Below are 56219 nucleotides of genomic sequence, written 5' to 3'. Positions count from 1 at the left end.
CCGCCGCTGTCGTTCTCCGCAATGCTGCCCATCTTGCTGCTGATGGTCACGATCATTTTTTGACTGCTTCCGGCAACATGCGAGTTGAATGCCTGGGCCATCTTGAGCGTTGCCATGGTATTGACACGAAATTCATGGGCCCAGGCCTCATAATCGATACTATCGAAAGCGCCTGCATGAGGGCCCGTATAAATTCCCGCGTTGTTGAGAAGCAGATCGATCGGCTCGCCAGCTAACGATTGCGCCAATCCCTCGATTTGCGCATGATCAGCAACATCGAGCGTATGTACGGTAACCTGCCCAGGATAGCCGGCGGCCAGCGTATCAAGCGCATCTGATTTTTCCGGATGACGAGTGCAAGCTAAAATGCGCCAGTTCTCTGCGGCATACTGCCTGCAAAATTCCAATCCGATCCCGCGGTTGGCCCCTGTGATTAATGCAGTTTTCATATTTCTCTCCTCATGCGCCTGCCGGTCTAACGGAAATATACCGCGCTGCCCGGTGCTATAAAGAAATATCGGTGAGCGAATATCCCAGATAACGAGATACCGCCGTTTGATTTGCGTACTCGCTCATTATGTATAAAAAACGAAACGAATGGCAATATAAAAGGAGCGACGACATGACTCAGCGGATCGCATTGGTAACGGGTGCATCCAGCGGTATTGGAAGGGCTGCGGCCGAGCTTCTTGCTCAAAATGGTTATTATGTATTTGCCGTGGCGCGGCGCTTGTACAGGCTGGAAGAGATTCGTTCTGATCGCATTGAGCCGATAGAACTGGATGTGACCAATGAAGAAGGCATTAACTGTGCAGTGAATCACATTATATCGACCAAGGGGCGTATCGATGTGCTGGTCAACAACGCGGCACTCTGTCAGTTGGGCGCTATCGAATGTGTTTCGATGGAGGCTGCCCATCGGCAGTTCGAAGTTAATGTTTTCGGCTATGCACGGTTTATGCAAGCAGTCCTCCCCCATATGCGGGAGCAGAAATCGGGATCGATAGTCAATATTGTTTCGGCACTGAGCAGAATATCGGTGCCCGGTTTTGGTTGGTATGCGGCTACCAAGTATGCCATTGAAGCGCTAACCGATGCTCTGCGTGGCGAGGTGATGGGATTCGGGATCAAAGTTGTGCTCATTGCGCCTGGCTTGATAAAGACGGAGTTTGTTCCCAACCAGCTAAGGTTATTAAAGACCGTTGCGCATCCGCCAGCCTACAAGAAACTTCTCGACGGCGTGCATAACCTTCTGGTTGGCGAACCCAGGGCGCCCGGTCCGGAAATTATCGCTAAGGCGGTGCTCGATGCCGTCACGTCTTCGGTTCCACCGGTAAGACATGCACTCCCCTTCGATTCCAGAATCTCGGTAATAGCCAGGTGGCTGCTGGGTGGTCGCATCTTTGCCTGGACGGTCCGGCTACAGATGAGATTCTCCAGGCGGTAACGGCCTGGGCGATTCGAAGACCGGAACTATCGACTCATTCGATCGCTAGCTTCCTTACCTGCGCGTTTTAACAGGACGGCTTGCTGTCGGCCAGTTCGCGCCGTCAGTCCGTCGGTGCTTCTTTCGATGAAGAAAAGAGATCCCACGCCGCGATGAAGAGGGCTGCAATTACCGGTCCGATAACGAAGCCGTTAAGACCGAAAAGGACCATGCCTCCCAGCGTCGAGATAAGAATCACATAATCGGGTATTTTGGTATCCCTGCCGACGAGTATGGGGCGCAAGATGTTATCCACGAGCCCGATCACGAGCACACCGAAAGCGATGAGGGTGACGCCCTGCCAAACAGCTCCGGTAAACAGAAAATAGATCGCTACCGGCATCCAGATCAGCCCGGCCCCGACTGCGGGCAACAGGGAAAGGAAGGCCATCACAAAACCCCATAGCAAGGCCCCTTGAATGCCGAGGAACGAAAACATTATTCCCCCCAGCGTGCCTTGCGCCGCGGCGACAACAACGTTGCCCTTTACGGTGGCGCGAATAACCGTAGTGAACTTGCTGAACAGATGCCGCTTGTGCTCCATGCTGAGGGGCATTGCATGTTTGATCCTGATGGAGAGGGCGGCGCCGTCGCGCAGCAGGAAAAACAGCAGATACAGCATAATGCCAAAGCTGATGACGAATTCGAAGGCATTCTGACCGATACTGAGAGCGTGCATTGCGATAAATTGACTACCCTGCAAAGCGCCGGTCGATAGCATATCCTGCAGCTCGGAAATATTGGTGAGCCCAAGCCGATCCAGCAAGTGGATGACCCACGGTGGCATGGCCCCCATGATCTGCTGAAAATAAGCGCCGAAATTAAGCTGTCCAGACCGGATTCCTTGGTAGACGAGCGCTCCTTCCTGCAGCAGCGAAATCGTCATTATCGTAACCGGAAGAATCACTATGATCAGGCAGAGCAGGAGGGTGGTGAGCGCGGCAAGATTCTGCCGCTGGTTCATGACGGCCAGCAATCGGCGATGAAACGGTGTAAAGATGATGGCAAGAACCGAGCCCCAAAATACTGCGCCATAGAAAGGCAAGAGAATCCACCCGAATGCCACGGTGACAAAAACCAGTAGGAGCAGGAAAGTTTTTTGTTGGAGCTCCACAGTATTCATATAATCCAGATGGTCAGGTAAAGAATATATTTGCAGGCCGAATCGTATCTTAACTCAGCTCCGGGATAGATAGTGATGTTGAAAAAATGAGACCAGGTTTATGCAGTCGACCTGTGCTCAGGGCACGGCTATGGCCATGTTGGTGGCTTCGTCGGGAAGTGCCCTGAAGAGCGTTTCGGGCATACAGATGTGCGTGGGAATGTTTGGCTAAATACCTGTCCGGTAACAAGGACTGAAGCGCTCATAACAGGCGTGGAATGTACTCATGACAGCGTCTTCCGTTTGAATTGACCATGAGGTGGACAGGTGACGGTTTAATATCGGGCTACCGAGTTCGACGATCAACATATCAGCTTTTTAGCATTGCATTCAATCCCGCCTGTGCAATTTGTGCATCCTCATGAGATCTCACACCGCTCACTCCTATTGCGCCGATGAACTGGCCATCCACTATGATGGGTAAGCCACCTTCGATCGGCAGGGTTCCAGGCAGGCCGAGATAACGCAGGCGTCCGTCAGTGACGTGTTCTTCCCACACTTTGGTGGGACGTCGAAATGCAATCGCAGCGCAGGCCTTCTGAATTGCGACATCAACGCTGCCGAACTGGGTGTTGTCGAGGCGCAGCAGGTAAACCAGGTGAGCCCCATCATCAACGATTGCGATCACCACCGGCCAGTTATTGCGTCTGGCCTCCGCTTCCGATGCGGCGGCAATGATTTTGGCGTCATCGAGCGTGAGGGCGATCTTATTATTCATGATTATTAATCCGGTAGGTAAGTAATTGTGTGAATGTGTCATTGCCGGCCTGGATCGGGCTCCGGGTCAAGCTTGAAGTGACGAAGTTCATGATATTCCTCGCAGAATATATAACATCCGAGAATCTGGAAAGTTTGAAAGAGCAGTATGTGAGCTTTGGTGCACAAAAAAAAGCACGCCATAGTTTCTCGGCGTGCCTTGTCTGCGAATAAAAGGCTCATAACAGCGGGACAATCAATAAGGCAACAATGTTCATGATCTTGATGAGCGGGTTGATCGCGGGCCCTGCGGTGTCTTTGTAAGGGTCGCCTACAGTATCGCCGGTCACGGCCGCTTTATGCGCTTCCGAACCCTTGCCGCCAAAGTGGCCGTCCTCAATGTATTTTTTGGCGTTATCCCAGGCTCCGCCACCGGCAGTCATGGAAATCGCTACAAAAATACCCGTGATAATGGCGCCAATCAGCACACCACCCAAGGCGACGGGACCAAGCAGGAGGCCGACGAGCAGGGGCACCGCCACGGGCAGCAACGAGGGGATAATCATTTCCTTGATGGCAGCCTTCGTTACCATGTCTACTGCTCTGGAATAGTCCGGCTTCGCGGTACCTTCCATGATCCCGGGAATTTCCCTGAACTGGCGGCGCACTTCCACCACCACCGAACCGGCAGCCCGTCCAACAGCCTCCATCGCCATGGCGCCGAACAGGTATGGCACCATGCCGCCAAGGAACAAGCCGATGATTACCATGTGATCGGATAAATCAAAACTCACGAGCTTGCCGCCGGTGGAAAGTGCGTGAGTGTAATCGGCGAACAATACCAGCGCGGCCAAACCGGCAGAGCCGATGGCGTAGCCTTTCGTTACCGCCTTGGTAGTGTTTCCTACCGCATCCAGCGGGTCGGTGATGTCGCGTATCTCCGATGGCAAACCAGCCATTTCCGCAATTCCGCCGGCATTGTCGGTAATCGGCCCGTATGCGTCGAGCGCCACGATGATGCCCGCCATCGACAGCATGGAGGTGGCGGCGATGGCGATGCCATAAAGCCCCGCCAGCTCCTGGGCGCACCAGATGGAGACGCAGACGGCAAGTACCGGAGCGGCGGTCGATTTCATGGACACACCCAGCCCGGCGATTACGTTGGTTCCGTGGCCGGTGCTGGAGGCTTCCGCGATATGCTGTACCGGCCCATATTCGGTAGAGGTGTAGTACTCGGTGATCCACACCATGGCGGCAGTCAGCACCAGACCTACAAGCCCGGCAAGATATAGATTCATTGATGAAACCAGCTTGCCGTCAATCATCACTCCGTCGCCCAGCATCGTCGTCGTGATGGGATAAAAGGCGACCGCCGCCAGCACACCGGCAACCGAGAGGCCGCGATAAAGCGCGTTCATGATCTTTCCGCCCTCGCGTGCCTTGACGAAGTAACAACCGATGATGGAAGCGATAATGGAAAATCCGCCCAGTACCAGCGGGTAGAGAACCGCATTGGGACCGGCATCCGTGATCACCAACCCACCCAACAGCATGGTGGCGATAATGGTCACGGCGTATGTCTCGAACAGATCGGCTGCCATCCCCGCGCAGTCGCCGACATTGTCGCCCACGTTGTCGGCAATGACTGCCGGGTTGCGTGGATCGTCCTCGGGAATGCCGGCTTCGACCTTGCCCACCAGATCGGCGCCTACGTCGGCGCCTTTAGTGAAAATACCGCCGCCGAGACGGGCGAAGATGGAGATCAGCGAGCTACCGAAAGCCAGACCTACCAAAGCGTGAGTCGCATCCGATGCATTGGTGCCCAAGCCGGCGGTAAGGAAGGCATAGTAGCCGGCCACGCCCATCAAGCCCAGACCCACCACGAGCATGCCGGTTATCGCGCCGCCTCTGAACGCCACGTTCAGCGCCGCATTGAGTCCCTCCCTTGCAGCTTCTGCGGTACGGACATTGGCTCGCACCGAAACGTTCATGCCGATATAGCCTGTCAGACCCGACAAAAAAGCACCGATGAAAAACCCGACTGCGGTTTTCCAGCCCAATGCCAGAAAAATGGCTACCAGTAGAATCACCCCAACGATACTTATGGTCGTGTATTGCCGATTCAGGTATGCGGAAGCGCCCTCTTGAATGGCAGTGGCAATCTCCCGCATGCGTTCGTTACCTGTCGGCAACGCGACAATCCACTTTATCGAAACCACTCCGTATAGTAGCGCAGCCATCGCACAAGCAATCGCGATGATTAAACCAGTAGCCATTTAAATCTCCAGTTAAAGTCGGACTGCTTGAAAACACTCAGCGTTCTCAATCCCCCGTTAAACTTGAAGGATTTAGATCGTAAAGTCACCCAGTTTTTTTGCAACTGCTACATTCTTCAGTCGTACGTAGTCCGGTAGGCCATCCTTATAAGGGGGGTAATCCTCTCCCTGGATAAGGGGCACCAGATATTCTCTGCATTTGTCGGTGATGCCGAAGCCATCCTCGCTGATGAAATCCTCGGGCATCATTTTCTCGACGTTGGCAACTTCGGAGAGTTGCGCCATGCCCACCTTCCACTCATAGGGCTGGTTGGAAACACGCTCTATGGTAGGCATTACGGCGTTATGTCCATTGACGGCGAATTCCACCGCTGCCTTGCCCATCGCGTAAGCCTGCTCTACATCGGTTTTCGAGGCGATATGACGTGCGGCACGTTGCAGATAATCCGCTACTGCCCAATGGTATTTAAGGCCGAGCTCCTCTCTGACAATATTTGCCACAACAGGGGCAACGCCGCCCAGTTGAGCGTGACCGAAAGCGTCACGTATGCCCTGGTCGGAAAGGAATTTGCCGTCTTCCCCTTTTACGCCCTCGGATACCACTACCGAGCAGTAGCCGAATTTTTTGACATTGCTATCCACCTTGGCGATAAATTTTGCTTTATCGAAGGGAATCTCGGGAAAGAGAATGACAACCGGGATTTCACGGTCGACACTGGATGCCAGGCCGCCCGCCGCCGCGATCCATCCGGCATGGCGTCCCATCACTTCCAGCACGAATACCTTCGTCGATGTCTTTGACATGCTGGCGACATCAAAGCTGGCCTCGAGCGTGGATACGGCGATATATTTTGCCACCGAGCCGTAGCCGGGGCAGCAGTCTGTAATGGGAAGGTCGTTATCCACCGTTTTCGGTACATGAATAGCCTGGATGGGATAGCCCAGGGTATCGGCGAGTTGCGAGACCTTGAGGCAGGTGTCGGCGGAATCACCGCCGCCATTATAAAAAAAGTAGCCAATGTCATGTGCCTTGAACACCTCGATCAATCGTTCATACTCACGCCGGTTTTGTTCGAGGCTCTTCAATTTGTAACGGCAAGAGCCGAATGCTCCCGAGGGGGTGTGGCGCAGGGCGCTGATTGCCGAAGCGGAATCCTTGCTGGTATCGATCAGATCTTCAGTCAGGGCACCGATGATGCCGTTACGGCCCGCATAAACCGTGCCTATCTTCTCTTGTTGCTGGCGGGCGGCTTCGATAAGGCCAGCGGCCGAGGCGTTGATGACAGCGGTGACACCGCCGGATTGAGCATAAAAAGCATTTTTTGCAACCATGATTTTCCCCTGATTATTCTAAAATTTTTTCTGCTGCGCATTGCGCCGATGCGTTTGCTGCCTTGGCAGCCTGTCTGACTTGAAGGAAATCGGCTGCAAAAGCGCTTGGCGGTTCATATTTCGCTGATTTTTCGACCAATAGAATATTGATCTTCAAAATCCGCCCCCACCTAGTCACTTTTTTTCGCTACGATTCTTCAAGTCCAACAGGCTGCTGGTGCTACCGTCCTGGCCGCGCAACGATGCATCAGGCTGCAGCTTGTTAAGGCTGCTGCTGTGTTGTTGTTCACGGATTAAACGGCGGTGATATCATAAAGCTCAAGTCCGCCAAGAGTCTTGATCGAGGTTTATTTCAGTGAAGCAAAAATGGCATCGCGGATATTTTCCACCGATCCTACCCCCGCTATCTTGACGTACTTGGGGGCACCTCTTCCGCCGCTGACTGACCATTTGGCATAGTATTCCACCAATGGCTCGGTCTGGGCATGATAGGTTTCCAGCCGCTTTCTCACGGTGCACTCTTTATCGTCGTCGCGCTGTATCAGCGGTTCGCCGGTTACATCGTCTCTCTCATCCCTGGCGGGTGGATTGAATATCACGTGATAAATACGGCCCGAGGCGGGATGCATGCGCCGGCCCGACAAGCGCCTGATGATCTCTTCGTCAGGCACGTAAATTTCGATCACAAAATTGATGGGTACGCCGGCGGCCTTCATTGCATCCGCTTGGGGAATGGTGCGGGGAAAACCGTCGAAGAGGAAACCTTTTACGCAATCGGGCTGTGCGATGCGCGCTTTGACCAGACCGATAATAATGTCATCGGAAACCAGCCCACCCTCATCCATGATTTTCTTGGCCATGGTACCCAGTTCGGTACCCGCCCTGACTGCCGCGCGGAGCATGTCGCCCGTGGATATCTGGGGAATGCCGAAATGTTCCTTGATGTAATTGGCCTGCGTCCCTTTTCCCGCGCCGGGGCCGCCTAATAGAACAATTATGATTATTTCCCCTTATCTCTTTCCATGATCTCCACCTTATAAGGCGGAGCTAGAGGTATTTCTTCATTATTTCCGGTAAGTATAGCGCAGCCGAGCATGAGGCTCGAACTTTTTGCTTCAATTTTATGAATCGAGAAGCTTCAATATATTCTTCCTGCTTCATCGGGCGTGCCGCCGGCAAAATCTGAAATCCATTCACGGGGTCGGCAAGCTATCCAGCTTCAGCAACTGCTCTTTCAGCTTCACCAGCGTTGCGCAAAAATTGCCAAGCCTGTTTTTTTCCTGCTCTACCACCTTGGCGGGGGCACGCTCGATGAAGCTGTTATTGGCCAGTTTGCTCTCCGCCTTGGCGACTTCCCCTTCGATGCGGCCAATTTCCCGAGCCAGCCGTTCGCGCTCGGCCACTATATCCACTTCGATTTTAAGCATCAATCGAAATTCGCCCACGATTGCAACCGGCGCATCGGCGTGGGGCAAGTCGCCGCGCACGATTTCGACGCTTGAGAGTTTAGCCAGCGCCATCAGGTAAGGAACAAATTCAGCGAGCGTTTGCTCATCTCCTGCAGCCAGCAGGGGAACCCTCGATGCTGGAGACAGATTCATTTCGCCGCGTAAAGTCCGGCAGGCGTTGATCATTTCCTTGAGTGCGGCTATCCGGCCGATTGCATCTTCGCTGATCTTCCCGGGGTCGGCTTTCGGATAGGGCTGCAGCATGATGCTCGCGCCTTGCTTGCCGGTCAGCGGCGCGATGTTCTGCCACAACTCTTCGGTAATAAAGGGAATAATGGGATGTGCCAACCGTAATATTGTCTCCAATACGCGCGCCAGCGTGCGGCGGGTGGCGCGCTGTGCAGCAGCGCTGCCGTCATTCAACTGTACCTTGGCAAACTCCAGATACCAGTCACAATACTCATCCCAGACCAATTCATAGATTTCCCGTGCCGCCATGTCGAAGCGGTAATCGCGATAAGCCTGAGTGACCGCGATTTCCGCCAGTTGCAAACGGCTGATGATCCACCTGTCGGCATCGGAATATGCCAATGCCGGCACTTCATCGAGCGCTGAAGTCAAACCAGCCGTTAAACCCGTATCTTTTCCCTCGCAATTCATTAAAACGTAGCGGCTGGCGTTCCACAGCTTGTTACAAAAATTCCGGTAGCCCTCGCAGCGCTGCATATCGAACTTTATATCACGGCCATGAGACGCGAGACTGGCAAACGTAAAGCGCAGTGCATCGGTACCGAACGCGGGAATGCCTGCAGGGAAATGCTTGCGCGTGATTTTTTCGATGGATTCCGCCTGTGCGGGGTTCATGAGACCCGTGGTGCGTTTTGAGATCAGGTCCGGTAGCGCGATGCCGTCGATGAGATCCAGCGGGTCCAGCACGTTGCCCTTGGACTTGCTCATCTTATGACCTTCCGCATCGCGTATCAGCCCGGTTATATACACCTCCCGGAACGGCACTTTACCGGTGAAATACAGCGACATCATCACCATGCGCGCCACCCAGAAAAAAATGATGTCGAAACCCGTGATCAGAACCGACGTCGGCAGAAAAGTCTGGAGTTCGGGTGTTTCTGCAGGCCAGCCCAAGGTGGAGAATGGCCATAGCGCCGATGAAAACCAGGTATCGAGCACATCCTCGTCCTGGGTGAGCTTGCGTTCGCCAGCCAGCCGCCGTGCTTCCTCCAGGCTGTGCGCGACAAAGATGTTGTTATCCTCGTCATACCAGGCCGGAATTCGGTGTCCCCACCACAATTGACGCGAAATACACCAGTCCTGGATGTTTTCAAGCCATTGGTTGTATACATGACTCCAGTTTTCCGGAATAAAACCGATCTCACCGCTCGCTACCACTTTCAGCCCGGCTTTGGCCAGATTATCCATCGCCACATACCATTGGTCGGTGAGCATTGGCTCGATGACCGCGTGGGTTCGGTCTCCGCGGGGCACCATCAGTTTGTGCGGCTTGGTCTCGATCAGAAAACCTTGTTCTTCCAGATCGGAAATGATTTTTTTGCGAGCATCCGAACGGTCCATGCCCTGATACTGCGCAGGCGCCAATTCATTGATTTTTCCGTCCAGCGTGAGGATACCGAGCGGAACGAGCTTGTGCCGCTTCCCGACCTGGTAGTCATTGAAATCATGTGCGGGGGTAATTTTCAAGCAGCCGGTACCAAATTCCGGATCGACATACGTGTCGGCGATGATGGGAATGCTTCGCTCACATAATGGAAGGCGCACGTGGCGACCGATCAGGTGGCGATAACGGAGGTCGTCCGGATGCACGGCGACCGCCATATCGCCCAGCATGGTTTCGGGACGTGTCGTGGCGACAATGATTCTTGCCGGCTCTGTGTCGTCCAGAGCTATTTCCCCGTCCTTTTCGAGTGGATAGAGAATATGCCAGAGAGATCCTTCCTCCTCTACGGATATCACTTCCAGATCGGAAACCGCGGTCTGCAGCACCGGATCCCAATTTACCAGCCTTTTGCCCCGATAGATGAGGCCATCGCGATAAAGCCGGACGAAAGCTTCAGTAACGGCTCGGGATAATCCTGTGTCCATGGTGAAGCGTTCGCGCGACCAGTCGCAGGAGGCACCCAGCCGCCGCATTTGGCGACCGATGGTGGAGCCGGATTCCGTTTTCCATTGCCATACGCGCTCGATGAATTCTTCCCGCCCCAGGTCGCGGCGATTGATATTCTGCTGGTCCAGTTGGCGTTCCACCACAATTTGCGTTGCAATCCCGGCGTGATCCGTGCCCGGCTGCCATAGCGTGTTTTCCCCGCACATGCGGTGATAACGTGAAAGCGCATCCATCAAGGTATGCTGGAAAGCGTGGCCCATGTGCAGTGTGCCGGTTACGTTGGGCGGGGGCAGCATAATACAGTAGGCGGAAATCGCCCCTGCCCCGGCAGGCGTTCCATCGGACATGGATTTGAAATAGCCGGCGGATTCCCATTGCGAGTACCAGCGGTTTTCGATGGTACGGGGATTGAAGCTTTTTTCGAGTTCCATGGATGTTGACGGGGAGGCGGGAAACCGGGAATTATAACGGAAGGTGCGGACGCAAACAGCGACGCTTATCGTCGGGTGATGTTTATCCTGAAGCGGTGGCCGGCCAGAATGAGGCTAAGCGGATGCGCGGGTGGGGCCAGAAGCCGAAAGCCGCTCAAAGTCCGAATAAGCGGGATTCCAGCGACTGAACCAATATTTTTCTCGCATCGGCATGCAGGTCGACCTTCGCATCCCCGAGCGCGGCATCCAGAATTTGCTCCAGCAGCGATGTAATATCAGGCTGAGGCGACAGTGTTTCAGGTGCCAGATATACTATTTCAGTAAGTGTTGGTATCTCGTCTACCGCTATCAACGGTCTCTGCTCTAATGCAGTTCCGTGAGCAGCACTATGAAAAGCCTCGGCTTTGCCATCCGTTTCAACCGAGGCTGAAGCCGATGGGTTGCCCTGGTGCTTGCGCAGCAACGCTTCGAGCTTGCTCAGAATTTCGTTGTAATCAGCTTCTGGCGTCGTTTCATCGCTGCTGTCTGTCATGGAAGTGCCGGCATTCGTGAATAGGTGGAATGGTGGGAAATAGGAGTATCCGCGAGAGGGAAGGATGCAGGATATATTCGCAACTCTACCTAGTTTAACTATACCGCTCCAAGCTTATGATGGCGAATTTCATATCCCCGATCCTGGTAGAAGCGATAGCGTTTTCGCGCCGCTTGCGTATCTTCCGGCGCGGTGCCGGCGATTTCGATCAAACGCCGGAAGCGGCTGAAGAACGAAGGATTTTCAACATCCAGGTTGAGCAGGACATCATCGTGTGGAAGATTCGCGGCGTAGCCAAGTATGACCGGTGTGACATCGGCCAGCTTGTCGTCAGCACGGCAGTGAGGAATAAAATCGATTGAAGAAAAAGTCCATAGAAGTTTATCCAGCCGCTCGATCATTGTTGTATCGGTCGTATAAATCATTACCTTGAAGCCTTTCTGCAACGCTTTGGCGACGAGACGGCAAGCGGTATGAAGTTTATCCTCGCTGCCGGAGTAGAAGTCGATCTCGGTCATGCCAGTCTATTTCGATTTATGCTCAGCAGGCCCTTTTTTCGCCGCTCGCCCGATCAGGAATTGTGTCAGCAGGGGCACAGGTCGGCCTGTGGCTCCTTTTTCCTTGCCGGATTTCCAGGCAGTACCCGCTATGTCCAGGTGAGCCCATCGATATTTCTTCGTGAAACGCGACAGGAAGCAGGCTGCGGTAATGGTTCCGGCGGCGCGGCCACCAATGTTGGCGATATCGGCAAAATTACTTTTCAGTTGCTCCTGGTACTCGTCCCATAACGGCAGCCGCCAAGCGGGATCCGCCGCTTTCCCGGAAGCGTGCAGCAATTCCTCCGCCAGTTCTTCATCCGCGCTGAGCAATCCCGACGCAACATGGCCGAGCGCGATGACACAAGCACCGGTAAGGGTGGCAATATCTATTACGGTCTCGGGTTCATAGCGCTCGGCATAAGTCAGTGCATCGCACAGGATCAGACGTCCTTCAGCATCAGTATTGAGAATTTCCACGGTTTGCCCGGACATGCTGGTAACGACGTCGGCGGGCTTGGTGGCATTGCCACCCGGCATATTTTCGGTGGTGGGGATGATGCCGATCACATTGACGGGAAGCCGCATTTTCGCCACCGCTGTAATGGTACCGAGCACGCTGGCCGCGCCGCACATGTCGTACTTCATTTCATCCATTTCCGCTGCGGGCTTCAAGGAAATGCCGCCGGTATCAAAAGTGACGCCCTTGCCCACCAGCACGACCGGTTTTTCCTTCTTCGTCCGTCCCCAGTATTCCAGCGCGATCAGCTTGGCGGGTTGATGGCTGCCACGGGCAACAGCCAGCAATGCGCCCATGCCGAGCTTCTCCATGTCCTTCTGCTCCAGAATGGTAACCTTGAGCTTATAAGCCTTGGCCACGTCGATGGCCTGTTCCGCAAGGTAGGTCGGGGTACAGATGTTGGGCGCAAGATTGCCTAAATCCTTGGCCAGATTCATACCATCGGCAATGGCAAGGCCCTGCTGCAGGGCTTCCTCGCTGGCGGCAAGTTCTACGCGGCTGCCCTCGTCCATGGTGCAAAGCGTGACTTTACGAAGAGGCGGTTTGGTTTCTTCAACCTGGCTCTTGAGCCGATCGAAGCGATACCTGCTTTCCATCGCGATAATGGCGGTTTGTGTAACTTTCCATGCGGTTTCACGATTTTTGACCGGCACCTCATTCAAAAACAGGGCGGCGTCGGTAGCGCCTGTGCCATGCAGCGCCTTGAATGCGCCGCGCACCACATCGCAGTACGCTTTATCGCTGAGCGCTTGTTCCTTGCCGAGTCCCACCAGCAGTATTCGATCGCACAAGGTGTTGGGCACATTGTGCAGCACCAATGCAGAGCCTGCCTTACCCTCCATATCGCCGCTGCGCAATAGGCCGCCGATATAGCCATCGGCGATCTTGTCCATGGCTTCCGCCGCTGCGGTCAATTTGCGCGGCTCGAATACGCCCACCACCACACATGCACTGCGCTGCTTCTCCGGGTTTCCGCTTTTTATATTAAATTTCACCACTTGCTCCTCGATCAGGGGTCTTGTCGACAGATTACTCAAGCCGGATAATGGTTGATTATCGCCGGACTGTCCGCATAAAGTCAAAGCAGACAGTATACTGTTTTCAAAAGCCTCTTTGACTGAATTCTCTGTCCCAGGCAGCATGGTAAGTACGATGAATAAGCGATCCACAACATTGTCATGATGAAGCCTAAGGTTGCTCATAAAGAAAAATCAGCAGATGACTATCAAGCAAAGCTCGCTGCCCCATTTGCCGTACTCGGTCTTCGCATCGAGGAAGACTGGCTGACCGATATAGCATACCTGCCCACCGACACGCCGTTACTTGCGCCGCGCACTGCTTTGGCCAAGGAAGTCTGCCAGCAGCTGCAGGCGTATCTGGCTGATCCGAGCTTTATATTCGATCTGTCGATGCACATTGGCGGCACGGTTCACCAGCGCAGGGTATGGCGTGCCATCCAGGACATCTCCAGCGGGACTACACGTAGTTATGGCGATATTGCTGCACAACTGCATTCAGCCCCGCGTGCCGTGGGGCAGGCATGCGGAGCCAACCGCCTTCCGATAATTATTCCCTGTCATCGCGTTATTGCTAAGAACGGCGGGCTGGGCGGGTTTATGAATGCGAGCGACGGCGTCCCGCTTACTATCAAACGCTGGCTGTTGCACCATGAAGGGGCCTGAGCTTGACTCTGACTCATGCTTGCTGGACGAATTCTCGGATGCCTTGTGGCTGGAAGATGGTTTGTCGCGTAATACGCTGGAAAGCTACCGCAGCGACCTGCAGCAATTCAGTCAATGGCTGGCTAAACAGAGCGAGCGAAAACAGAATGATAGCTTGCTGGTAGCGGCGACTCATCCCGATCTGTTGGAGTTTCTTGCCTATAAGGTTTCCGCCAGGGTGAAGGCGAGCACTACCAGCCGCGAACTGTCGAGTTTAAAGCGGTTCTACCGTTTCCTGTTGCGCCAGGGAAAGATTCAGGCTGATCCAAGTCTCAACATTGATACGCCCAAGCTGCCCCGTAATTTGCCGGCAAGCCTCACCGAGGCGGATGTGGAAGCCTTGCTTGATGCGCCCGATGTCAAGGTTCCATTGGGATTGCGTGATCGCACCATGCTTGAAGTGCTATACGCAAGCGGACTCCGCGTATCTGAACTGATCAGCCTGGAAAGCCAGCAAATCAGCCTGAACATGGGTATCGTACGAGTAATCGGCAAGGGCGGAAAAGAGCGGTTGACACCATTGGGCGAAGACGCGCTGGAGTGGGTCGCTCGCTACACTAGAGAGACCAGACCGGAGTTGCTGAAGGGGAAATCGAGTAACGCACTGTTCATTACCACTCGTGGCTCGGCCATGACACGCCAGGCTTTCTGGTATCTGATCAAACGTTATGCGCGCCAGACAGGGATCGCCAAGCCGTTGTCGCCACACACGTTGCGACATGCTTTTGCTACGCATCTGCTCAATCATGGTGCTGATTTACGCGTTGTGCAATTGCTGCTGGGCCATGCAGATATTTCCACCACGCAAATCTATACTCACGTGGCGCGCGAACGGTTGAAGCGCATTCATGCCCTGCATCATCCACGAGGGTGATTGATAGCTTTTTTCACCCATCACGATCCTGAGGAAGAGATACAAATAGAATAGCCGCACTTCTACCGGTAAAAAAATTCGTTTTCGTCCATCCTCTGCTAGAGTTAGCTTAAGCGAGCTGATGATGTGAAGAAATAATCGCCGCTCCACATAACTTTACCGACAAATAAGGAGAAAATCATGCGTAACCAATTATCAATTATTTCCATCGCGATAGTCTTGGCAATGGGTGGCTGTGCCAGTACGCCTGAAACGCAAAATAACAGAACTCGAGACACGGCTATAGGCGCCGGGATCGGTGCAGGTACAGGCGCAATAATTGGCGCTCTTGCAGGTAAAGGGACAGGTGCGGCGATTGGTGCCGCTGCGGGTGCCGGCCTTGGGGCCATTGCCGGGAATGTGTGGTCCAGAAGAATGGAACAGCAAAAAAAGGAAATGGAACAAGCTACCTCAGGTACGGGTGTACAAGTCGTCAAGACATCGGATAACCGCCTGAAGCTGGATATCCCCAGCGATATTTCATTTGATACCGGCCGCGCGGAGATCAAAAATGATTTCAAACCAGTGCTGGATAGTTTTGCGACGAGCCTGAGCAATAACACTGCTTCCCAGGTAACGATCATTGGACATACCGACAACTCGGGTAGCGATGCAATCAATAATCCCTTGTCCATAAACCGTGCGGCCAGTACGCGGGACTATCTGGTGAGCCGGGGCATTTCCCCAAATCGCATCAGTATCGATGGTCGTGGTTCCCGCGAGCCTCTCGTCGCAAACGATACACCCGCAAACAGAGCTAAAAACCGTCGTGTTGAAATTTTCGTGGCTGAGCCGCAAGCTGCTTCAGAGTAAGACCGCAATTACAACGCAGTAAACAACGGGTGGTTAAAATGGGGCTGGTTGCATCGTCTCTCGCTCATTGGAGCGAATTGAATTCACCAGTCCTCCAAGGGTTGTTATCGACTGTGCGCGATGTCATGGACCGGTAGGCAAGTCCCTGACGGGTATGCGCCAGATAAACGCAACCAGGATGGTGCCCAGCGCAGCCAGCATCACCTGATGCCAGACAGACGGCATCATCAGGATGGAACTGCCGAATGATATCGCCAGCAGTAAGTAAACCCAGCGCTTGACCCGCCGTGGGATGCTGCGGTGTTCGATCCATTCGCGGATGATCGGACCTGCAACGCGATTAGCCAGAAGCTTGTCATGGAAGTGTTTCGAACTGCGCGCGAAGCAGGCCGCAGCCAGCAGTATAAAGGGAGTGGTAGGCAATATCGGCAGCACTATGCCTGCCACGGCAAGTATCAGCGCAGCGAATCCCGCTGCCAGATAGAGATACCTTATGACAGGCGAATCGTGCAGCCGTATCGACGGCGGCTCTTGCTGCTCCTGGCATACCTCATCATTCAGACGCTCTTGCATATGCTTGGGCTTATGGAAATATCGACGAGTTCAAAAATTTAACCGCTCTTTTATCAAGCGTGGGCGGTTAGCCGGTATAATAAAACCTTGAGGGCGTGCAAAATACTAATTCAATCTTGGGGCAATCATGTCTAAGGTAAACACACTGATCAATTTGAGCATACTACTACTGGGCATGGTTTTATTGCCCCAGGCCGCATTTTCTGAAACCGGGCAGGGAGTGTCCAACGTGACCGAACTTATAAAAGAAGATACCAAGATAGGCACCGGCGAAGAGGCAGTGGTCGGTAAGGCGGTTGAAGTGCATTATACCGGCTGGCTTTACGATCCCAGTGCGGCTGATAAAAAAGGAACAAAATTTGATAGCTCGCGTGATCGCGGCGCGCCTTTTTCGTTTCTGCTGGGTGCGGGCCGCGTAATCAAAGGCTGGGATCGAGGTGTAGCCGGCATGAAGGTGGGGGGGCAACGAACCTTGATCATTCCCGCTGATATGGCGTATGGCGCGCGAGGAGCGGGGCAAGGGGTCATTCCACCGAACGCGGCACTGATTTTCGAGGTTGAGCTGTTAGGTTTGCGCCAAGGATCTACACACTGATTATCCCAGCGATGAGATATTGCCATCTTCTCAAGCTGATTAATTCAGATGATTGAATCGGCTATTTCGCTATCTTGAGTATCCGCGGTTGCCAAGCAAAAAACCCTGAAATGCACGTTGACTTATCAGCTTAAAGCATTCACAATTGGCAGTTTCGTTTGGAGGGGTTCCCGAGCGGTTAAAGGGATCAGACTGTAAATCTGACGGCTCTGCCTTCGAAGGTTCGAATCCTTCCCCCTCCACCAAATCAGGTGGTGTATACAGAGGTATGGCAGGGCTGCGAGGCGCTGGTAACGTCTGCAATCCTGATGAGCCCGGTTTTAGATAGCGGGCGACGCATGGTGGTGCGCGACGCCTTTTCTCTGATAAGTTGATTGGGCGCTTCAATCCAGATCGATGGCTAGATGCGGGTGTAGCTCAATGGTAGAGCAGAAGCCTTCCAAGCTTACGACGAGGGTTCGATTCCCTTCACCCGCTCCAGGTTCGGAGCCAGAGAAAAACCGAAAAGTGTTGGCAAATTGTTGCAGGATACTAAAGGTAAGTGACAGGTTTTAGGCAAGAAGACGCTTGCCCATGTAGCTCAGTGGCAGAGCACTCCCTTGGTAAGGGAGAGGTCGCCAGTTCAATCCTGGCCATGGGCTCCATAGGACGTGAATATAAAGGTGCTTTAAAAAGGAACGATCATGGCAAAGAGTAAATTTGAGCGGACGAAGCCGCACGTAAACGTTGGCACGATAGGGCATGTGGATCATGGCAAGACCACATTGACGGCGGCGATCACCATGGTATTGACGAAGAAGTTTGGTGGTGAAGCGAAGAGTTACGCGCAGATAGACTCGGCGCCGGAAGAGAAGGCACGGGGCATCACCATCAACACATCGCACGTCGAGTACGAGACGGTGAAGCGGCACTATGCGCACGTTGACTGTCCGGGCCACGCCGACTACGTCAAGAACATGATCACCGGTGCGGCGCAGATGGATGGCGCGATACTGGTAGTATCGGCTGCGGACGGGCCGATGCCGCAGACCCGCGAACACATCCTTCTGGCGCGTCAGGTAGGGGTGCCCTACATCGTCGTCTACATGAACAAAGCGGACATGGTGGACGACGACGAACTGCTGGAACTGGTGGAAATGGAAGTGCGCGAACTGCTGTCCAAATACAACTTTCCGGGAGACGACACCCCCATCGTCATCGGTTCTGCCCTGAAAGCACTCGAAGGCGACCAGAGCGACATAGGCGAGCCCTCCATATTCAAGCTGGCCGATGCGCTGGACAGCTACATACCCGAACCCGTTCGCGCGATAGACGGCCCCTTCCTGATGCCGGTGGAAGATGTTTTCTCCATCTCCGGGCGCGGCACCGTGGTCACCGGACGCGTAGAGCGCGGCATCGTCAAAGTGGGCGAGGAAATCGAGATAGTAGGACTCAAGCCCACCATCAAGACAGTATGTACCGGCGTGGAAATGTTCAGGAAACTGCTGGACCAGGGGCAGGCCGGCGACAACGTTGGCGTATTGCTGCGAGGCACCAAGCGGGAAGACGTCGAGCGCGGCCAGGTGTTGGCCAAGCCTGGCAGCATCAACCCGCATACCAAGTTCACTGCCGAGATATACGTACTGAGCAAAGAAGAAGGTGGACGTCACACCCCGTTTTTCCAGGGCTATCGTCCCCAGTTCTACTTTCGTACTACCGACGTAACAGGTGCGATTGAATTGCCTGCGGGCACCGAGATGGTCATGCCGGGGGACAACGTCTCCGTGACGGTCAACCTGATCGCACCGATAGCGATGGAAGAAGGTCTGCGTTTTGCCATTCGCGAGGGCGGCAGAACCGTTGGCGCCGGCGTGGTGGCAAAGATTATCGAGTAACGTCGTCGCCAAGCCCGTTCCAAACGTTGAAGACCTTTGTATCCATGTCCGAAATACAGGCCAGTAGCTCAATTGGCAGAGCGTCGGTCTCCAAAACCGAAGGTTGGGGGTTCGATGCCCTCCTGGCCTGCCACCCTAAGAGACGCTATTGAGAGTCATCATAGCTTACTGCATATTTTTCTAGGGAAGCAAAGCTTCATAATACCACCAACATATTGCATGAAGAGCTGAGGTTGCAAATCGTATGATCAGCTCCTGCACCGCTTCATTTACTGATAAGCATTACAGGCAGAGTGGGATAAAGTAGTGGATAAGATCAAGTTGGGATTCGCGCTTCTGCTGTTGATCGCGGGTATTGCCGGTTTCTATTACCTGAGCGATAGCGCCATGGTAATACGCGTTATTTCCGTGCTCGCCGGTATCGTTCTGGCGGTGGTGGTAGTCTGGTTTACTACCCAAGGCAAACAGTTCTATGCGTTCAGTAGAGAGTCATCGGAAGAAACCCGGAAAGTTGTATGGCCGACCCGTAAAGAGACGATGCAAACTACCGGAATAGTTTTTGGTTTTGTTCTGGTAATGGCTCTGTTTTTATGGATGGTAGACGCGGGCTTGTTGATAGCGGTGAAATATCTGATGGGACAGGAGGGGTGATGGATAAAAAGTGGTATGTGGTTCATGCCTACTCCGGATTCGAAAAGGGTGTGCAGCGCGCGCTGAAGGAACGAATCAATCGTGCCGGAATGCAGGAAAAATTTGGACAGATACTTGTTCCGGTAGAAGAAGTGATTGAGATGAAGGGAGGCCAGAAGAATCTCAGCGAACGGAAATTTTTTCCGGGCTATGTACTGGTCGAGATGGAGATGACCGACGAGACATGGCACCTGGTCAAGAATACGGCTAAGGTAACGGGCTTTATCGGAGGTTCGGCCATGAAGCCGACACCCATCAGCGATAAGGAAGTGCAGAATATTCTTCACCAGATTCAGGAAGGAGTGGAGAAACCCAAGCCCAAGGTTCTTTTTGAAACGGGCGAGGCAGTTCGCGTCAAGGAAGGGCCGTTCACCGATTTCCACGGTAACGTGGAAGATGTCAATTATGACAAAAGCAAGATCAGGGTTTCAGTTTCCATTTTTGGCCGGCCCACGCCGGTAGAGCTGGATTTCAGTCAAGTCGAAAAAGCCTAGAGGTAGAGTGGAATGGGCTGGCGCTCAGGATTGAGCATGCCGCCCTGTTTGTTGTTAACGGGGAGAGCGTAGTAACGTTCGTTTGTACCCAAAAGGAGAATTATTGTGGCAAAAAAGATAGTCGGCTATATCAAATTGCAAGTCGCGGCAGGCAAAGCCAATCCTAGCCCACCGATAGGTCCTGCGCTTGGCCAGCGAGGATTGAATATCATGGAGTTTTGTAAGGCGTTTAACGCCGCGACTCAGAAAATGGAAGTTGGGTTGCCGGTGCCGGTTGTCATTACCGCTTACGCCGACAAGAGCTTCACTTTTATCATGAAAACCACGCCGGCGACCGTTCTGATAAAGAAAGCGGTGGGCGTCAGCAAAGGCAGTCCCAAGCCTCATTCCGATAAAATAGGCCGGTTGACACGGAAGCAGGCAGAAGAAATCGCCAAAATAAAAACACCGGATTTGACAGCGGCGGACATGGATGCCGCAGTGCGTACTATTGCCGGCAGTGCCCGCAGCATGGGCGTCGAAGTGGAGGGCATATAAATGGCACACGTATCCAAACGTTTCAAGGCGATTATCGAAAAAGTCGATCGTAGCAAGTTTTATCCCCTACCGGACGCTCTCAAGATCATCAAGGAAACCGCTACTGCAAAATTTGACGAGTCCATCGACGTGGCGGTGAATTTAGGTATTGATGCAAAAAAATCCGACCAGGCTGTTCGCGGTTCGGTGGTTCTGCCTGCAGGCATTGGCAAAACAGTGCGTGTCGCCGTATTTGCCCAGGGTGATAAGGCTAAGGAGGCGCTTGCAGCCGGTGCGGATATTGTCGGGTTTGAGGATCTTGCGGAACAGATCAAAGCAGGCAATATCGATTTTGATGTGGCTATCGCAAGCCCTGATGCCATGCGTATTGTCGGACAATTGGGGCAGATACTGGGGCCGCGCGGGTTGATGCCCAATCCCAAGGTGGGTACGGTGACGCCGGATGTTGCGGGTGCGGTAAAAAATGCCAAGGCAGGTCAAGTGCAATATCGCGCCGATAAAGCTGGCATCGTCCAGTGCACTATCGGCCGCGCATCGTTTACCGTGGACGCGCTGATACAAAATATGCTGGCGCTGCTGGATGCGCTCAACAAGTCTAAACCCGCTGCCTCCAAAGGTGTTTATCTTAGAAAGATCTCTGTCTCCAGCACCATGGGAACAGGCGTCCGCGTGGATCAGGCTAGCATGCGTTAAGCTTTAAATGCGTTAAGTTTAGTGGAATTATTTGCAAGACTTTGGGCCGCCGGAAAGGCATGCCGTACCTGGCATGTTGTACCTATTCGGCGGGTTGTCAAAGACCGTTGGGGTTGTTAAGCAGTGGCAGAGCGTAACGATAAGCTGTGAATCAGTCTATTGAATGCAAACCATTGCTTGGAACTTAATTGCAAGTAGAGATGGGAGAGAGGCTGAGCAGTGCTTGTATCGCTCTCGCTTCTGATTTTCTCCATCTCTGGCACCCAGCGCAGATGGCGTGCCCCAAAAACAGGAACAGATTGAACTCCTGATTTAAGGTCGCCGGTTCGTGATAGCTGAGTAGATTGTCGGGTTTTGTTTTGAGTTTTATGAGTTTTCCCATATCAATCAATACCAAAATCTGAGCTCGGCGTCGCTTTTAACTGATGGAGAATGCCCTTGAGTCTAAATTTAGAAGAAAAGAAAGCAGTAATTGCTGAAGTAAGCGCTCAGGTGGCGAATGCGCAGGCAATCATTATCGCGGAGTACCGCGGTCTTACCGTTGGACATATGACGCAATTGCGCGCGAAGGCGCGTCAATCGGGAATATATTTCAGGGTCGTCAAAAACTCGCTCGCACGTAGAGCAATTTCAGATACACCATTTTCGAAGCTTTCCGGGCACATGGTCGGTCCGCTCGTCTATGGTATCGGAAGTGATCCAGTTGCGGCGGCCAAGGTGCTGTATGAGTTTTCCAGGACCAATGATAAGTTGGTGATCAAAGCTGGAGCCATGGCTAATTTGTTGATGTCCAGCAATGATGTCGCAAGTCTTGCTTCTCTCCCAAGCCGTGACGAGCTGCTTGCGAAACTGTTGGGTACGATGCAAGCACCCATCGCCAATTTTGTTCGAACACTCAATGAAGTGCCTACCCGTTTTGTCCGCGGCGTTGCAGCTGTCCGTGACCAAAAACAAGCCGCTTAGTCCGGTTTTAGTATTTCGAGATCGTAATCAATCAGGTTAATTATCAGGAGAAAACCATGGCGATAGCCAAAGCAGAAATTTTAGAATCGATTGCAAATATGACCGTGCTGGAGCTTTCTCAGCTGATTAAGGAAATGGAAGAGAAATTTGGCGTTTCCGCTGCCGCTGCTACCGTCGTTGCGGCTGCACCCGCCGCGGGTGGTGCCGCAGCCGCTGTGGAAGAGCAAACGGAATTTACCGTAACGCTGACCGCCGTGGGCGATAGCAAGGTAAACGTGATCAAAGTAGTGCGCGCGGTTACCGGACTGGGTTTGAAAGAAGCGAAAGATTTGGTGGACGGTGCACCCAAAGCCGTCAAGGAAGGTATCGCCAAAGCCGATGCGGAGGCCATCCAGAAACAGCTGACCGAAGCCGGCGCAACTGCCGAGATCAAATAAGATAAAACGATAAGACCAGCTGGCGGCGTGAAAGACGCCGCCAGATACTGGCTATTTTAACGTTCGGATTCCCGCATTTTTATGCGCCAGAACACTCAGCACGGTAGCTAAAAAAAGGTACTCTGCTCCAATTTTCTGTCCATCTGTCTTCTGACCCCCCGGAGAGATTCCATGAGCTATTCGTTTACCGAGAAAAAACGTATCCGTAAAAGTTTCGCAAAGCGTGCCAGCGTTTTGCCGATTCCCTTTCTTCTCGCTACTCAAATCGAGTCTTACGCAGCTTTTCTGCAAGCTCAAGTCGACCCTGATTTTCGCGCCACTGAAGGATTGCAGGCCGCGTTCATGTCGATTTTTCCGATCGAGAGCCATTCCAAGAATGCTCGCCTCGACTTCGTTAATTACGTGCTTGGCATGCCGCCGTTTGACGTCAAGGAATGTCAGCAGCGCGGCCTTACCTACGCTTCTCCCTTGCGGGCAAAAGTCCGCTTGACGATCATGGATAAGGAGGCTTCCAAGCCAACCGTGAAGGAGGTAAAGGAACAGGAAGTCTACATGGGCGAGATTCCGCTCATGACCAACACGGGTTCGTTCGTTATCAATGGAACTGAGCGCGTGATCGTGTCTCAATTGCACCGCTCACCCGGGGTATTTTTCGAGCATGATCGGGGTAAAACACATTCGTCCGGTAAATTGCTCTTCTCTGCGCGCATCATTCCCTACCGCGGTTCCTGGCTGGATTTCGAGTTTGACCCCAAGGACTACCTCTATTTCCGCGTCGACCGTCGTCGTAAAATGCCGATTACTGTTTTGCTCAAAGCAATAGGCTATACGCCGGAGCAAATTCTTGCGGGCTTCTTTTCATTTGATACCTTCCATCTGCCGCAGAAGGGAATCCTCTTCGAACTGATACCGGAACGTTTGCGTGGTGATACCGCCCGTTTCGATATCGTGTCCAAAAGCGGCAAAGTCATTGTCCAGAAAGACAAGCGTATCACCGTCAAGCACGTTCGTGAAATGCAGCAAGCCGGCATAGATAAACTTGCGGTTTCGGAAGACTTTCTGCTGGGCCGCATATTGGGCCATAACGTGGTGGATAAGGAAACAGGCGAAGTCCTGGCGCTTGCCAACGACGAGATCACGGAAACGCTGCTCGCTAAGCTGCGTGAGGCGGATATAAAAGAGATCCACACCATTTACACAAACGATCTGGATCAGGGTGCATATATATCGCAAACACTGAGAATAGACGAGACCGCGGACCAGATGGCGGCGCAGGTAGCCATCTACCGGATGATGCGCCCCGGTGAACCACCTACCGAAGACGCTGTCAAGGCGTTGTTCAACGGATTGTTCTACGCACCCGAACGCTATGATCTTTCAGTGGTGGGGCGGATGAAATTTAATCGCCGCATAGGCAAGACTGAACTGGATGGTTCTACAACGCTGTCCAATGACGACATTATTGCAGTGATCAGGATTCTGGTCGAATTGCGTAATGGCCGTGGCGAAATCGACGATATCGATCACCTGGGTAATCGTCGCGTGCGCTCGGTCGGCGAACTGGCGGAAAATCAGTTTCGTTCGGGCCTGGTACGGGTCGAAAGAGCGGTAAAAGAGCGGCTCAGCCAGGCTGAGTCAGATAATCTGATGCCGCATGATTTGATCAACGCGAAGCCGGTATCGGCTGCGGTACGCGAATTTTTTGGCTCCAGTCAGCTATCGCAATTCATGGACCAGACCAATCCGCTTTCCGAAATCACGCATAAACGCCGAGTGTCCGCGTTGGGCCCGGGCGGGTTGACGCGCGAGCGGGCAGGGTTTGAGGTGCGTGACGTACACCCCACTCACTATGGTCGGGTATGTCCGATTGAGACACCGGAAGGCCCCAATATCGGATTGATAAATTCACTGGCGCTGTATGCCCGGACCAATGAATATGGCTTCATGGAAACCCCATACAGTAAAGTGAAGAACGGTCATGTCACCGAGGAGATCGACTATCTGTCGGCGATTGAAGAAGGTCAATTTGTGATTGCCCAGGCAAATGCAGAACTGGATAGCAGTGGGAATTTTACCAACGACATTGTTTCGTGCCGTCACAAGAACGAATTTACCCTTTCAAGTCCGGACCGGATCGAGTACATGGATGTGGCGCCCGCTCAGATCGTGTCGGTGGCCGCGTCGTTGATTCCATTTCTGGAACACGATGACGCCAACCGCGCGCTGATGGGCTCCAACATGCAACGGCAGGCGGTCCCATGCCTGCGTGCGGAGAAGCCTCTGGTTGGCACCGGTATCGAACGGGTAGTTGCCGTGGATTCCGGAACAGCGGTAAAGGCGGTGCGAGGCGGTATCGTGGATTATGTGGATGCGAGCCGTATCGTGGTGCGGGTACATGATATTGAAACGCGCGTGGGCGAAGTGGGTGTAGACATATACAACCTGATCAAATACACCCGTTCCAACCAGAACACCAATATCAACCAGCGGCCACTGGTGAAAGTGGGTGATATAATTGCACGCGGCGACGTGGTGGCGGACGGCGCCTCCACGGATAAAGGTGAACTGGCGCTGGGGCAGAACATGTTGGTGGCATTTATGCCGTGGAATGGCTACAACTTCGAGGATTCGATTCTCATCTCCGAGCGTATCGTTGCCAACGATCGCTTCACGTCTATCCATATCGAAGAATTGTCGGTGGTGAGCCGTGATACAAAACTGGGAACGGAAGAGATTACGGGTGATATTTCCAACCTGTCGGAAGTACAGCTTGGACGCCTGGATGCCTCCGGCATCGTTCATATCGGTGCGGAAGTAGAGGCTGGCGACGTATTGGTAGGAAAGGTCACGCCCAAAGGCGAAACCCAATTGACGCCTGAAGAAAAGCTTCTGCGCGCTATTTTTGGCGAGAAGGCTTCCGACGTCAAGGATACATCGTTGCGAGTGCCGTCAGGTATTTCCGGTACGGTCATCGACGTGCAGGTCTTTACCCGGGAAGGTATTGAACGTGACAAACGCGCCCAGCAGATCATCGATGATGAACTGAAGCGATACAAGAAGGATCTGGCTGACCAGATGCGGATTGTGGAAGGGGACGCATTTGCTCGTATCGAGCGCCTGCTCAAGGGCAAGGTTGCAACTGGCGGGCCTAAAAAGCTCGTCAAGGGCGCACCGGTCACCAAGGAATATCTCGATAGTATCGATCCGCATCACTGGTTCGACATTCGTCTTTCCGATGAAGAGGCGAGCTTGCAGCTCGAGCAGATCGAGGAAGGTCTGACGCAGAAACGCAAGGCGTTCGATGACGCTTTCGAGGAGAAGAAAAAGAAACTTACCCAAGGCGATGAATTGCCGCCGGGTGTGCAGAAAATGGTAAAGGTTTATGTCGCGGTAAAGCGGCGGCTGCAGCCGGGAGATAAAATGGCTGGGCGTCATGGTAATAAGGGTGTTATTTCCAAGATAGTGCCGGTAGAAGATATGCCTTACATGGCGGATGGTACTCCCGTGGACGTAGTACTGAACCCCTTGGGTGTACCGTCGCGCATGAACGTGGGCCAGATTCTGGAAACCCATCTCGGATGGGCAGCGAAGGGATTGGGAATCAAGATCGGCGATATGCTTCGCGTCGGCGGCCAGACTGCCGAGATCCGGGATTTTCTCGATAAGATCTATAACACGAGTGGTAAGCAAGAAGACATTGCTTCGCTTACGGATGTGGAGATCCTGGATCTGGCGACAAATCTGACGGATGGCGTGCCCTTTGCAACCCCCGTGTTCGACGGCGCTACCGAGCACGAAATCAAGGACATGCTGGAACTTGCGGGTCTCCCCAGGTCCGGTCAGGTGACGCTCCACGACGGCAGAACCGGTGAGGCGTTCGATCGCCCTGTTACCGTGGGCTATATGCATGTGCTGAAGCTGCATCACCTGGTGGACGATAAGATGCATGCGCGATCAACCGGCCCTTACAGCCTCGTAACCCAGCAACCGCTTGGTGGCAAGGCTCAGTTCGGAGGTCAGCGCTTTGGCGAAATGGAAGTGTGGGCACTGGAAGCGTACGGCGCCGCCTATACCCTGCAGGAAATGCTGACGGTCAAGTCCGACGATGTGAATGGGCGCACCAAGGTGTACGAGAGCATTGTCAAGGGCGACCACAAGATCGACGCGGGCATGCCTGAATCATTCAACGTACTGGTGAAGGAAATCCGCTCGCTGGCAATGGATATTGATTTGGATCGGCATTAGCCATGTTGTGTAGAGGTATGGAAGGGTTGTTTTTTCCTCGCTTTTCCACGGGAAATTTTATGTATCGATCCCTGATCAACAGGAGTGACAAATGAAAGCACTGCTTGATTTATTCAAACAGGTTACCCAGAAGGAAGAGTTCGATTCGATCAAGATCGGTCTGGCTTCTCCCGAGAAAATACGCTCTTGGTCCTATGGTGAAGTCAAGAAGCCGGAAACCATCAATTACCGTACATTCAAGCCGGAACGGGACGGCCTGTTCTGCGCAAAGATCTTCGGCCCGGTAAAAGACTATGAGTGTCTGTGCGGAAAATATAAACGTCTGAAACATCGCGGCGTGATCTGCGAGAAATGCGGTGTTGAAGTTACGCTGTCGAAGGTTCGGCGTGAGCGTATGGGTCATATCGAACTGGCTTCGCCGGTAGCGCACATCTGGTTCCTGAAATCGTTGCCATCTCGCCTGGGCATGGTCCTGGATATGACTTTGCGTGATATCGAGCGTGTACTCTATTTCGAAGCTTATGTGGTAACGGATCCCGGCATGACGCCTCTTCAGCGGTGTCAGTTGTTGACGGATGACGACTATCGTGCCAAAACAGAAGAATACGGCGATGATTTTCGAGCGAGCATGGGCGCAGAAGGTGTGCGCGATTTATTGGGCAATCTCAACATTCGTGTTGAGATTGATAATCTTCGGCGCGAGATGGGGACCACCGGCTCGGAAACGAAGATGAAGAAAATCTCCAAGCGCTTGAAAGTATTGGAGGCATTCTGTAAGTCCGGGATCAAACCGGAGTGGATGGTTTTGGCGGTCCTGCCTGTACTGCCGCCCGAATTGCGCCCCTTGGTGCCGCTGGATGGCGGGCGCTTCGCCACTTCTGATCTGAATGACTTGTATCGTCGTGTTATAAACCGCAACAATCGCTTGAAGCGTTTGCTAGAGTTGAAGGCGCCGGAAATTATCGTGCGCAATGAGAAGCGCATGCTGCAGGAGGCGGTTGATTCATTGCTGGATAACGGTCGTCGCGGCAAAGCCATGACCGGCGCCAACAAGCGGCCGTTAAAATCACTTGCCGACATGATCAAGGGCAAAGGTGGGCGGTTCCGCCAGAACCTGCTGGGCAAACGTGTGGATTACTCCGGACGGTCGGTCATCGTGGTCGGCCCGCAGCTCAAATTGCACCAATGCGGCTTGCCGAAGAAAATGGCGTTGGAATTATTCAAGCCGTTTATCTTCAATAAACTCGAAATAATGGGTATCGCGAGTACCATAAAGGCGGCCAAGCGAGAGGTGGAAAACGAGAGCCCTGTCGTTTGGGATATTCTTGAGGACGTTATTCGCCAGCATCCGGTAATGCTGAACCGGGCTCCGACATTGCATCGGCTTGGAATTCAGGCATTCGAGCCGGTGCTGATCGAAGGCAAGGCAATCCAGTTGCATCCATTGGTATGCGCCGCATTCAACGCCGACTTCGACGGTGACCAGATGGCGGTCCACGTGCCGTTATCGCTGGAAGCGCAAATGGAATGCCGCACACTCATGATGTCGACCAACAATGTCTTGTCGCCGGCAAATGGAGAACCGGTCATCGTGCCGTCTCAGGATATCGTGCTGGGGTTGTACTACACCACACGGGAAAAAATCAATGCTCGCGGCGAAGGCATGATGTTCGCCAACATCAGCGAAGTTTCTCGCGCCTATGAAAGCCGCATAATTGAGCTGAATGCCAGAATTACAGTGAGAATCAAGGAGTATGACGTAGACGCCGATGGCGAACGTCATGAGAAAACCACGCGTTATGACACCACCGTAGGGCGAGCGCTACTGTCTGAAATTCTCCCCGCCGGGCTGCCTTTTCCGCTGATGAACAAGGTGCTCAAGAAGAAGGAGATTTCCAAGCTCATTAATGCCAGCTTCCGGCGCTGCGGACTTCGCGAAACAGTCATTTTTGCGGACAAATTGATGTACGCGGGGTTCACTTACGCTACGCGCGCAGGGATATCGATCTGTCTGGACGACATGCTGACGCCGGTACAGAAGAATGACATCATCGGTGCTTCAGAAAGGGAAGTGCAGGAGATTGAGGTTCAGTACACTTCAGGTTTGGTGACACAAGGCGAACGCTATAACAAGGTAGTGGATATATGGGGTCGTGCTGGCGATCAGGTGGCTAAAGCCATGATGGATCAACTGGGAGTTGAGCCGATACTTGATCTGGAAACTGGAGAAGTCAAAAAAGACAAGAAAGGCAAGGCACTGACGCAAGAGTCCTTCAATTCGATTTATATGATGGCAGATTCGGGTGCGCGAGGTTCTGCTGCCCAGATTCGACAATTGGCGGGTATGCGCGGCTTGATGGCCAAGCCTGATGGTTCGATCATCGAGACGCCTATCACGGCGAACTTCCGCGAAGGGTTGAACGTGCTGCAGTATTTTATTTCAACGCATGGTGCGCGCAAAGGTTTGGCCGATACTGCATTGAAGACTGCCAACTCCGGTTATCTTACCCGTCGCCTCGTCGATGTGACACAGGATCTTGTGGTGACCCAGGACGACTGCGGCACGAGTAATGGCGTCGTAATGAAGGCCTTGGTCGAAGGTGGCGAGGTCATTGAAGCACTGAGAGAACGCATACTCGGACGGGTGGTCGCGAACGATGTCATCAACCCGGAGCAGCAAGCCGTGATTTATCCAGCCGGCGCCCTACTGGATGAGAGCGCAGTCGATACCATTGAAGCATTGGGTATAGATGAGGTAAAAGTACGTACCCCGCTTACCTGCGAAACCCGTTATGGTTTATGTGCCAAGTGCTATGGGCGCGACCTGGGACGCGGCACGCCGGTAAACGTAGGTGAAGCCGTGGGGGTGATTGCTGCCCAGTCAATAGGTGAACCGGGTACTCAGCTCACGATGCGCACATTCCACATCGGGGGCGCTGCTTCCAGAACCGCTGTAGTAAGTCAGGTCGAGAGCAAGTCCAACGGTATTGTGCGTTATTCTCCGACCATGCGGTATGTTACCAATTCACGCAACGAGCTGATTGCAATTTCCCGCAGTGGCGAAGTGGTGGTACATGACGATAACGGCCGCGAGCGCGAACGTCATAAAGCGCCTTATGGAGCGACATTGCTGATCCGCGACGGTGAAATGGTCAAAGCGGGGCAGATCCTGGCGGCGTGGGATCCGCATACCCGCCCCATCATTACCGAGTACGCCGGCAAGGTTCGCTTCGAAAACGTGGAAGAAGGCGTGACGGTGGCTAAGCAGATAGACGAAGTAACAGGCTTGTCTACGCTTGTCGTGATTGATCCGAAGCGGCGTGGCGTGGTGCAGACAAAGGGTTTGCGTCCGATGGTGAAGCTTCTGGATGAAGATGGCAAGGAAGTGCGGCTTGCCGGGAGTGTTTTATCGGTCAGTATCACCTTTCAGATCGGTTCCGTTATTACGGTCCGGGATGGGCAGCAGGTCAGCGTAGGCGAAGTACTGGCGCGTATCCCGCAGGAAAGTTCAAAAACGCGCGACATTACCGGCGGCCTGCCTCGTGTCGCGGAACTGTTTGAAGCGCGTTCTCCAAAAGATGCTGGCGTACTGGCGGAGGTCACCGGTATCGTGTCCTTCGGCAAGGATACCAAAGGTAAGCAACGCCTGGTAATTACCGATCTGGACGGGATCTCGCATGAGTATCTGATCCCTAAGGAAAAGCACGTCACGGCCCACGATGGCCAAGTCGTTAATAAAGGAGAGAGCATCGTCGATGGGCCCGCCGATCCGCATGATATTCTCCGTTTGCTAGGCGTAGAAGCGCTTGCACGTTATATCACTGACGAGGTCCAGGATGTGTATCGACTGCAAGGTGTCAAGATCAATGACAAGCACATCGAAGTAATCGTACGCCAGATGTTGCGGCGCATACAAATTGTGGATGCGGGGGATACACGCTTTATTCCGGGTGAGCAAGTTGAACGTGCGGACATGTTGTCGGAAAACGAAAGCGTGGTGGCCGAGGACAAGCAGCCGGCAACCTATGAATTCATGCTCCTGGGTATCACCAAGGCGTCGCTTTCCACCGATTCGTTCATTTCGGCAGCTTCCTTTCAGGAAACCACACGCGTGCTGACTGAAGCGGCTATCATGGGCAAGCGGGATGATCTGCGAGGTTTGAAAGAAAATGTCATCGTCGGTCGGCTTATTCCTGCGGGCACGGGTCTTGCCTTTCATAATACGCGCAAAAAACAGAAACTGTTGTTAAACGCAGAGAAGTCTGGTCTGGGAGAGGAAGAGGCGGGGGAAATGCGAAATAGCGGATATACTGTCTAACGAACAAAGGGATTGATCAGCGACCGCCATGCGAGATAACGCCAACATCATACTAATGTCTGGTGGAAAACAAAATTATGCCTATTGATATTGAAGCTATAATTGCCGAGACACGTGGCAAAAACTTCGAACTTTACGAAGATTACATAAATCCGGTGTTCGTCAAGGTACTACGCACGCTCGGTTTCAATCGAACGTGGGTGCGAGGCGAGGGTCCTTATCTTTGGGATGAGCATGGCACGCGCTATCTTGATTTCCTGACCAACTGGGGTGTTTTTAATTTTGGACGCCGCCATCCTGCCATTCGCGGCGCATTGCAGCAGGTGCTGGACTCCGACTTTCCCGGATGGATCGGTTTCGATGCTCCACCCCTTGCGGCTGCGCTGGCACGCGAACTCGTGAAGCGCATGCCGCCGGGTCTGGATACCGTTTATTTCAGCAACTCTGGAACCGAAGCGATCGAAGCTGCGATCAAGTTCGCGCGTGCGTATACGGGGCGGCCTTGTACCGCGCATCTTGCCAAAGCCTTCCATGGCCTGACCATGGGGGCGCTATCACTGAATGGAGAAGCGAGTTTTCGGAGGGGTTTCGAACCAATGCTTCCCGGTAGCTCGGAAGTAAAACTTGGCGATCTAGCCGGCCTCGAGTCACGTCTTGCTCGGGGCGACGTTGCTGCCTTTGTCCTTGAGCCTATCCAGGGCAAGGGTGTCAATATCGCCAGTGATGAGTATATCCTCGGCGCTCAGGAGTTGTGCCGGAAATATGGCACGCTGATGATTTGTGACGAAGTTCAATCGGGCATGGGGCGGACGGGGCGGTTTCTGGCCAGCCAATGGATTGAGGGACTCCGCCCTGATATCATCTGTCTCTCCAAAGCGATTTCGGGTGGCTATATTCCGCTGGGTGCGACTATTACGCGCCGTGCAGTTTATGATAGCGTTTACGACGGCATGCATCGCGCGATCGTTCATGCTTCGACGTTCGGTATGGGGAATATGGCAATGGCGGCGGGCTTGGCCTCGCTCAGCGTTCTGGACGATGAGAAGCTTACCGATCGCGCCATCGAGTTGGGTGCGCGTTTTCGCGAAGGTATCGAGGCCATGGTGCCCCGCTTCGAATTTCTGAAGGGGGTGCGTCAACGTGGCCTCATGATTGCAATCGAGTTCGGTCAACCGGAATCGATGTCTCTCAGAGCGGCATGGACTATGGTCAACAAGATGGATGAGAATCTCTTTGCCCAGGCGATCGTTCTTCCTCTCCTGGACGACCATCATATCTTGACTCAGGTAGCAGGGCATGCCATGCCTATCGTAAAAATTCTTCCACCCTTGAATATCAGCGAAGCTGATGTGGATTGGTTCCTGGAGGCGCTTGAGGATGTAATGATAAAATTGCACAAGTTTCCCGGACCGGCCTGGGAGGTATTGAAGAAGCTGGGCAGCCATGCGCTTACCGCAAAGCGGCGCGAAGTTCGTGCTATCTCGAGCTGACATTAAATACCGGATATGCCGGGTTTGGTTTTCGCGTAAATAATCCAGTCGAGCAGATTCCCAGTCTGGCTTTCCGGTTAATGCGGGTTGATCGCTGAAGTAGGCGCGTTCTGCAGTAGGCATCTTGTAAATACTATTTGGTGCTATTGCCGGGCAGCGATAGGCGCGATCCAGATCACAGGTGCTGCCGCTTTCATGCAGCTGGCAGCTATACCATGAATGCATCGTCCTGCCAGAGAGCCTTCCAGCCGTGCGCACGCCATTTGCCCGGATAAGAGCACGAGGGACGCCCAAAGACCATTTGAGAACAGGCATTTAAGATCCGGAGAATTGTCTTTTCATCAGAAACCAAAAAAGACTTTAGCTTGACATCACATGATAAACCCCCTAGAATTCGCAGTTTTTTAGCCGTCCCTGGATAGAAATATCTGGCGCGGAAGGGTAAAAAAATTTCATATTGCCAGCGGGACGGTTATAACGCCTTCCCGATTTTGTAGAGAATAAAATGCCGACAATCAGTCAGTTAGTACGCAAGCCTCGTGCGGCGAGACGTGTGAAGAGCAAGGTTCCAGCGCTGGGAAACAGCCCTCAAAAACGGGGAGTATGCACGCGCGTCTATACCACTACGCCAAAAAAACCGAACTCGGCTTTACGCAAGGTGGCGAGGGTTCGCCTGACTAACGGTTTTGAGGTGTCCAGTTATATCGGCGGAGAGGGACATAATCTACAGGAACACTCCGTAGTGCTGATTCGTGGCGGTCGCGTCAAGGATTTGCCGGGCGTTCGCTACCACACTGTTAGAGGTAGTCTGGATACCGCCGGCGTAAAAGATCGCAAACAGAGTCGTTCCAAATATGGCGCCAAAAGGCCGAAATAGGCTTAGAACGGTTTGAACGCCGGGCGCTGGATAATAATATCGAACTGAACACATTGTCACTTAAGCTGAATAATTACCCCCAAGGTTAGAAAATGCCAAGACGGAGAGAAGTTCCCAAACGAGAAATTTTGCCAGACCCCAAGTACCACAGTACCGAGGTGGCGAAATTCGTCAATGTGCTGATGACTCGGGGAAAGAAATCGGTAGCGGAACGAATTATTTATGGCGCAATGGATCAGATCCAGAAGAAAACGGGCAAGGATCCGGTAGAAGTATTCACGCAAGCGCTATCCAATGTTCGTCCCATGGTGGAAGTAAAAAGCCGTCGTGTCGGCGGAGCCAATTATCAGGTCCCGGTAGAGGTGCGATCCATTCGGCGTAATGCGCTGGCGATGCGTTGGTTGCGCGATGCTGCACGGAAGCGAGCGGAAAAATCGATGGGCGCGCGACTTGCCGGTGAATTAGCGGAAGCAGCCGAAGGTCGAGGCGGCGCGGTCAAGAAGCGTGAGGAAGTTCATCGTATGGCCGAAGCCAATAAGGCATTTGCACATTATCGGTTCTAGCGGCAGTGACGGTAACAATCACCGAAATTCAGGTTCCTGGCTGACCTGTTCCCACAAAAAATTCAATTTATTACTTGTCGGGACGCTTTGCTCCCGACAAATAAAACCTTAAGGTTCAAGAATCGTGGCAAGAAAAACTCCTATCGAGCGTTATCGGAATATCGGCGTAATGGCGCATATTGACGCCGGCAAGACTACGACCACGGAACGCATATTGTTCTATACCGGTGTATCGCACAAAATTGGCGAAGTGCATGACGGCGCGGCGACGATGGATTGGATGGAGCAGGAGCAGGAGCGCGGCATCACCATCACTTCCGCGGCGACTACTTGCTTTTGGAAGGGGATGGAAAAGAACTATCCCGATCATCGCATCAATATTATCGACACCCCGGGTCACGTTGACTTCACCATCGAAGTGGAGCGGTCGCTGCGTGTCCTCGACGGGGCTTGCACCGTATTCTGCGCCGTTGGCGGAGTGCAGCCTCAGACTGAAACAGTGTGGCGTCAAGCCAATAAATACAAGGTTCCGCGACTCGCATTCGTCAATAAAATGGATCGCGCCGGCGCCAATTTCATGCGCGTTCATGAACAGATTCAATCTCGTCTGAAAGCGCATCCGGTACCCGTACAGTTACCTATCGGTGCGGAAGATAAATTCGAAGGTGTTATCGATCTGATAAAGATGAAAGGCATCTACTGGGACGATGCGAGCCAGGGGCTTAGGTTTGAGGAGCGCGATATACCTGCCGATTTACTGGAGAATGCCAAGCAGTGGCGTGAAAAAATGGTGGAAACCGCCGCCGAGGCGAATGAAGAGTTGATGAACAAATATCTTGAAGAGGGTGATTTATCCTCAGCCGACATCAAGAAAGGATTGCGCATTCGCACTATCGGTAACGAGATCGTTCCCATGCTTTGTGGTTCGGCATTCAAGAACAAGGGTGTGCAGGCGATGCTGGACGCCGTCCTGGACTACTTGCCTTCACCAGTAGATATCAGCGCGATCAATGGAGAAGATGAGAAGGGTGGACATGATGAACGCCATGCGGATGACGCGGAGCCGTTTTCTGGATTGGCATTCAAAATTGCCACCGACCCCTATGTTGGCCAATTGATCTTTTTCCGCGTTTACTCTGGCGTGGTGTCTTCCGGTGATACCATCTATAACCCCCTTAAAGGACGGAAGGAACGGATTGGAAGGTTGTTGCAGATGCATGCCAATCAGCGAGAGGAAATCAAGGAAGTGAGGGCTGGCGATATCGCCGCCGCGGTAGGCTTGAAGGAAGCCGTTACCGGTGACACCTTGTGCGATCCAACTGCAGTGATCACGTTGGAACGGATGATATTTCCGGAACCCGTGATTCACGTTGCGGTGGAGCCGAAAACAAAGCTTGACCAGGAAAAAATGGGAATGGCATTGAACCGTCTGGCGCAGGAAGATCCATCCTTTCGCGTTCGCACCGACGAAGAGTCTGGTCAAACCATTATTTCCGGCATGGGTGAACTGCATCTCGAAATTATTGTAGAGCGAATGAAGCGGGAATTTGGTGTGGAAGCCAACGTGGGTGCTCCACAAGTGGCTTATCGTGAAGCCATCAAGAAGTCGGTGGAGATCGAAGGTAAATTCATCAAGCAGTCCGGTGGACGGGGTCAGTATGGTCACGTCTGGCTCAAGCTGGAGCCGAATGAAGCGGGTAAGGGATTTGAGTTCGTTGATGCCATCAAGGGTGGAACGGTGCCGCGCGAATACATTCCGGCGGTAGAAAAAGGATTGCTGGAGACACTGCCGAATGGGGTGTTGGCGGGCTTTCCAGTGGTGGACGCTAAAGTTACTTTATTTGATGGCTCTTATCACGACGTTGATTCGAACGAGAATGCGTTCAAAATGGCCGCTTCTATTGCGTTCAAGGACGGGATGCGCAAGGCGAGTCCAGTCTTGCTGGAACCGATGATGGCGGTGGAAGTGGAAACGCCAGCGGATTTCATGGGCAATGTAGTAGGCGACTTGTCATCACGTCGCGGAATGATCCAGGGTATGGACGACTTGCCCGGCCTCAAGGTGATACGTGCGGAAGTTCCGCTGGCGGAAATGTTTGGCTACTCCACTTCGCTGCGATCCGCGACTCAGGGGCGTGCGACTTATACCATGGAATTCAAACAGTATTCCGAAGCGCCGAGAAGTGTGGCTGAAGCAATTATTAATAAGAAATAACGGTAATCAAGTAAGGGAACGATCATGGCAAAGAGTAAATTTGAGCGGACGAAGCCGCACGTAAACGTTGGCACGATAGGGCATGTGGATCATGGCAAGACCACATTGACGGCGGCGATCACCATGGTATTGACGAAGAAGTTTGGTGGTGAAGCGAAGAGTTACGCGCAGATAGACTCGGCGCCGGAAGAGAAGGCACGGGGCATCACCATCAACACATCGCACGTCGAGTACGAGACGGTGAAGCGGCACTATGCGCACGTTGACTGTCCGGGCCACGCCGACTACGTCAAGAACATGATCACCGGTGCGGCGCAGATGGATGGCGCGATACTGGTAGTATCGGCTGCGGACGGGCCGATGCCGCAGACCCGCGAACACATCCTTCTGGCGCGTCAGGTAGGGGTGCCCTACATCGTCGTCTACATGAACAAAGCGGACATGGTGGACGACGACGAACTGCTGGAACTGGTGGAAATGGAAGTGCGCGAACTGCTGTCCAAATACAACTTTCCGGGAGACGACACCCCCATCGTCATCGGTTCTGCCCTGAAAGCACTCGAAGGCGACCAGAGCGACATAGGCGAGCCCTCCATATTCAAGCTGGCCGATGCGCTGGACAGCTACATACCCGAACCCGTTCGCGCGATAGACGGCCCCTTCCTGATGCCGGTGGAAGATGTTTTCTCCATCTCCGGGCGCGGCACCGTGGTCACCGGACGCGTAGAGCGCGGCATCGTCAAAGTGGGCGAGGAAATCGAGATAGTAGGACTCAAGCCCACCATCAAGACAGTATGTACCGGCGTGGAAATGTTCAGGAAACTGCTGGACCAGGGGCAGGCCGGCGACAACGTTGGCGTATTGCTGCGAGGCACCAAGCGGGAAGACGTCGAGCGCGGCCAGGTGTTGGCCAAGCCTGGCAGCATCAACCCGCATACCAAGTTCACTGCCGAGATATACGTACTGAGCAAAGAAGAAGGTGGACGTCACACCCCGTTTTTCCAGGGCTATCGTCCCCAGTTCTACTTTCGTACTACCGACGTAACAGGTGCGATTGAATTGCCTGCGGGCACCGAGATGGTCATGCCGGGGGACAACGTCTCCGTGACGGTCAACCTGATCGCACCGATAGCGATGGAAGAAGGTCTGCGTTTTGCCATTCGCGAGGGCGGCAGAACCGTTGGCGCCGGCGTGGTGGCAAAGATTATCGAGTAATAACAGGATCAAGGATAGGATTCAAGATTTAGTGCCACAACGCCGAATCATCAATTCGAAATCCAAATCCTCAACCTGAGGTTCGTTTATGCAAAGCCAAAAAATACGTATTCGCCTGAAAGCGTTTGATTACCGATTGATCGATAAATCCGCGATGGAGATCGTTGAGACCGCCAAACGGACGGGGGCGGTGGTTAAGGGGCCCGTGCCTCTGCCGACGCGCATTGAGCGCTTCGACGTATTGCGATCCCCTCATGTCAACAAGACCTCGCGCGATCAGTTCGAGATTCGGACTCATCTGCGCCTGATGGACATTATGGACCCCACTGATAAAACAGTGGATGCCTTGATGAAGCTGGACCTTCCCGCAGGGGTGGATGTGGAAATAAAGTTGTGAGTTTTTGAAAATAATTTTTAGTTAATCGTTTTTTGATGACTAATCTGAATCCCTGATTTAAATAAATGTACCTGCCGGTCAATTGTAATCGGCACCTTTTTTGAAAAGGTAATTAAAATGAGTTTAGGGCTCGTCGGCCGCAAGGTTGGCATGACTCGTATTTTCACCGACGATGGCGATAGCCAGCCGGTCACAGTACTTGACGTGTCCAACAATCGTGTCACCCAAGTCAAAACACCAGCCACTGACGGCTATTCCGCCGTGCAGGTCACTTTCGGCAAGCGCCGTGCCATTCGCGTCAATAAACCTTCAGCGGGGCATTTTGCCAAGGCTGCAGTGGAGGCCGGTCATGTGCTCAAGGAATTCCGCGTGGGGCAGGAAGTAACTGATAGTCTCAAGCCCGGTGCAATCGTAGGTTCGGAGATTTTCCGGGTTGGGCAAAAAGTGGATGTGACCGGTATCACCATCGGAAAGGGTTATGCTGGTGTAATCAAGCGTCACGGTTTTTCTTCAAATCGCGCCAGCCATGGCAATTCCAGATCTCATAACGTTCCAGGTTCCATCGGAATGGCGCAGGACCCGGGTCGTGTCTTTCCCGGAAAGCGCATGTCCGGGCATCTAGGTAGCGTAAAACGCACCACCCAGAACCTCGAAGTACTGCGGGTCGATACCGAGCGAGGCCTGTTGCTCATCAAGGGTGCGATACCCGGATCGAGAGGCGGCGACGTGGTGGTGCATCCAAGCGTAAAGATCAGCAGGATCGTTGCAAAGCCTGCTGCAAAGCTTGATGCAAAAGCGGCGGCAAAAAGTGGTACGAAATCCGGCAAGAAGGGGGGTGCATAATGGAACTTAAGCTCATTGGCGATGATGGCGAGTCGGCTGCCGGTGTTTCGGTTCCTGATTCCCTTTTCGGTCGGGAGTACAACGAAGCCCTGGTACATCAGGTGGTGACGGCTTATCTTGCCAACGCGCGTAGCGCCAACCGCGCCCAAAAGGGACGTTCGGATGTTGCCAAATCCACCCGCAAACCCTGGCGGCAAAAAGGTACAGGGCGTGCACGCGCCGGTATGGCGTCGAGCCCGTTGTGGCGTGGTGGAGGAAAAATCTTTCCCAACAGTCCCGAAGAGAATTTTAGCCACAAGGTCAATCGTAAAATGTATCGGGCAGGTATGGGGGCGATCCTATCCCAACTCGTCCGTGAAAATCGATTGTCAGTGGTGGAAAATTTTGTCCTGGATACGCCAAAAACCAAAATCCTGGCCGGAAAACTGAAAGATATGAAATTGGGTGAGGTCATGATCGTTACCGATAGCGTGGATGAGAATCTCTATTTATCATCACGGAATCTGCCTCTGGTAAAGGTGGTGGAAGCGGGTCACGTCGACCCGGTCAGCCTTTTGCGTTTTGCCAACGTGCTGATAACTCGCGGTGCATTGGCCAAAATGGAGGAAATGCTCGCATGAGTACGCAAACATTCAATCCGGAACGCCTGATGCAGGTCATTTTGTCACCGCAAGTGTCGGAAAAGGCTACCTACATCGCGGAAAAGCATAACCAGGTGATTTTTCGCGTGACGCAGGATGCGACGAAACCCGAGATCAAAGCAGCGGTTGAGCTGATGTGGAAGGGCCAGAATATCGTGGTGGAGAGCGTGCAGGTCGCAAACGTCAAAGGCAAGGAAAAGCGTTTTGGCCGTTTCATGGGGCGCCGCCGCAACTGGAAGAAAGCTTATGTCAACATCAAGACTGGTCAGGAAATAAATTTTTCTGAAATTGCTCAAGGGGAGGTCAAATAATGGCACTGGTTAAAGTCAAACCAACCTCTCCCGGCCGTCGCGCAGTTGTCAAAGTCGTTAATCCGGGTCTGCATAAAGGCGAACCTTATGCCAGGCTCCTGGAGAAGCAGAATCACACTGCGGGGCGCAACAATAAAGGTCGCATTACCACCCGCCACATGGGAGGCGGCCACAAGCAGCATTATCGTATCGTGGACTTCCGTCGTAACAAGGATGGTATCGCCGCCAAGGTGGAGCGGCTGGAATACGACCCGAATCGCAGCGCAAATCTCGCATTGCTTTGCTATGTCGATGGAGAGCGGCGTTATATCGTCGCACCGAGCGGCATTGCTGCCGGTATGCAATTGATGAGCGGAGTGGATGCGCCGATCAAGAACGGTAACGCGCTGCCACTGCGCAATATTCCGGTGGGCAGCACAATTCACTGCGTGGAAATGATGCCGGGGAAAGGCGCTCAACTGGCCCGTTCCGCGGGTACGTCGGTGCAGCTTCTGGCACGTGAGGGGGATTACGCTCAGCTTCGCCTGCGTTCCGGCGAGATCCGAAGAGTGCACGTAAACTGCCGCGCCACCATCGGTGAGGTCGGCAACGAGGAGCACAATTTGCGATCGATCGGTAAAGCAGGTGCGCAGCGCTGGCGCGGCATCCGGCCAACGGTGCGCGGCGTGGTGATGAATCCTGTAGATCATCCCCATGGTGGAGGTGAAGGTAAAACTGCTGCAGGGCGTCATCCAGTCAGCCCATGGGGAACGCCTGCCAAAGGTTTCCGTACTCGCGCCAATAAGCGTACCGATGGTATGATTGTGCGGCGCCGTTATTCAAATAAAGGGTAATGAATCATGGGACGTTCCGTAAAAAAAGGTCCATTTGTAGACTTGCATCTGATAGCCAAGGTGGAGACTGCGCGTGCAACCAATGACAAGCGCCCGATCAAAACCTGGTCGCGTCGCTCAACCGTTCTGCCGGATTTCATTGGTTTAACGATTGCCGTACATAATGGTAAACAGCATATCCCGGTATACGTTACCGAGAATATGGTGGGGCACAAGCTTGGAGAATTCTCTCACACCCGTACTTTCAAGGGGCATTCAGGCGACCGGAAAGTCGCGGCTGGATCGAAGAGATAGGGATAATCAATTATGCAAACAACTGCTGTATTGCGTGGGGTCAGGTTATCCGAACAGAAGGGCCGGTTGGTAGCGGACCAGATTCGTGGATTACCGGTGGACCGGGCGCTTAATCTGCTTGCCTTCAGTCCGAAAAAAGGCGCCGTCATTATTCGTAAACTGCTTGAGTCGGCTATCGCCAATGCTGAGCATAACGATGGAGCGGATATAGACGAATTAAAGGTATCGACGATATATGTAGATCGCGGACCGTCGATGATGCGTACCAGCGCTCGCGCTAAAGGGCGTGGCAACCGCATCGTCAAGCCAACTTGTCATATTCTTCTTACTGTTGGCGACAAAGCCGGCAACAAAAAATAAGGACGTACCAGGACATTATGGGACAAAAAATAAATCCGACGGGTTTTCGCCTTTCCGTACTTAAAAACTGGTCGTCGAAGTGGTATGCCAATACAAAAAATTTCCCAGGGATGCTGAACGAGGATATCAAGGTTCGGGAATATCTTAAAAAGAAATTGGCGCATGCATCAGTCGGTCGCGTAATCATCGAGCGGCCATCCAAGAATGCGCGCATTACCATTTACAGTTCACGCCCCGGCGTCGTAATCGGCAAGAAAGGCGAAGATATAGAAGTTCTGCGCGGTGTGCTGCAAAAGCTCATGGGTGTTCCGGTGCACGTAAACATCGAGGAAATCCGCAAGCCGGAAATTGACGCGCAACTGATTGCAGACAATATTGCACAGCAGTTAGAGAAACGAATCATGTTTCGTCGTGCCATGAAACGTGCGATGCAGAACGCCATGCGTTTAGGTGCCCAAGGCATCAAAATCATGAGTGCTGGTCGCTTGAACGGCATCGAAATTGCTCGCACCGAATGGTATCGTGAAGGTCGTGTTCCGCTTCACACCCTGCGTGCTGATCTGGATTACGGTGTTTCGGAGGCCAAGACCACATACGGCGTAATCGGAATCAAGGTTTGGGTATTCAAGGGCGAAGTGATCGGACGTAACGATCAATCGGGAGCAATCGGGCCAGCAACGCAGGTACCGACTCCCGCGGGAGAACCAGAGGCCAGACGTCCAGCAAGGAAGCCGGCCGGCCGGGCTGAACCCAGGAGCGACGCTAGAACCAGCGAGAGGAAAATTGCCAGAAAACCTGAAAACACGGTTGAGGAATCTTCCTCCAAGTCTGCAACTATAAAGCCAGGAGCAAAAGATGCAGCAGCCAGCTAGAACGAAGTACCGCAAACAGCAAAAAGGACGTAATACCGGGGTCGCAACCCGCGGTGCGAAAGTCAGTTTTGGGGAATATGGCCTCAAAGCAGTTGGCCGTGGTCGGTTAACCGCGCGACAGATTGAGGCTGCCCGGCGTGCGATGAGCCGTCATATCAAGCGCGGGGGGCGTATCTGGATCCGTATATTCCCTGATAAACCGATTTCCCATAAACCAGCTGAGGTTCGGATGGGTAATGGCAAGGGAAATCCGGAGTACTTCGTGGCAGAAATTCAACCCGGTAAAATGCTGTATGAAATGGACGGGGTTGATGAAGCGCTGGCGCGACAAGCATTTCGTCTGGCCGCGTCCAAGTTGCCGATTCTGACTACATTTGTTGTAAGACAGGTAGGCGGTTAATTATGAAAACGAAAACTAAAGACCTCAGGTCCCGGAATCCGGCAGAGCTGCAGCAAGAGTTGTTAGAGCTTCTGCGGGCTCAGTTTGGCCTGCGGATGCAGCATACGACACAGCAGCTGAGTAATACCAACCAATTACGTAACGTGCGCAGGGATATCGCGCGCGCGAAAACCATACTTAGCCAGAAGGCAAAGCAGTCATGAGTGAAGCTAATTTAAATCGCACCCTCAGTGGAAAAGTGTTGAGCGATAAGATGGATAAAACCATTACTGTCTTGGTCGAGCGTAAGGTTAAGCATCCGCTCTATGGAAAGATTATGGTTCGTTCAAAAAAATACCATGTTCATGACGAAAGTAATGAGTTTCACCCAGGTGATATGGTAATAATCGAAGAATGCCGGCCTCTTTCTAAGACAAAAGCCTGGCGCGTAGTCAAGTTGATGGAGAAGGGCAGCCAAGTCAGTTGATTTATTGGCGGGTCCGATGGGCGAATGTTTGTTTTCCTTGTTTTTCTGACAAGATTACCTTATAATTCGGCCTCTTCGTTTTTCAGATCTTTAATTTTTGCAGTCACCAATTGGTGGCTTCATAACCCGGACGGGTTCCAATACTATCCACGCCTCAGTCCCGAGGCGGGAAAAGTTGGAAAGAGTGAGTAAAAAATGATCCAAATGCAATCGATTCTGCAGGTCGCGGATAATACTGGTGCTCGTTCAATCATGTGCATCAAAGTGCTGGGTGGATCCAGGCGGCGGTACGCTGGTATTGGCGACATTATAAAAGTCAGCATCAAGGATGTTGCGCCACGTGGACGTGTCAAGAAAGGCGAAGTGTACAACGCGGTGGTAGTTCGTACTTCGAAGGGAGTGCGCCGTGCTGACGGTTCGTTGATCAAATTTGACAGTAACGCGGCCGTGTTGTTGAACGCCAAGCTGGAGCCAATCGGTACGCGCATTTTTGGGCCGGTAACACGGGAATTGCGTAATGCACGCTTCATGAAGATTGTTTCGCTTGCGCCAGAAGTTTTGTAAGCACGGTAAGGATCGAATATGCGGAAGATAAAGAAAGGTGATGATGTCGTCGTCATCACCGGCAAGGACAAGGGCAAGCGTGGCACGGTGCTTCGCGCGGTAAATGCCGACTTGGTGGTGGTCGAGGGCGTCAATAAGGTCAAGAAACATCAGCGACCCAACCCGAATAAGGGAGCAACGGGTGGAATTGTCGAGATGGAGAATCCAATTCAGGTTTCGAATGTGGCGATTTATAATCCCTTCACTCGCAAAGCTGACCGTGTTGGTTTCAGAATTCAGGAAGGCAAGGGTAAAGTTCGTTATTTCAAGTCGAGCGGTGAACTGCTTGATGCCTGAATAGGTTAAGGGAAGATTATGGCTCGTCTACAAGAGTATTACCGCAGCACCGTAGTCCAACAATTGATGCAGCAATTTGGCTATAAATCCGTGATGGAAGTGCCTCGCATCGAGAAAATCACGCTCAATATGGGCGTGGGCGAGGCGGTCGCCGATAAGAAGGTCATGGATAGTGCAGTAAGCGATATGCAAAAAATCGCCGGGCAGAAACCGGTGGTGACGAAGGCAAAAAAATCCATTGCTACGTTTAAGGTTCGTGATGGATATCCGGTTGGTTGCATGGTTACGTTGCGTCGTATTCGCATGTACGAATTCCTGGATCGATTGGTTAGCGTGGCCATACCGCGTATTCGTGATTTTCGTGGGGTTTCCGGCAGAGCATTCGATGGGCGGGGAAATTACAACATGGGTGTAAAAGAGCAAATCATTTTTCCTGAAATTGAATATGACAAAATCGACGCGCTAAGAGGCATGAATATAACTATCACCACCACCGCGAAAACGGATGCGGAGGCAAAAGCGTTGCTGGCGGCATTTAAATTTCCATTTAAAAATTGAGAATCGTATGGCCAAAATAGCTGTGATTAACCGCGACTTGAAACGACGCGAAGTCGTAAAGAAATATGCGCCTCGGCGTGCTGAATTGTCGGCCATAATTAACGATACCAATTCGAGTGATGAGGATCGTCACTCTGCCAGAATCAAGCTTCAGATGCTGCCGCGCAACTCAAGTCCGGTGCGCCTGCGTAATCGCTGTTCCCTGACTGGCCGTCCACGTGGCGTATACAGCAAGTTCGGTCTCGGCCGCAGCAAGCTCCGCGATATCGCTATGAGTGGTGAAATTCCCGGCATAATCAAGGCTAGTTGGTAGACTGAGCGGCCTGATATTTTAGGCATGTTTGAATTCTAGCGGTCCAAACATGACTTTGGTCCATATAGACAGGGCAAGCCCAATATGATCGATTTAATAATTTCAGAGATTTGTATATTTTCCGGTTACGGAATCTGGATTTCTAGAGGTATCCCTAGATGAGCATGAGTGACCCTATCGCCGATATGCTGACGCGGATTCGTAACGCGCAGCTTTCCGAAAAAACATCCGTTGTAATGCCTGCGTCCAAGCTCAAAGCTGCGATCGCGCAGGTGTTGAAGGATGAAGGTTACGTTGAGGATTTCGCGGTTCACCAGGCGGACGGAAAACCACAGTTGGATATCAGTTTAAAGTATTACGCCGGACGTCCTGTAATTGAAAAGATTGAACGTGTTAGTCGTCCCGGCTTGCGGATTTACAAAGCCAGCGACAAGCTTCCTAATGTGATGAACGGCCTGGGCGTGGCAATCGTTTCCACTTCAAAAGGTGTAATGACGGAGCGAAAGGCGCGCGCCAATGGTGTTGGCGGTGAAGTATTGTGCATAGTGGCTTAAGGATATAAAAAATGTCTCGAGTGGGTAAAAATCCTGTGCTGATTCCCGCAGGTGTTGAGGTAATCCTTTCGGCCTCTGAAGTATCGATAAAGGGGCCGTTGGGCGCGTTGCGGCGGAGCCTGGTTTCAGACATCTCCGTCGAGCGTGACGGAGATAATTTATTGGTTAAAGCAACGAACGAGTCGAAACATGCTAACGCAATGTCTGGCACGACGCGCGCGCTGCTCGCCAATATGGTCAAGGGGGTGACCAGCGGTTTCCAGAAGAAATTGATGCTGGTTGGAGTGGGCTATCGCGCGCAGGCAGCAAATGATGTTCTTAACCTGACCTTGGGATTTTCACACCCGGTGGCTCACAAGATGCCCGAGGGCATTAAAGTTGAGACACCCACCCAAACAGAGGTCATTATCAAGGGAATGGACAAGCAACAGGTCGGCCAGGTGGCGGCTGACGTACGTGCTTACCGTAAGCCGGAACCTTATAAGGGCAAGGGCGTTCGTTATTCCGACGAAGTCATCGTCATGAAAGAAACCAAGAAAAAATAATTGGGGTAGATATGCCGAATCCAACAAAATCCCGTTTGCGCCGTGCTCGTCGGACGCGCGCCAAGATCGCCGAGCTGAAGATGGTGCGTTTGGCGGTGCATCGCAGCAATTGTCATATCTATGCGCAGCTGATAGATGGCTCCGGCGGGAAGGTCTTGACCAGCGCATCCACGTTGGAGCCCGAGGTTCGCAAGGAGTTGCCCAACGGTGGCACCGTTGATGCGGCAGCGGCAGTGGGGAAGCGGGTTGCAGAAAAAGCCAGGGGTTTAGGTATCGAGACGGTTTCATTCGACCGCTCGGGGTTCAAATATCATGGGCGCGTAAAGGCATTGGCCGAAGCTGCTCGTGAACATGGCCTCAAATTCTAACTGAGGAAAGATAATGGCTAAAATGCAAGGACGAATGCAAGGGAAGGTGCCTCAGGGTGATGATCGAGGTGATGGTCTGAAGGAAAAGATGGTGGCGATTAATCGCGTCACCAAGGTGGTCAAAGGAGGCCGCATTCTCGGGTTTGCCGCGCTGACGGTGGTTGGGAACGGTGATGGCGGTGTCGGCATGGGTAAAGGTAAATCCCGGGAGGTGCCGGTTGCCGTACAAAAGGCGATGGATGAGGCGCGCCGGAAGATGATCAAGGTAAGCCTGAAGAATGGTACGTTACACCACCCGGTCATCGGCAGGCATGGCGCCGCTACGGTCTATATGCAACCGGCGTCCGAAGGGACCGGTATTATTGCTGGAGGCCCGATGCGTGCAATATTTGAAGTGATGGGTGTTCATAATATCCTCGCCAAATGTATCGGCTCAACCAACCCTTATAACGTGGTGCGTGCGACCTTGCATGGATTGCAGGCGATGAATACGCCGGCGGAAATCGCGGCCAAAAGGGGCAAGAGCGTAGAAGAAATCATGGGCCTGGCGAAATGACCAAGGATAAAAAAAAGATTAAAGTAACTTTGGTCAAGAGCCTGATCGGTACGAAACGATCGCATCGTGCGACTGCGCGTGGACTGGGATTGCGCGGAATAAACAGCAGCGCTGAGCTGGAGGATACTCCAGCCGTGCGAGGTATGATCAATAATATCTATTACCTTGTAAAGAGTGAGGCGTAAATGCAGCTGAATTCCATTAAACCCGCCGGTGGCGCCAAGCATGCAAGGCGGCGTTTGGGGCGCGGTATTGGTTCCGGCCTCGGTAAAACTGCCGGACGAGGTCACAAGGGACAAAAATCTCGCTCGGGTGGCTTTCATAAGGTAGGTTTCGAAGGCGGTCAGATGCCCCTTCAACGTCGCCTGCCCAAGCGCGGTTTTGTATCACTTACCCGGAGCGCTACCGCTGAGGTGCGACTGTCAGCCTTGGGAAGATTACCCGGAAATGAAATCGATATTCTGGTCCTGAAGCAGGCGGGGGTTATTCCCGGATCTGCCTTGAGCGCCAAAGTGATACTTTCCGGGAAGGTGGAGCGCGCATTTAAGTTGCAGGGCATCGCAGTCACAAAAGGCGCCAAAGCTGCGATCGAAGCTGTTGGCGGCAGCGTTGAATAAACTCGAGAGGAGACAGATTGGCCGCTAGTGAATCCCTGCGGGGACTCTCAGGAAAGCTCGGCGACTTGAAACGTCGGCTGTGGTTTCTGTTGCTCGCATTGGTTGTTTATCGTATTGGGGCGCATGTTCCGGTGCCTGGTATCGACCCGGTGGTGCTGAAAGACTTATTCGAGTCGCAGCAGGGAGGTATCCTTGGTATGTTCAACATGTTTTCGGGCGGCGCGCTTTCCCGTTTTTCGATCTTTGCCCTCGGGATCATGCCGTATATTTCGGCTTCGATCATCATGCAATTGGGTACGGTTGCGTTCCCCTATCTGGAAGCGCTGAAGAAGGAAGGTGAATCGGGCCGCAGGAAAATTACCCAATACACTCGATACGGTACATTGGGATTGGCGTTGCTGCAGGGGTATGGCATATCGATCGCGTTGCAATCCCAGCCCGGATTGGTGATCGAGCCCGGACCGATGTTCCTGTTGACAACGGTGATAACGTTGGTTACCGGCACGATATTTCTGATGTGGTTAGGCGAACAGATTACTGAACGCGGCATCGGCAATGGTATATCGCTCATAATTTTTGCCGGCATCGCAGCGGGACTCCCCAGCGCAATCGGGGGTACGCTGGAACTGGTCAGAACGGGTGCGATGCATTTTCTGGTGGCATTGGGGATCTTCGTGGCGGCAACGGCGGTGACAGCCTTCGTGGTTTTCGTCGAGCGCGGCCAGCGGAAGATACTGGTAAATTATGCGAAACGCCAGGTTGGACGAAAGGTTTATGGCGGCCAAAGTTCTCATTTGCCGTTGAAGCTGAATATGTCGGGTGTCATTCCCCCGATCTTCGCTTCCAGCATTATTTTATTTCCGGCTACGTTAGCGGGGTGGTTTGCGACGGGCGAATCGATGAACTGGTTGAAGGATATGAGCGGCGCGTTATCGCCGGGCCAGCCGATTTACGTGATGATGTATGCGGCGATGATCGTATTTTTCTGTTTCTTTTATACCGCGCTTGTATTTAATCCGAGAGAAACTGCGGAGAATCTGAAAAAAAGTGGGGCTTTCATCCCTGGAATTCGTCCGGGCGAGCAAACTGCCAAGTATATCGAACGCATTATGCTGAGGCTCACCCTGGCCGGAGCGATTTACGTAACACTCGTGTGTTTGCTGCCGGAATTCCTGATTTTGAAATGGAACGTGCCATTTTACTTTGGGGGGACATCTCTCCTCATTATCGTGGTGGTAACCATGGACTTCATGGCGCAGGTTCAGGCGTACATAATGTCTCATCAGTATGAAAGCTTGCTGAAGAAAACCAACTTCAAGGGCGGCGGTGGATTGCCGGCGAGATAGTTACATCTAAGGATAGGATGGCCAAAGAAGAAACAATACAAATGCAGGGCGAGATACTGGAAACGTTGCCAAATGCGACCTTCCGTGTCAAGCTGGAAAATGGGCACATCGTGCTGGGGCATATTTCCGGAAAAATGCGAATGCATTACATTCGGATTTTACCCGGGGATAAGGTAACAGTAGATTTGACGCCTTACGATTTAAGCAGAGCGCGAATAACATTTCGCGCTAAATAGCCGGGAAGGAGCATTTATGAAAGTATTAGCCTCTGTTAAAAAAATCTGCCGTAATTGCAAGATCATTAAACGCAATCGGATAGTTCGGGTAATTTGTTCCGATCCAAGGCATAAACAACGCCAAGGTTGATCGAATAAGCATCACTTTCGATGTTATAATTCAAAATTTTTGTGGGAAACCTGTATGGCCCGTATCGCTGGAGTAAATATCCCGAATCATCAGCATGCCGAAATTGCGTTAACTTCAATCTACGGCATAGGTCGCACCAGAGCGCGGGAGATTTGTGCTGCGGTTGGCATCGGTGCTTCCACCAAGATCAAGGATGTAACCGATGCTCAAATGGATAAGCTGAGAGATAACGTCGCTAAATTTGCGGTCGAAGGCGACCTGCGGCGTGAAATCTCAATGAATATCAAGCGTTTGATGGATTTGGGTTGTTATCGTGGATTGCGTCACCGTCGTGGTTTGCCGGTACGGGGTCAGCGTACTCGTACGAATGCAAGGACGCGTAAGGGGCCACGCAAGGCAGTTCGGGCTTCCAACGCAAAGGCAGCAAGATAATTTCAGCCAACTGAACGGTAGCATACAGGAATAATTCGATATGGTAAAAGCAGCCACACGGGTTCGCAAGAAGGTCAAGAAAAATGTAGCGGAGGGTATTGCCCACGTTCATGCATCGTTTAATAACACTATCGTGACTATCACGGACCGCCAGGGCAATGCTTTGTCATGGGCTACTTCCGGGGGTGCCGGGTTCAAGGGGTCGCGTAAAAGTACTCCGTTCGCTGCTCAGGTAGCAGCCGAGCAGGCCAGTAAGGTTGCTCAGGAATGTGGAGTAAAGAATTTGGAAGTGCGTATCAAAGGTCCTGGTCCAGGACGTGAATCCGCTGTGCGGGCTTTGAACGCAGCCGGTTTTAAAATCACCAGTATTTCGGATGTGACGCCTGTTCCGCATAACGGTTGCCGTCCACCGAAGAAACGCCGTATTTAAGGAGTGGTCTGTGGCTAGAAATCTTGATCCTAAATGTCGCCAATGTCGCCGGGAAGGGGAGAAGTTATTCCTGAAAGGTGAGAAGTGTTTCACCGACAAATGTGCAATCGAGCGCAGAAACTATGCGCCCGGTCAACACGGTCAGAAAAGTACGCGATTGTCTGACTATGGGGTCCAGTTGCGCGAGAAACAGAAGCTGCGCAGGATATATGGCATATTGGAACGCCAGTTCCATAACAATTATGAACTGGCGGAAAGGCAGCGCGGTATTACTGGTGAGAATTTGCTGCAGTTGCTGGAATGTCGCCTGGATACGGTTTCATATCGCATGGGATTTGGTGCGTCGCGGTCAGAGGCGCGCCAGATCGTGCGTCATAACGGCATCCTGGTAAATGGACGCCGGACCAATATTCCTTCCTACCAGGTTAAGCCCGGTGATGTGATAGAGGTAGCAGAGAAGGCTAAAGGTCATCTGCGCATCAAGGCTGCAGTGGAAGCAGCGGAGCACCGTAATTTTCCAGAGTGGATAGAGATGGATGTCAAGGCAATGAAAGGAACGTTTAAAGTTAAACCGGGGCGTTCTGATTTACCTTCGAGCATCAATGAATCTCTAGTCATTGAGTTGTATTCCAAGTAACTACCGCCCAGGTTTCGGCAAAAGGATCAGGCTATGCCAAGTAACACTTTTCTTACGCCCCGCATTATTGACGTGCAGAATATTTCCCCGCTGCATGCCAAAATTATCATGGAACCGTTTGAACGTGGGTACGGACACACGTTGGGAAATGCGTTACGTCGAATTTTGCTATCGTCCATGCCAGGATTCGCACCAACCGAGGTTCAGATTAGCGGTGTAGTGCATGAGTATTCTGCGCTGGATGGTGTACAAGAGGATGTGGTCGATATCCTGCTCAATCTCAAGGGTATCGTTTTAAAGCTGCACAGCCGAACCGAGGCCATTCTGATCCTCAAAAAGAAAGGTGAAGGTACGGTCACTGCCGGCGACATCGAGGCGGGACATGATGTGGAGATCATTAATCCAGATCATGTGGTGGCACACCTTACTGCCGGTGGGAAGCTGGATATGCAAATCAAGGTTGAACTTGGGCGCGGTTATGTACCTGGAACCGTGCGGCAATTGACAAGTGAAGGGCGTGCTCTGGGCAGTATTTTGCTGGATGCTTCTTTCAGTCCGGTGCGGCGCGTAAGTTATGCGGTGGAGAGTGCTCGGGTTGAGCAGCGTACCGACCTCGACAAGCTCGTTATGGATATTGAAACCAACGGCGTTGTCGATCCAGAGGAGGCGATCCGTTATGCAGCGAAGGTGCTGGTTGAGCAACTCTCCATATTTGCTGACCTGAAGGGCACACCGTTACCGGTGGAGCAGCCAAAATTGCCCCAGATCGATCCAGTATTACTTCGACCGGTGGATGATTTGGAGCTTACCGTGCGCTCGGCCAATTGCCTGAAAGCGGAGAACATCTATTATATTGGCGACCTGATTCAGCGCACAGAAACGGAATTGCTGAAAACCCCCAATTTGGGAAGAAAATCTCTCAATGAAATAAAGGAGGTATTGGCCTCCCGCGGGTTGACGCTGGGCATGAAGCTGGAAAGTTGGCCGCCTGCCAATCTTGATAAGGGAAAAAAGGAAACAAGTCATGCGGCACCATAACGGGCTACGAAAGCTAAATCGAACGAGCAGCCACCGGTTGGCGATGCTACGTAACATGACCAATTCATTGTTGCGGCATGAGGTGATTAAAACCACTCTACCTAAGGCCAAGGAGTTGCGTCGTGTAATCGAGCCGATGATAACGCTGGGCAAAAAACCATCGCTGGCAAATCGACGTCTGGCCTTCAATCGCTTGCGCGATCGTGACATGGTCGGGAAATTATTCGGTGAACTGGGTCCCCGGTATCAAACACGTAACGGCGGTTACTTGCGTATTCTTAAATTCGGTTTTCGCAAGGGTGACAACGCCCCGATGGCATTGGTGGAATTGCTGGATCGACCAGAACAATTAACTGCGACTACAGCTGGAAAAGCCGATGCGTAAGTGCTGGCAATAGGTAAAAAAAAGAAGCCGGGTTATCCCGGCTTCTTTATGTTTGATTGGCATTGATAAACTGATGCGGTTCAGCATCGTGGAACAAAAACTGCATTATCTCCGCCCAAGCATAAACCATTGTCTGGTCCGGAGAATTCTTGTATGCTTCCAACATACACTGGTCTGAGCTATCGCTAGCATGGACATTCGACCGGTTATGTATATTTTATTTCAGCTGGGGCTATTCCGATGGATTTAACGACTTGGACCGTGGCGGAACTTGTTTCGATACGTGAGAAACTTCTTGCGTGGCGTCTCCAACGTGAAGCCCCGACGTGGGGAAACAAGTTCTTGAACTGGAATGGTATAGCGGGTGCGTTTGCATTGTTGACCGGGCTTATGGATATGTTTTTCGGCGGCCCGACCGGGACCAACCTTCTCCTGGTCTTGCTTGGTACTCTTGCCTGCTTTACCTGGTACAAGGGCGAAAAACAGCGGAAAAAAAATATAGGTTTTCTCGAAAAAATTGATGAGGAACTTTCCCGTCGCGGTCATCAATTTTAACGCACTACACCATCCCGGCATTTCCATCAAAAATTTGCCCAAGCGCAGCCAAACCTTCAAGAAAGAAAAAACTTCATTGATACTGCGTTGGCAATGTCCTCAAAAAAAGAGATAGATACCCATACCCCTGATCTTGATGAAGACGATGCAGCGCTTTTTACGTCTCTTTGCCAGTTTGTATGGATTCAAGGGGAGCCGCTGCCTTTAATTTATAATCCGGAGCATCCGGTTTATACAAAACAGGGTATCAACTTGCGAGTATTAAAACATTTGGAGTCGATCGGCTTGATATCCTTTGAGGCCGCTGGATATGTGAAGAGATGGTTCGGCAAGCATACCCGCCTGTTTTATTTCGGCGGGGCTACGAAGATCCAGTTTGTGGAGGAAGCGAACAATCAACTTGATCTTGGCCACGTTCTCCTGACAGAAAAAGGAAAAGCGTTGGCCACTGTTTTCAGCAATAAGCAAAATCAGGAGTTCTATGAATATGTGATCGGTAGATGGTTTCAGCAGGGCATGGTTATATCGTCTATCCTGGCGAATCGTTGATACCGAATACTTTACCGGCTCAACTATCCTTCTTTAACGATATGGTATTGTTAAACGATATTGCTAAACCAGGCATTCAAGCTTAAACCAGATACGTGTCGATTCCCGTCAGCAATAAATCATATTGGGCCTCTACCATCTCCTTGATCATCAACGCCGGCATGCCGCCCACCACGTTACCTTCGAGTGCCAGCCAACCGACGGCATCCGATGGTCCGAGACTGATGACGTAACCCAGGTCGCGATGAAAGTACGGCTCCAGCAATTTCAATGAGCCGGAGTGACGTAAAATATTTCTTGCCGCCAGCATTCCTTTGCGAACACCGGATTGCGCTGTCATGGTATTGGAACCGGCAGAGTTATATATGGAACAATCGCCGGCGGTAAAAATATTCTCCATCTGTTTCTGCTCGATCACAATCTGTCCGAATGCATTGGCGAAAAGTGGTGTGTCAAGTTTTTTGCCGAGAAACAGTAGGGAGATGATGGATGGGAGCTTGAATTGGCGACCCGTATCGCTTTCTTCCAGCAAAATCTCATTTGCTGCCTGGCCGCGGTAACGCGTATTAGGATAAAAATCAATATCCAGTTCAGACATGCGTGCCTGGGTATATTCTGAAAAACCTACTCCAAACTGGTTAAGTACGCGATCCTCTCCGTGAATCAAGCGTAACTTCCATCCGAATTTCCGGCGCCGAAGAAAATGGGCGATTTCGAAAAGAAATTGAATACCTGTGGCGCCTCCGCCTATTACCGAAATGATTTTCTCGCCGGACTCATGTATATCGCGTTGACGGTTCAGCAAGTCAGAGCCGGCGGTGATCATGAAATCATTGAGGTCGAAAATATCGTCTGATTTACTCAGCTGCGCAAGGGGCGAACCTGAGGCTACCAGAAGATAATCAAATTCCAGTATTTCGTCGTTGACGACGATAAATTTATCTTTCTGGCACCGCTGGAGAACACAGTCATTCAGGATCAGCTGGGCGCAAACGTGCCGGCAGCCAAAGCGATTTTCCAGATCGGAAAACGATACGAGGAAGTCGTCCAGTGGATACCGGAACGTTTCATGTATATGCGTAATCTTGAGATGATGAAGCCTGGGATCGATGATCGTGATGCGGGCCTCGGGCATATGGCGCAGAAGAGTTACCAGCGCTGCAATTCCCGCATAACCGCCACCCACTATCACAATTTTGAGTTGCTTATGCCTGGGTATGTAAAATGGTAGAAAAGGCACTACCCCTCCTTCGCAATGCAAATCAGTTCTGTTATTTCATTCATCAGTACCCCCTCCGGGATCCCGGCAGGGCTATATTTAACCCAGATAATTCATTAGGCGGCTCTACGAGCCTACGCGAGTGCTGGCGGTCAGTTTGCGGCCATTTTCGCTACCTGCGCGGCGTCCATAGACCAAGCTATGGACTTCTCCCAACTGGCAAAACTGTCCCGTAACCTGCCTCGCCATCATCTCGCGTCCCAATGGATTATCTGGGTTTATTTCGTATAACATTTTAACGAGTTATGAGATTGCCGCCCAATTACTCAGCCTCTATCGTAATCAGGGCAGCAGCGTAGCACGAATGTCTTGATGAGGGGCCATCTTGGCTGAATTCAATTTCTGCTGGAAGTTTCCTTATTTTCAGGAATCCTCCCAGGCTTCCAGTTTTCTGTTGCCCACTTCCAAAATGAACCGATATCGCTTCCGATCAATTCTGCCGGCGGCGCTTGACCCAGGAAACGTATCGCCATCATTAATTGCGGCATCGGATCGGAAACATCAAGAGGCGTAGCGCAGGTCTGTTTACTGAGTTTCTCACCTTGAGCGTTAACCACTACCGGAAGATGCAGATAGGAGGGGGTCGGATAACCCAGCAATTGTTGCAGGTATATCTGGCGAGAAGTGGAATTCAGCAAATCTTTCCCACGCACCACATGAGTGACCCCTTGCTCGGCGTCGTCAACGACCACCGCCAACTGATAAGCAAAAACCCCATCGGCACGGCACAGCACGAAATCCCCAATATCACTGTGCAATCGATGTAGAACCAGTCCTTGCAACGAATCCTTGAACTGGATCAGTCTGTCATCCGTTCGTATTCGCCGTGCCCCTGGGCATTTGTCATGAAGGGAGCGTCCACGGCAGGTGTCAGGATAAATGGGTCCATCTATTCCTGTGATCGTGGAATCCGCAATTTCCTTGCGGCTACAGACGCAGGGATAAATCAAATGTTGTCTTTCAAGTACAGCGAGCGCTGCCTGATACGTTTTGTACCGCTGTTTTTGATAGACAATCTCACCATCCCATTCCATTCCCAGCGCTTGCAGGGTATTCAGGATTTTCCCCGATACGCCGGCAATTTCGCGCGTCGGATCCAGGTTTTCGATCCTGACCATCCACTTGCCCTGGCGTGATTTCGCCTCAAGATAGCTGCCAACGGCAGCAACAAGGGAGCCGAAATGCAGCGGTCCGGTCATGGAGCAAAGCGTCCACAATAGGCTGGAAAAATGGGTAGACTATTAGCCACCGGTCAACTTAATCGATCTGGGGTATCAAGGGTGGGCAGTAATTAAATCGACGAAAAAATCGACAAGAAAATGTGGTAACAGTGATAATACGCTTCCAGAATTATCTTAGCTTATTCTGCCACTAGCCGGATATCTTCCATTAGGACCCGCCAAGAAAAACGGAACCATATCATTGTTTACTGCTTTTTTCCAAGCGACGGCGGACTGAGGGATGCCCAACTTGACTACATGCCGAAAGTTTTATGAAAAACCCCACAAATTTGGCATGGAAATTGCTATACAAGATGCTCTATTGTAGTCCCGACAAACTGCTTGACTTAGGGCATCTTCGGGGATAGT

The 56219-nt window shown here is 52.4% G+C and carries 64 protein-coding genes and 4 tRNA genes (1 of these 68 running past the window's edge); 54 read left to right on the top strand and 14 right to left on the bottom strand.

The genetic code is table 11. The features are described from left to right. Positions 1 to 449: the 5' portion of an SDR family oxidoreductase gene (locus F822_RS04520; protein ID WP_025040242.1), read on the bottom strand. The gene continues 250 nt to the left of window position 1, outside the view; only the first 449 of its 699 coding nucleotides appear in the window; it begins with the start codon at positions 447 to 449; the stop codon falls past the left edge of the window. 173 nt (positions 450 to 622) lie between these two features. On the opposite strand from F822_RS04520, the gene F822_RS04515 reads away from it, so the two are divergent. Beyond that, positions 623 to 1447, top strand: a complete 825-nt coding sequence (locus F822_RS04515; protein WP_025040241.1) for an SDR family NAD(P)-dependent oxidoreductase — start codon at positions 623 to 625, stop codon at positions 1445 to 1447. Between the two features lie 103 nt (positions 1448 to 1550). Here F822_RS04515 and F822_RS04510 read toward each other — a convergent pair whose 3' ends face one another. From F822_RS04510 to F822_RS04470, 10 genes are all read right to left on the bottom strand, one after another. Further along, on the bottom strand, positions 1551 to 2609 hold the full coding sequence (locus F822_RS04510; RefSeq protein ID WP_025040240.1) for an AI-2E family transporter: 1059 nt from the start codon (positions 2607 to 2609) through the stop codon (positions 1551 to 1553). A gap of 349 nt (positions 2610 to 2958) precedes the next feature. Further along, on the bottom strand, positions 2959 to 3366 hold the full coding sequence (locus F822_RS04505; protein ID WP_025040239.1) for a GlcG/HbpS family heme-binding protein: 408 nt from the start codon (positions 3364 to 3366) through the stop codon (positions 2959 to 2961). 217 nt (positions 3367 to 3583) lie between these two features. Further along, positions 3584 to 5620, bottom strand: coding sequence for a sodium-translocating pyrophosphatase (locus F822_RS04500; RefSeq protein WP_025040237.1), 2037 nt, complete (start codon positions 5618 to 5620; stop codon positions 3584 to 3586). A gap of 72 nt (positions 5621 to 5692) precedes the next feature. Further along, entirely contained in the window at positions 5693 to 6952 is a 1260-nt protein-coding gene (locus tag F822_RS04495; protein ID WP_025040236.1) for a 6-phosphofructokinase, read from the bottom strand. A 13-nt stretch (positions 6953 to 6965) separates the two neighbouring features. Further along, positions 6966 to 7109: a hypothetical protein gene (locus tag F822_RS15185; protein ID WP_156304339.1), complete on the bottom strand. Its 144-nt coding sequence runs from the start codon at positions 7107 to 7109 to the stop codon at positions 6966 to 6968. Between the two features lie 190 nt (positions 7110 to 7299). Beyond that, the gene (gene adk, locus F822_RS04490) at positions 7300 to 7953 is read right to left on the bottom strand and encodes an adenylate kinase (protein WP_025040235.1); all 654 of its coding nucleotides are present in this window, start codon (positions 7951 to 7953) and stop codon (positions 7300 to 7302) included. Positions 7954 to 8145: 192 nt separating this feature from the next. Next, positions 8146 to 10971, bottom strand: coding sequence for a valine--tRNA ligase (locus F822_RS04485; RefSeq protein WP_025040234.1), 2826 nt, complete (start codon positions 10969 to 10971; stop codon positions 8146 to 8148). Between the two features lie 154 nt (positions 10972 to 11125). Then, positions 11126 to 11503 carry a hypothetical protein gene (locus F822_RS04480; RefSeq protein ID WP_025040233.1) on the bottom strand — a complete coding sequence of 126 codons (378 nt, stop codon included), beginning with the start codon at positions 11501 to 11503 and terminating at the stop codon, positions 11126 to 11128. Between the two features lie 98 nt (positions 11504 to 11601). Continuing rightward, on the bottom strand, positions 11602 to 12021 hold the full coding sequence (locus tag F822_RS04475; protein WP_025040232.1) for a DNA polymerase III subunit chi: 420 nt from the start codon (positions 12019 to 12021) through the stop codon (positions 11602 to 11604). A 6-nt stretch (positions 12022 to 12027) separates the two neighbouring features. After that, the gene (locus F822_RS04470; protein ID WP_025040231.1) at positions 12028 to 13554 is read right to left on the bottom strand and encodes a leucyl aminopeptidase; all 1527 of its coding nucleotides are present in this window, start codon (positions 13552 to 13554) and stop codon (positions 12028 to 12030) included. 183 nt (positions 13555 to 13737) lie between these two features. On the opposite strand from F822_RS04470, the gene F822_RS04465 reads away from it, so the two are divergent. From F822_RS04465 to F822_RS04455, 3 genes are all read left to right on the top strand, one after another. After that, positions 13738 to 14241 (top strand): methylated-DNA--[protein]-cysteine S-methyltransferase, encoded by a 504-nt coding sequence (locus F822_RS04465; RefSeq protein ID WP_025040230.1) that lies wholly within the window; start codon positions 13738 to 13740, stop codon positions 14239 to 14241. Beyond that, positions 14228 to 15154 (top strand): site-specific tyrosine recombinase XerD, encoded by a 927-nt coding sequence (gene xerD / locus F822_RS04460; protein WP_025040229.1) that lies wholly within the window; start codon positions 14228 to 14230, stop codon positions 15152 to 15154. The genes F822_RS04465 and xerD overlap by 14 nt, the downstream gene beginning before the upstream one ends. A gap of 180 nt (positions 15155 to 15334) precedes the next feature. Beyond that, positions 15335 to 16006 (top strand): YiaD family glycine zipper/OmpA-like lipoprotein, encoded by a 672-nt coding sequence (locus tag F822_RS04455; RefSeq protein WP_025040228.1) that lies wholly within the window; start codon positions 15335 to 15337, stop codon positions 16004 to 16006. Positions 16007 to 16129: 123 nt separating this feature from the next. On the opposite strand, the gene F822_RS04450 is transcribed toward F822_RS04455, so the two are convergent. Then, entirely contained in the window at positions 16130 to 16579 is a 450-nt protein-coding gene (locus F822_RS04450; RefSeq protein ID WP_025040227.1) for a YbaN family protein, read from the bottom strand. A 127-nt stretch (positions 16580 to 16706) separates the two neighbouring features. On the opposite strand from F822_RS04450, the gene F822_RS04445 reads away from it, so the two are divergent. The 50 genes from F822_RS04445 to F822_RS04205 all read left to right on the top strand — a co-directional run bounded on the left by F822_RS04445 (position 16707) and on the right by F822_RS04205 (position 53351). Further along, positions 16707 to 17174, top strand: coding sequence for an FKBP-type peptidyl-prolyl cis-trans isomerase (locus F822_RS04445; RefSeq protein ID WP_025040226.1), 468 nt, complete (start codon positions 16707 to 16709; stop codon positions 17172 to 17174). 160 nt (positions 17175 to 17334) lie between these two features. Then, positions 17335 to 17419, top strand: a tRNA-Tyr gene (locus F822_RS04440). A gap of 161 nt (positions 17420 to 17580) precedes the next feature. Then, positions 17581 to 17654, top strand: a tRNA-Gly gene (locus F822_RS04435). An 89-nt stretch (positions 17655 to 17743) separates the two neighbouring features. Then, positions 17744 to 17818 (top strand) — tRNA-Thr (locus tag F822_RS04430). Positions 17819 to 17857: 39 nt separating this feature from the next. Then, positions 17858 to 19048: an elongation factor Tu gene (tuf, locus tag F822_RS04425; RefSeq protein ID WP_025040225.1), complete on the top strand. Its 1191-nt coding sequence runs from the start codon at positions 17858 to 17860 to the stop codon at positions 19046 to 19048. Between the two features lie 57 nt (positions 19049 to 19105). Beyond that, positions 19106 to 19181: transfer RNA gene (locus tag F822_RS04420), tRNA-Trp, on the top strand. A 173-nt stretch (positions 19182 to 19354) separates the two neighbouring features. Beyond that, entirely contained in the window at positions 19355 to 19699 is a 345-nt protein-coding gene (gene secE, locus F822_RS04415) for a preprotein translocase subunit SecE (RefSeq protein WP_025042209.1), read from the top strand. Further along, positions 19699 to 20232: a transcription termination/antitermination protein NusG gene (gene nusG / locus F822_RS04410; protein ID WP_025042210.1), complete on the top strand. Its 534-nt coding sequence runs from the start codon at positions 19699 to 19701 to the stop codon at positions 20230 to 20232. The genes secE and nusG overlap by 1 nt, the downstream gene beginning before the upstream one ends. A gap of 105 nt (positions 20233 to 20337) precedes the next feature. Continuing rightward, positions 20338 to 20769: a 50S ribosomal protein L11 gene (rplK, locus tag F822_RS04405; RefSeq protein WP_025042211.1), complete on the top strand. Its 432-nt coding sequence runs from the start codon at positions 20338 to 20340 to the stop codon at positions 20767 to 20769. After that, the gene (gene rplA / locus F822_RS04400; RefSeq protein ID WP_025042212.1) at positions 20770 to 21462 is read left to right on the top strand and encodes a 50S ribosomal protein L1; all 693 of its coding nucleotides are present in this window, start codon (positions 20770 to 20772) and stop codon (positions 21460 to 21462) included. Positions 21463 to 21900: 438 nt separating this feature from the next. Beyond that, a complete protein-coding gene (rplJ, locus tag F822_RS04395) occupies positions 21901 to 22425 on the top strand; it encodes a 50S ribosomal protein L10 (RefSeq protein WP_025042213.1) in 525 nt (174 codons plus the stop codon). A 56-nt stretch (positions 22426 to 22481) separates the two neighbouring features. Next, positions 22482 to 22862, top strand: a complete 381-nt coding sequence (rplL, locus tag F822_RS04390; protein ID WP_025042214.1) for a 50S ribosomal protein L7/L12 — start codon at positions 22482 to 22484, stop codon at positions 22860 to 22862. Positions 22863 to 23033: 171 nt separating this feature from the next. After that, on the top strand, positions 23034 to 27107 hold the full coding sequence (gene rpoB, locus F822_RS04385) for a DNA-directed RNA polymerase subunit beta (RefSeq protein WP_025042215.1): 4074 nt from the start codon (positions 23034 to 23036) through the stop codon (positions 27105 to 27107). A 91-nt stretch (positions 27108 to 27198) separates the two neighbouring features. Beyond that, positions 27199 to 31425, top strand: coding sequence for a DNA-directed RNA polymerase subunit beta' (gene rpoC, locus F822_RS04380; protein ID WP_025042216.1), 4227 nt, complete (start codon positions 27199 to 27201; stop codon positions 31423 to 31425). A 77-nt stretch (positions 31426 to 31502) separates the two neighbouring features. Then, positions 31503 to 32915 carry an aspartate aminotransferase family protein gene (locus tag F822_RS04375; RefSeq protein WP_025042217.1) on the top strand — a complete coding sequence of 471 codons (1413 nt, stop codon included), beginning with the start codon at positions 31503 to 31505 and terminating at the stop codon, positions 32913 to 32915. Positions 32916 to 33420: 505 nt separating this feature from the next. Next, complete coding sequence (gene rpsL, locus F822_RS04370) at positions 33421 to 33792, top strand: 30S ribosomal protein S12 (protein ID WP_025042218.1); 372 nt, start codon at positions 33421 to 33423, stop codon at positions 33790 to 33792. Positions 33793 to 33884: 92 nt separating this feature from the next. Next, a complete protein-coding gene (gene rpsG, locus F822_RS04365; protein WP_025042219.1) occupies positions 33885 to 34355 on the top strand; it encodes a 30S ribosomal protein S7 in 471 nt (156 codons plus the stop codon). Positions 34356 to 34479: 124 nt separating this feature from the next. Beyond that, positions 34480 to 36570, top strand: a complete 2091-nt coding sequence (gene fusA / locus F822_RS04360) for an elongation factor G (protein WP_025042220.1) — start codon at positions 34480 to 34482, stop codon at positions 36568 to 36570. Between the two features lie 24 nt (positions 36571 to 36594). Next, positions 36595 to 37785 (top strand): elongation factor Tu, encoded by a 1191-nt coding sequence (tuf, locus tag F822_RS04355; RefSeq protein WP_025040225.1) that lies wholly within the window; start codon positions 36595 to 36597, stop codon positions 37783 to 37785. An 88-nt stretch (positions 37786 to 37873) separates the two neighbouring features. After that, positions 37874 to 38182 (top strand): 30S ribosomal protein S10, encoded by a 309-nt coding sequence (gene rpsJ / locus F822_RS04350; protein WP_004180980.1) that lies wholly within the window; start codon positions 37874 to 37876, stop codon positions 38180 to 38182. Positions 38183 to 38299: 117 nt separating this feature from the next. Beyond that, positions 38300 to 39025 carry a 50S ribosomal protein L3 gene (gene rplC / locus F822_RS04345; protein ID WP_025042208.1) on the top strand — a complete coding sequence of 242 codons (726 nt, stop codon included), beginning with the start codon at positions 38300 to 38302 and terminating at the stop codon, positions 39023 to 39025. Beyond that, on the top strand, positions 39025 to 39645 hold the full coding sequence (rplD, locus tag F822_RS04340) for a 50S ribosomal protein L4 (protein ID WP_025042207.1): 621 nt from the start codon (positions 39025 to 39027) through the stop codon (positions 39643 to 39645). Before rplC ends, rplD begins: the two co-directional genes overlap by 1 nt. Further along, positions 39642 to 39977, top strand: coding sequence for a 50S ribosomal protein L23 (rplW, locus tag F822_RS04335; RefSeq protein WP_025042206.1), 336 nt, complete (start codon positions 39642 to 39644; stop codon positions 39975 to 39977). Before rplD ends, rplW begins: the two co-directional genes overlap by 4 nt. After that, positions 39977 to 40810: a 50S ribosomal protein L2 gene (gene rplB / locus F822_RS04330; protein WP_025042205.1), complete on the top strand. Its 834-nt coding sequence runs from the start codon at positions 39977 to 39979 to the stop codon at positions 40808 to 40810. The genes rplW and rplB overlap by 1 nt, the downstream gene beginning before the upstream one ends. Before the next feature lie 6 nt (positions 40811 to 40816). Next, a complete protein-coding gene (gene rpsS, locus F822_RS04325; RefSeq protein ID WP_025042204.1) occupies positions 40817 to 41104 on the top strand; it encodes a 30S ribosomal protein S19 in 288 nt (95 codons plus the stop codon). 12 nt (positions 41105 to 41116) lie between these two features. Further along, positions 41117 to 41464, top strand: a complete 348-nt coding sequence (gene rplV, locus F822_RS04320) for a 50S ribosomal protein L22 (RefSeq protein ID WP_025042203.1) — start codon at positions 41117 to 41119, stop codon at positions 41462 to 41464. A 17-nt stretch (positions 41465 to 41481) separates the two neighbouring features. After that, positions 41482 to 42336: a 30S ribosomal protein S3 gene (gene rpsC, locus F822_RS04315; protein WP_025042202.1), complete on the top strand. Its 855-nt coding sequence runs from the start codon at positions 41482 to 41484 to the stop codon at positions 42334 to 42336. After that, positions 42320 to 42736: a 50S ribosomal protein L16 gene (rplP, locus tag F822_RS04310; protein ID WP_025042201.1), complete on the top strand. Its 417-nt coding sequence runs from the start codon at positions 42320 to 42322 to the stop codon at positions 42734 to 42736. The genes rpsC and rplP overlap by 17 nt, the downstream gene beginning before the upstream one ends. 2 nt (positions 42737 to 42738) lie before the next feature. Then, positions 42739 to 42939 (top strand): 50S ribosomal protein L29, encoded by a 201-nt coding sequence (gene rpmC, locus F822_RS04305; protein ID WP_025042200.1) that lies wholly within the window; start codon positions 42739 to 42741, stop codon positions 42937 to 42939. Next, positions 42936 to 43202 carry a 30S ribosomal protein S17 gene (gene rpsQ, locus F822_RS04300; protein ID WP_025042199.1) on the top strand — a complete coding sequence of 89 codons (267 nt, stop codon included), beginning with the start codon at positions 42936 to 42938 and terminating at the stop codon, positions 43200 to 43202. The genes rpmC and rpsQ overlap by 4 nt, the downstream gene beginning before the upstream one ends. Positions 43203 to 43397: 195 nt before the next feature. Continuing rightward, the gene (gene rplN / locus F822_RS04295) at positions 43398 to 43766 is read left to right on the top strand and encodes a 50S ribosomal protein L14 (protein ID WP_025042198.1); all 369 of its coding nucleotides are present in this window, start codon (positions 43398 to 43400) and stop codon (positions 43764 to 43766) included. A gap of 18 nt (positions 43767 to 43784) precedes the next feature. Further along, entirely contained in the window at positions 43785 to 44102 is a 318-nt protein-coding gene (gene rplX, locus F822_RS04290) for a 50S ribosomal protein L24 (RefSeq protein WP_025042197.1), read from the top strand. A gap of 18 nt (positions 44103 to 44120) precedes the next feature. Continuing rightward, entirely contained in the window at positions 44121 to 44660 is a 540-nt protein-coding gene (rplE, locus tag F822_RS04285) for a 50S ribosomal protein L5 (RefSeq protein WP_025042196.1), read from the top strand. A 7-nt stretch (positions 44661 to 44667) separates the two neighbouring features. Continuing rightward, complete coding sequence (gene rpsN, locus F822_RS04280) at positions 44668 to 44973, top strand: 30S ribosomal protein S14 (RefSeq protein WP_025042195.1); 306 nt, start codon at positions 44668 to 44670, stop codon at positions 44971 to 44973. Between the two features lie 158 nt (positions 44974 to 45131). Then, positions 45132 to 45527 carry a 30S ribosomal protein S8 gene (gene rpsH / locus F822_RS04275; RefSeq protein WP_025042194.1) on the top strand — a complete coding sequence of 132 codons (396 nt, stop codon included), beginning with the start codon at positions 45132 to 45134 and terminating at the stop codon, positions 45525 to 45527. 11 nt (positions 45528 to 45538) lie between these two features. After that, complete coding sequence (rplF, locus tag F822_RS04270) at positions 45539 to 46072, top strand: 50S ribosomal protein L6 (RefSeq protein ID WP_025042193.1); 534 nt, start codon at positions 45539 to 45541, stop codon at positions 46070 to 46072. A gap of 11 nt (positions 46073 to 46083) precedes the next feature. Then, complete coding sequence (gene rplR, locus F822_RS04265; RefSeq protein ID WP_025042192.1) at positions 46084 to 46440, top strand: 50S ribosomal protein L18; 357 nt, start codon at positions 46084 to 46086, stop codon at positions 46438 to 46440. Positions 46441 to 46453: 13 nt separating this feature from the next. Then, complete coding sequence (rpsE, locus tag F822_RS04260) at positions 46454 to 46996, top strand: 30S ribosomal protein S5 (RefSeq protein ID WP_036576846.1); 543 nt, start codon at positions 46454 to 46456, stop codon at positions 46994 to 46996. Further along, positions 46993 to 47181 carry a 50S ribosomal protein L30 gene (gene rpmD, locus F822_RS04255; RefSeq protein WP_025042190.1) on the top strand — a complete coding sequence of 63 codons (189 nt, stop codon included), beginning with the start codon at positions 46993 to 46995 and terminating at the stop codon, positions 47179 to 47181. The genes rpsE and rpmD overlap by 4 nt, the downstream gene beginning before the upstream one ends. Beyond that, positions 47182 to 47613: a 50S ribosomal protein L15 gene (gene rplO / locus F822_RS04250; protein WP_025042189.1), complete on the top strand. Its 432-nt coding sequence runs from the start codon at positions 47182 to 47184 to the stop codon at positions 47611 to 47613. A 17-nt stretch (positions 47614 to 47630) separates the two neighbouring features. Then, entirely contained in the window at positions 47631 to 48959 is a 1329-nt protein-coding gene (gene secY / locus F822_RS04245; RefSeq protein WP_025042188.1) for a preprotein translocase subunit SecY, read from the top strand. A gap of 17 nt (positions 48960 to 48976) precedes the next feature. Beyond that, a complete protein-coding gene (infA, locus tag F822_RS04240) occupies positions 48977 to 49195 on the top strand; it encodes a translation initiation factor IF-1 (RefSeq protein WP_011380144.1) in 219 nt (72 codons plus the stop codon). A 16-nt stretch (positions 49196 to 49211) separates the two neighbouring features. Next, positions 49212 to 49325 carry a 50S ribosomal protein L36 gene (gene rpmJ, locus F822_RS14815; protein ID WP_072767110.1) on the top strand — a complete coding sequence of 38 codons (114 nt, stop codon included), beginning with the start codon at positions 49212 to 49214 and terminating at the stop codon, positions 49323 to 49325. A gap of 54 nt (positions 49326 to 49379) precedes the next feature. Beyond that, positions 49380 to 49757 carry a 30S ribosomal protein S13 gene (gene rpsM, locus F822_RS04235; protein WP_025042187.1) on the top strand — a complete coding sequence of 126 codons (378 nt, stop codon included), beginning with the start codon at positions 49380 to 49382 and terminating at the stop codon, positions 49755 to 49757. Between the two features lie 40 nt (positions 49758 to 49797). Beyond that, complete coding sequence (gene rpsK, locus F822_RS04230; protein ID WP_004181016.1) at positions 49798 to 50187, top strand: 30S ribosomal protein S11; 390 nt, start codon at positions 49798 to 49800, stop codon at positions 50185 to 50187. 10 nt (positions 50188 to 50197) lie between these two features. After that, positions 50198 to 50824, top strand: a complete 627-nt coding sequence (rpsD, locus tag F822_RS04225; protein WP_025042186.1) for a 30S ribosomal protein S4 — start codon at positions 50198 to 50200, stop codon at positions 50822 to 50824. A gap of 33 nt (positions 50825 to 50857) precedes the next feature. Further along, complete coding sequence (locus tag F822_RS04220; RefSeq protein WP_025042185.1) at positions 50858 to 51862, top strand: DNA-directed RNA polymerase subunit alpha; 1005 nt, start codon at positions 50858 to 50860, stop codon at positions 51860 to 51862. Beyond that, a complete protein-coding gene (rplQ, locus tag F822_RS04215; protein WP_025042184.1) occupies positions 51849 to 52247 on the top strand; it encodes a 50S ribosomal protein L17 in 399 nt (132 codons plus the stop codon). Before F822_RS04220 ends, rplQ begins: the two co-directional genes overlap by 14 nt. Before the next feature lie 240 nt (positions 52248 to 52487). Next, positions 52488 to 52802, top strand: a complete 315-nt coding sequence (locus tag F822_RS04210; RefSeq protein ID WP_025042183.1) for a hypothetical protein — start codon at positions 52488 to 52490, stop codon at positions 52800 to 52802. A gap of 93 nt (positions 52803 to 52895) precedes the next feature. Next, the gene (locus F822_RS04205) at positions 52896 to 53351 is read left to right on the top strand and encodes a DUF2806 domain-containing protein (protein WP_025042182.1); all 456 of its coding nucleotides are present in this window, start codon (positions 52896 to 52898) and stop codon (positions 53349 to 53351) included. A gap of 82 nt (positions 53352 to 53433) precedes the next feature. Here the strand turns inward: F822_RS04205 and F822_RS04200 are convergent, their stop codons facing one another. Then, positions 53434 to 54591 carry an NAD(P)/FAD-dependent oxidoreductase gene (locus F822_RS04200; RefSeq protein WP_025042181.1) on the bottom strand — a complete coding sequence of 386 codons (1158 nt, stop codon included), beginning with the start codon at positions 54589 to 54591 and terminating at the stop codon, positions 53434 to 53436. A 374-nt stretch (positions 54592 to 54965) separates the two neighbouring features. Then, positions 54966 to 55829, bottom strand: coding sequence for a tRNA glutamyl-Q(34) synthetase GluQRS (gene gluQRS / locus F822_RS04195; RefSeq protein WP_331458273.1), 864 nt, complete (start codon positions 55827 to 55829; stop codon positions 54966 to 54968). Positions 55830 to 56219 lie beyond the last annotated feature (390 nt).

The sequence above is a fragment of the Nitrosospira briensis C-128 genome, from assembly GCF_000619905.2.
GTDB lineage: Bacteria > Pseudomonadota > Gammaproteobacteria > Burkholderiales > Nitrosomonadaceae > Nitrosospira > Nitrosospira briensis.
Note: the sequence above shows the minus strand (reverse complement) of the source record. Positions and strands in the feature narration are given on the sequence as shown.

What these genes read in the sequence shown, in the direction of transcription:
- F822_RS04515 (WP_025040241.1), top strand. Translation starts at nt 623, where the DNA reads ATGACTCAGCGGATCGCATTGGTAACGGGTGCATCCAGCGGTATTGGA.
- F822_RS04510 (WP_025040240.1), bottom strand. Translation starts at nt 2,609, where the DNA reads ATGAATACTGTGGAGCTCCAACAAAAAACTTTCCTGCTCCTACTGGTT.
- F822_RS04505 (WP_025040239.1), bottom strand. Translation starts at nt 3,366, where the DNA reads ATGAATAATAAGATCGCCCTCACGCTCGATGACGCCAAAATCATTGCC.
- F822_RS04500 (WP_025040237.1), bottom strand. Translation starts at nt 5,620, where the DNA reads ATGGCTACTGGTTTAATCATCGCGATTGCTTGTGCGATGGCTGCGCTA.
- F822_RS04495 (WP_025040236.1), bottom strand. Translation starts at nt 6,952, where the DNA reads ATGGTTGCAAAAAATGCTTTTTATGCTCAATCCGGCGGTGTCACCGCT.
- F822_RS04485 (WP_025040234.1), bottom strand. Translation starts at nt 10,971, where the DNA reads ATGGAACTCGAAAAAAGCTTCAATCCCCGTACCATCGAAAACCGCTGG.
- F822_RS04480 (WP_025040233.1), bottom strand. Translation starts at nt 11,503, where the DNA reads ATGACAGACAGCAGCGATGAAACGACGCCAGAAGCTGATTACAACGAA.
- F822_RS04475 (WP_025040232.1), bottom strand. Translation starts at nt 12,021, where the DNA reads ATGACCGAGATCGACTTCTACTCCGGCAGCGAGGATAAACTTCATACC.
- F822_RS04465 (WP_025040230.1), top strand. Translation starts at nt 13,738, where the DNA reads ATGATGAAGCCTAAGGTTGCTCATAAAGAAAAATCAGCAGATGACTAT.
- xerD (WP_025040229.1), top strand. Translation starts at nt 14,228, where the DNA reads ATGAAGGGGCCTGAGCTTGACTCTGACTCATGCTTGCTGGACGAATTC.
- F822_RS04455 (WP_025040228.1), top strand. Translation starts at nt 15,335, where the DNA reads ATGCGTAACCAATTATCAATTATTTCCATCGCGATAGTCTTGGCAATG.
- F822_RS04450 (WP_025040227.1), bottom strand. Translation starts at nt 16,579, where the DNA reads ATGCAAGAGCGTCTGAATGATGAGGTATGCCAGGAGCAGCAAGAGCCG.
- F822_RS04445 (WP_025040226.1), top strand. Translation starts at nt 16,707, where the DNA reads ATGTCTAAGGTAAACACACTGATCAATTTGAGCATACTACTACTGGGC.
- tuf (WP_025040225.1), top strand. Translation starts at nt 17,858, where the DNA reads ATGGCAAAGAGTAAATTTGAGCGGACGAAGCCGCACGTAAACGTTGGC.
- nusG (WP_025042210.1), top strand. Translation starts at nt 19,699, where the DNA reads ATGGATAAAAAGTGGTATGTGGTTCATGCCTACTCCGGATTCGAAAAG.
- rplA (WP_025042212.1), top strand. Translation starts at nt 20,770, where the DNA reads ATGGCACACGTATCCAAACGTTTCAAGGCGATTATCGAAAAAGTCGAT.
- rplL (WP_025042214.1), top strand. Translation starts at nt 22,482, where the DNA reads ATGGCGATAGCCAAAGCAGAAATTTTAGAATCGATTGCAAATATGACC.
- rpoB (WP_025042215.1), top strand. Translation starts at nt 23,034, where the DNA reads ATGAGCTATTCGTTTACCGAGAAAAAACGTATCCGTAAAAGTTTCGCA.
- rpoC (WP_025042216.1), top strand. Translation starts at nt 27,199, where the DNA reads ATGAAAGCACTGCTTGATTTATTCAAACAGGTTACCCAGAAGGAAGAG.
- F822_RS04375 (WP_025042217.1), top strand. Translation starts at nt 31,503, where the DNA reads ATGCCTATTGATATTGAAGCTATAATTGCCGAGACACGTGGCAAAAAC.
- rpsL (WP_025042218.1), top strand. Translation starts at nt 33,421, where the DNA reads ATGCCGACAATCAGTCAGTTAGTACGCAAGCCTCGTGCGGCGAGACGT.
- rpsG (WP_025042219.1), top strand. Translation starts at nt 33,885, where the DNA reads ATGCCAAGACGGAGAGAAGTTCCCAAACGAGAAATTTTGCCAGACCCC.
- tuf (WP_025040225.1), top strand. Translation starts at nt 36,595, where the DNA reads ATGGCAAAGAGTAAATTTGAGCGGACGAAGCCGCACGTAAACGTTGGC.
- rpsJ (WP_004180980.1), top strand. Translation starts at nt 37,874, where the DNA reads ATGCAAAGCCAAAAAATACGTATTCGCCTGAAAGCGTTTGATTACCGA.
- rplC (WP_025042208.1), top strand. Translation starts at nt 38,300, where the DNA reads ATGAGTTTAGGGCTCGTCGGCCGCAAGGTTGGCATGACTCGTATTTTC.
- rplD (WP_025042207.1), top strand. Translation starts at nt 39,025, where the DNA reads ATGGAACTTAAGCTCATTGGCGATGATGGCGAGTCGGCTGCCGGTGTT.
- rplW (WP_025042206.1), top strand. Translation starts at nt 39,642, where the DNA reads ATGAGTACGCAAACATTCAATCCGGAACGCCTGATGCAGGTCATTTTG.
- rplB (WP_025042205.1), top strand. Translation starts at nt 39,977, where the DNA reads ATGGCACTGGTTAAAGTCAAACCAACCTCTCCCGGCCGTCGCGCAGTT.
- rpsS (WP_025042204.1), top strand. Translation starts at nt 40,817, where the DNA reads ATGGGACGTTCCGTAAAAAAAGGTCCATTTGTAGACTTGCATCTGATA.
- rplV (WP_025042203.1), top strand. Translation starts at nt 41,117, where the DNA reads ATGCAAACAACTGCTGTATTGCGTGGGGTCAGGTTATCCGAACAGAAG.
- rpsC (WP_025042202.1), top strand. Translation starts at nt 41,482, where the DNA reads ATGGGACAAAAAATAAATCCGACGGGTTTTCGCCTTTCCGTACTTAAA.
- rplP (WP_025042201.1), top strand. Translation starts at nt 42,320, where the DNA reads ATGCAGCAGCCAGCTAGAACGAAGTACCGCAAACAGCAAAAAGGACGT.
- rpmC (WP_025042200.1), top strand. Translation starts at nt 42,739, where the DNA reads ATGAAAACGAAAACTAAAGACCTCAGGTCCCGGAATCCGGCAGAGCTG.
- rpsQ (WP_025042199.1), top strand. Translation starts at nt 42,936, where the DNA reads ATGAGTGAAGCTAATTTAAATCGCACCCTCAGTGGAAAAGTGTTGAGC.
- rplN (WP_025042198.1), top strand. Translation starts at nt 43,398, where the DNA reads ATGATCCAAATGCAATCGATTCTGCAGGTCGCGGATAATACTGGTGCT.
- rplX (WP_025042197.1), top strand. Translation starts at nt 43,785, where the DNA reads ATGCGGAAGATAAAGAAAGGTGATGATGTCGTCGTCATCACCGGCAAG.
- rplE (WP_025042196.1), top strand. Translation starts at nt 44,121, where the DNA reads ATGGCTCGTCTACAAGAGTATTACCGCAGCACCGTAGTCCAACAATTG.
- rpsN (WP_025042195.1), top strand. Translation starts at nt 44,668, where the DNA reads ATGGCCAAAATAGCTGTGATTAACCGCGACTTGAAACGACGCGAAGTC.
- rpsH (WP_025042194.1), top strand. Translation starts at nt 45,132, where the DNA reads ATGAGCATGAGTGACCCTATCGCCGATATGCTGACGCGGATTCGTAAC.
- rplF (WP_025042193.1), top strand. Translation starts at nt 45,539, where the DNA reads ATGTCTCGAGTGGGTAAAAATCCTGTGCTGATTCCCGCAGGTGTTGAG.
- rplR (WP_025042192.1), top strand. Translation starts at nt 46,084, where the DNA reads ATGCCGAATCCAACAAAATCCCGTTTGCGCCGTGCTCGTCGGACGCGC.
- rpsE (WP_036576846.1), top strand. Translation starts at nt 46,454, where the DNA reads ATGGCTAAAATGCAAGGACGAATGCAAGGGAAGGTGCCTCAGGGTGAT.
- rpmD (WP_025042190.1), top strand. Translation starts at nt 46,993, where the DNA reads ATGACCAAGGATAAAAAAAAGATTAAAGTAACTTTGGTCAAGAGCCTG.
- rplO (WP_025042189.1), top strand. Translation starts at nt 47,182, where the DNA reads ATGCAGCTGAATTCCATTAAACCCGCCGGTGGCGCCAAGCATGCAAGG.
- infA (WP_011380144.1), top strand. Translation starts at nt 48,977, where the DNA reads ATGGCCAAAGAAGAAACAATACAAATGCAGGGCGAGATACTGGAAACG.
- rpmJ (WP_072767110.1), top strand. Translation starts at nt 49,212, where the DNA reads ATGAAAGTATTAGCCTCTGTTAAAAAAATCTGCCGTAATTGCAAGATC.
- rpsM (WP_025042187.1), top strand. Translation starts at nt 49,380, where the DNA reads ATGGCCCGTATCGCTGGAGTAAATATCCCGAATCATCAGCATGCCGAA.
- rpsK (WP_004181016.1), top strand. Translation starts at nt 49,798, where the DNA reads ATGGTAAAAGCAGCCACACGGGTTCGCAAGAAGGTCAAGAAAAATGTA.
- F822_RS04220 (WP_025042185.1), top strand. Translation starts at nt 50,858, where the DNA reads ATGCCAAGTAACACTTTTCTTACGCCCCGCATTATTGACGTGCAGAAT.
- rplQ (WP_025042184.1), top strand. Translation starts at nt 51,849, where the DNA reads ATGCGGCACCATAACGGGCTACGAAAGCTAAATCGAACGAGCAGCCAC.
- F822_RS04210 (WP_025042183.1), top strand. Translation starts at nt 52,488, where the DNA reads ATGGATTTAACGACTTGGACCGTGGCGGAACTTGTTTCGATACGTGAG.
- F822_RS04205 (WP_025042182.1), top strand. Translation starts at nt 52,896, where the DNA reads ATGTCCTCAAAAAAAGAGATAGATACCCATACCCCTGATCTTGATGAA.
- gluQRS (WP_331458273.1), bottom strand. Translation starts at nt 55,829, where the DNA reads ATGACCGGACCGCTGCATTTCGGCTCCCTTGTTGCTGCCGTTGGCAGC.